The sequence below is a fragment of the uncultured Kushneria sp. genome (genome assembly GCF_947497025.1).
Lineage (GTDB): Bacteria > Pseudomonadota > Gammaproteobacteria > Pseudomonadales > Halomonadaceae > Kushneria.
Genome location: NZ_CANMFC010000011.1, coordinates 1 through 57,671, shown reverse-complemented (window position 1 = coordinate 57,671; position 57,671 = coordinate 1). Strand labels below are relative to the sequence as shown.

Sequence of the window (57,671 nt, the reverse complement as noted above, 5' to 3'; positions counted from 1 at the left end):
ACCGCAATCAAACCAAACATCAACGTGGTGGCTGCACCCAGAACGGGCTGAGGAATGGACTGCAGAACGGCCCCCATGGCAGGAATCAGCCCCAGGATCACCAGAATGCCGCCTACAAAAAGACCGATGTGGCGACTGGCGACGCCGGTCAGATGAATGATGCCCGTATTCTGGCTGAACGTGGTGTTGGGAAAGGTATTGAGTAAACCGGCGAGCAGAGAGTTGAAAGCGTCGCCCAGTACGCCGCCACGAATGCGCTTTTGATATTCCGGACCGCTTGTTGGCAGGTGTGAGGCGCGTGACGAGCCGGTCAGGTCGCCAACGGTCTCGATGGCCGTGATGGCAAAGATGAACGCCACCGGAATAAAGGCGGCAATATCAAAGCCCAGGCCATAGCGCAGCGGCTGAGGGAACTGAAAAAGCGGGGCCTGCGCCACGCCGCTCAGATCCAGTCGACCCAGCAGGGCTGCCGCAACGCAGCCCGCCAGAAGTCCGACAAAGACGGACCCCACACGCAGCATGGGACGGCGGCTGAGCTGGCAGGTCAGTACTACCCCGATCACGATCACCGCAAGCAACAAATTCACCGGGTCACCGGGATTTTCAGCGCCATGGCCTCCCGCGATATCGGTGACGCCAACACTGATCAGGCTCAATCCGATCAGTGTCACCACAACGCCTGTCACCGTCGGTGTAATCACGCGTTTCAGATGATGCAGTACACTGCCCAGCGCCATTTCGATCAGACTGCCGGCAATGCAGATGCCAAACAGCACCCCCAGCACTTCATGATCACTGGCACCGCGCTCGCGGGCGATAAGGCCTGCCGAGATGAGCGCTGCGACAAAGGAGAAACTGGTGCCCTGCACGCATAAAAGCCCTGAACCCAGCGGGCCGATGCGTTGAGTCTGGATCAGTGTACTGATCCCGGAGACCAGTAGCGCCAGGCTGATCAGATAGGGCGCCTCGTTTTGTAGCCCTAGTGCCCCGGTCACGATAATGGTAGGGGCGATGATGGCCACGAAGCAGGCCAGTACATGTTGAAAAGCCACCATAAAGGCCGTGTGAAACGGCGGTCGATCGCCGTGTCGAAAGATCAGCTCGTTGTCATGCATGCAGTGTGTTCCGCAGGGTCATTCATGGCGCGCAGGCGCAGGCGCAGGAGATGGAAATGGTGGCGACCGGCACGGTCGCCGAAGCATCAATTGCCGGCGGTATAAAGCTTTTTACCCATGACGTAGGTGGCGCTGATACAGCGCTCATCACCCAGTATCATCAGGTTGAAAAGCTTTTCCATGAGCGTGGGGTCACGGCGTGCCTTGCGCGCCAGCATCGGTGTGGCGCATGGATTGATGATTGTGATGTCGGCTTCTTTTCCGGCGGCCAGATTCCCCACATGGCGATCGATATCCAGCACGCGGGCATTGCCAAGGGTATGAGCATAAAAGGCCTGCCATGGAGTTAGCGGCTGATCATTGAGCTGGCCGACCTTATAGGCATCCTGGAGCGTCTGAAAGGGGCTGAAGCTCGTACCGGCGCCAATGTCGCTGGCAATGCCGACGCGAACTTCCTGCTCGCGTGCCTGATGCCAGTCAAATAGACCGCTGCCCAGAAACAGATTCGAGCTCGGGCAGAAAGCGATGGCGCCACCGTCATCGGCCAGCCGCTGACGAACATCATCATCAATATGAATGCCGTGGGCAAAGATCGCCCGCGGGCGTACCAGCTGATAACGCGAATAGACATCCAGATAGTCACGCGCCTCAGGGAACAGTGACGCCACCCATTCAACTTCCTGACGGTTTTCGGACAGATGGGTCTGCATCACCATGCCGGGGTAATCACTCAATAGTTCACCGGTGGCGGCCAGCTGTTCAGGCGTTGAGGTCGGCGCGAAACGTGGTGTGATGGCGTATTCAAGGCGGCCACGCTCATGCCATTGCTCGATCAATCGACGGCTATCACGAATGCCGGTCTCGGGTGTGTCACAAAGTGCTGCGGGGGCATTACGGTCCATCATCACCTTGCCGCCCAGCATACGCATATTGCGTTCAAGCGCGGCGTTGAACAGGGCATCAACGGAGGCTGGGTGGCTGGTGCAAAAGGCCAGTGCCGTGGTGACACCATTGGCAAGAAGCTGTTCCAGAAATGCTTTGGCGATCTCGTCGGCGTAGGCACGGTCGCTGAAGCGACACTCTTCCGGGAAGGTGTAGGTATTGAGCCAGTCCAGTAGCTGGCGTCCGTAGGAAGCCGTGATGTCCAGCTGACTGTAGTGCAGATGCGGATCAATAAAGCCCGGCATGATCAGCTGATCGGGCCAGTGCTCAACAGGAGTGCCTTCAGGCAGGGTATCAAGCAGCGTATCGGCCGGACCGGCACTGACAATGTGGCCATCGCGAATAACGATCACACCATCGTGGTGGTAATCGACGCTGCCTTCGCGCGGTTGATCATCCACGCCGGGGTCGTCGTGAAAATGCAGGGTCATCCCGCGCAGGGCATAAAGGCTCATCTGAAGTCCTCATTGATTGGGTCACCGGCACCGCTGGGCTGCGCATCAAAAAGTGTCCGCAGTGCCTGAATACCAAGGCCGCGCAGTATGGCTCTTTCAGCTCGCGACGTCATGTCCTGCAGCTCGCCAATCATATGCCAGTGGGCTAATGCTCTTGCAGATTTCCCTGGGCTTTAGTTTGTACAACTTTGGTCGATAAGCAGGGCGCGCGGTCTGGCTGTGACGCGTATCGTCCATATTGATTTCGTTGGGGAATCGCATGATCGGCCTGAACCGCAGTGTCAGATATAAACTGATTGCCACCATGGCAGTCATGGCCATCATTGGAGGTGCAGGCATGTTCGGCATGCACCGTGGCGGTAACAGTCTGGAATCCGTCTACAAGACCAATGTTTTGCCCATGCAAACACTGGCCAGTATTCGCTCCACCATTTATCTATCACGTATTGCCATTTTCAAGGCGCGTGTGGATGGCAATCCTGCAGGCGCAGCTGAATTGCTCAATACCTATCAGCAGCAATACAAGGATAAAGTGGATCAGCTCTGGAAGCGCTATAGCACCAGCGACGTGACTTCTGACAATGAGCGCGCCCTCGTCAATAGTCTGACCCCGCTGTTGAATACCTATTGGACTCTGTATGAACAGATGTCTCGCGACATGAGTCAGGGTGATTTCACTACAACAACAGCTATCGTACAGGGGCGTGAAAATTTCAGTAGCCTGGTAGAGAGTCTCCTGAATCTGTCGAATAACAACGTCAGGCAGTCCGAGGCTACCTATACCAAAAGCATGGACGATTCCTCATTCTCAATGAGCGTCATCATTGGTTTGATGGTGATGGCCTTCATGCTCATGGCAGGGGCTGCACGGCTTTTGATTCGCGGCATCATGGCACCGCTTGGACGTGCCAACGAAGTGGCAGGTGCGATCGCCAGTGGTGATCTCAACAATCATATCGAAGTCAAGGGACGCGATGAATTCGCTGGTCTGCTGCGCAGCCTAAGCGATATGCAAAAGCAGCTGGCAAATGTGGTCAACGACGTGCGTGTCAATGCCGAAGCAGTAGGCTCGGCCTCCAGTCAGATCGCTTCGGGCAATGACGATCTATCGCGCCGTACCCAGGAGCAGGCGGCCAGCCTTGAAGAGACGGCCGCTTCAATGGAAGAGATGACGTCCACGGTCAAACAGAACGCCGATAACGCCGCCCAGGCCAATCAGCTGGCACTCAATGTGCGTCAGCAGGCCCGTGAGGGAAGTCAGGTGGTTGAGCAGACCACGCTGGCCATGGGAGAGATCAGCGCTTCCAGCCAGAAGATCGCCGAAATCGTGGGACTCATCGACTCGATTGCCTTTCAGACCAATCTGCTGGCGCTTAACGCTGCGGTCGAGGCTGCGCGTGCCGGAGAGCAGGGTAGAGGCTTTGCAGTGGTTGCCAGTGAAGTGCGCACGCTCTCCAGTCGTAGTGCTGATGCTGCGCGTGAGATCAAAACGCTGGTGGATGATAGTGTCGCCAGGGTTACCAACGGCTCGGCACTTGTCACCCGTTCAGGCCAGGCGCTGGGCGGTATAGTGGATAGCATCAACAAAATGACCGATATCGTTGCCGAAATTGCCGCCGCCAGTCGTGAGCAGTCCACCGGGATCGATCAGGTCAATCAGGCTATCTCACAGATGGACAGCGTGACACAGCAAAACGCCGCGCTGGTGGAAGAAGCCGCGGCGGCCAGCCGCTCGATGGAGCAAAGCGCGCGCGTGCTGCGCGAGCAGGTGGGTTTTTTCCGGATGTCGGGACAGGCAGTATCCGAGAGGCGGGTATCAACGCCGGTAGCGAGTCGAATGATGGACACTGTGGCAGCCAAAACCGATAAGCATCACTATTCTCGCAAGGATTCTGCTGAATCTCTCAAGCGTCCTGCCCTTGATAAAGGCAATAAACCATCGAAAGCATTACCGGTAAATGATGCCGATGAATGGGAAACCTTCTGACATACTCTTGTGTTTCTGAAATCTGGTTTAAAGCCGCCGTTTATACGGCGGTTTTTTTGTATGAATAAAAAATATTGCTTCAGGGGGATATTCGTCAGGCCGTTATAGCTTCTACGCGGCCCGGGGCTGCCAACGCTTACATTATTGATACTCTAGTCGGAGCTATCCGCATGCCTGTTCTTGATCGCAGTGTTAGGTACAAATTGATTGCCACCATGGTGGTCATCGCCATACTGATGGCTGTTATCGGAGCTGCCGGCATCGCTGGTATGAAAAACGCCGATGACAATCTGGATACGGTATACAACAAGAACGTCCTGCCCATGAAAATGCTGGTAGAGATGCGTTCAGCACTTTATGAGTCTCGCGTGGATTTCATGCGCACGCAGGTGGACCGCGACGCCGGTACCGCAACACAGCTGCTCAATGGCTATGGCGATTTCAAGACACTAACCGAAGCGCGCTGGCAGACCTATACCACCGATTTTATTACCTCCAGCGAAGAGCGTGCGCTTGCCGATACCATTACGCCTGCGTTGACGGCGTATTGGCAGTACTACGATCAGGCCCTGCGAACCATGGCCGGCGGTGACTTTTCTCCGCTGAACAACGCGCTGCAGCTGCGAGATGCCTTCCAGGCGGTTACCGGCGGCATCAGTCGTGCCGTTGAGATCAATACCAACCAGGCTGGAAATTCGTTTGCTGACAGTATAGCCGGCTCCAAGGCCTCACTCATGACCATTGCAGGCGTCATGGCTCTGGCATTCATGGTCATGGCGGGGATTGCCTGGCTGTTGATTCGCGGCATCATGGCACCACTCAAGCGCGCTAATGAGGTAGCCAGCGCGATCGCCGGGGGCGATCTCAACAATCGTATTGAAATCAAGGGTCGAGACGAGTTTGCAGGCCTCCTGCAAAGCCTTGGCAACATGCAAAATCAGCTGGCCCGCGTGGTTGATGACGTGCGCGTCAATGCCGAATCGGTAGGCTCGGCCTCCAGTCAGATTGCCTCGGGCAACGATGATCTGTCGCGTCGTACTCAGGAGCAGGCTGCAAGTCTCGAGGAGACCGCCGCTTCGATGGAGGAGATGACATCCACGGTCAAACAAAACGCCGACAACGCTGCTCAGGCCAATCAACTGGCCCTCAATGTACGTCAGCAGGCCAGTGAAGGTAGTGACGTGGTAACACAGACGACGCGTGCCATGAACGAGATCAGTACTTCCAGCCAGAAAATTGCCGAAATCGTGGGGCTGATCGACTCGATTGCCTTTCAGACCAATCTGCTGGCGCTGAATGCAGCAGTAGAAGCCGCTCGGGCCGGTGAGCAGGGGCGAGGGTTTGCGGTCGTGGCCAGTGAAGTGCGCACGCTCTCCAGTCGTAGTGCTGATGCCGCGCGTGAGATCAAGATGCTGGTCAATGACAGCGTAGCCAAGGTGGCCAATGGCTCTGAGCTGGTGACCCGGTCAGGTCAGACTCTGGGGGGTATCGTCGAGAGTATTAACAAGATGACCGATATCGTTGCCGAGATTGCCGCGGCCAGCCGCGAGCAGTCTACCGGCATTGATCAGGTCAACCAGGCCATTTCACAGATGGACAGCGTGACCCAGCAGAACGCCGCGCTGGTGGAAGAAGCCGCGGCGGCCAGTCGCTCAATGGAGCAAAGTGCACGGGTGCTGCGTGAACAGGTAGCGTTTTTCAAGGTCTCCGGGCAAAGAGTGCAAGGACATGCTCCAGTGCCGGTTGCCAGCCGCATAATGGAAAAGGCGGTCAACAACAGACCCTCTGCGTCTGCCATCCCGGCGCGCCCGGCGGCCCCTAAAGTAACTGCTGAGCTCAAGACACCTGCCAAAAGTCAGGGTTACAAGGCGACAGCAACTGCCAATGATGCCGATGAATGGGAAACCTTTTAAAGAAAGTTATTGCTAATACGCAATACTGAATGAGTCACTCGAAAGGGTCGTCGCGCAAGCGGCGACCCTTTTTATGTTGCATATCATTTAAAATGTAAACCAGTGAAGCTTCCAAATCTCACAGCGAATCTGCACAAGAGTTGACTCGGCCATTCATGGCTGGTGGTTACTCTTGATTGATTCAATTGATGCAGACTCCTGATTGATAGAGGCGGCAATTGACATGGTGCTTGAACAGGAGTTCGCTTTGGCAGAGCTGGGTTCGGAAAGGGTGAATGACTTATACTCGGAGCTGCCTTTCTGGCGTTACAGTGCATGACATCAACAACTTACAGGAATCATTATGACGCCCGGTCCCATAACGACGCTCTTTATTGCCATTGTGGTGCTGGTGCTTGGCCAGCAGTGCGTCAAGCATGTGCGCTTTCTGCGTGAATTCAATATACCGGTACCGGTAGTAGGGGGGCTTCTTGCCACGCTTGTGGTGACAATATTGCGGGGCTTTGGGATCGAAATCACCTTCTTTGGTGGGCTTCAGGAACCTTTCATGTTGCTGTTTTTCGCATCGGTTGGCCTGTCTGCCAACTTCGGTCTGATCCGTGCCGGTGGCTCGAAGCTGCTGGTTTTCTTTGCGCTGGTGGTGGGGCTGCTGGTGTTGCAAAACATTGTTGGTGTCGGGATTGCCACCCTGTTTGGATTGTCGCCCGTAATGGGATTGCTGGGAGGCTCGATCACCATGTCCGGTGGTCATGGCACCGGTGCCGCATGGGCCGAGGTCTTTACAAACAGCTATGGTGTGGAAAGTGCCATGGCGCTGGCAATGGCAGCGGCAACGTTTGGCCTGGTGTTTGGTTCCCTGATTGGCGGGCCCACAGCGTCATTCTTGATTCGGCGTGCCCAAAAAAAGGGAATGAATATTGAAAGTGATGATCAGAAAGATGTTGCTGATCTTGCTGGCAAGGATGAAAGAACCGATGTTGGCAGCATGATTCGGGTGCTGTGTTGTCTCTTTGCAGGGCTTGTTGCGGGCACCTTTCTTCATGGGGTGCTCGAGGATACGCCGTTCAGCCTGCCGACATTCGTATGGGTGTTGTTCTCCTGCGTCATTATCGGCAATGTTCTTCGCATCAGCCGCCTCTATCATGTCAATGATGATGCCAATAATACGGTCGGCAACGTGGCCCTTTCCGTATTTCTGGCACTGGCGTTGATGAATCTCAAGCTGTGGGATCTCGCCAACCTTGCGCTACCGATGCTGGTCATTTTGATGGTGCAGGTCGCGCTGGTCTTTTTCTACACCACGCAGGTGACCTTTAGAGTCATGGGGGGCGGTTATGATGCCGCTGTCCTGGTGGCAGGCAACTGCGGTTTTGCCATGGGGGCCACACCTACGGCCATTGCCAATATGCAGGCGGTGACCGAGCGGTTTGGGCCATCCCGGCTGGCCTTTATTATCGTGCCGGTAGTGGGTGGGTTTCTGATCGATATTGCCAATGCTCTTATTATTAAAGGCTTCCTTTTTATAACCTGAGCCAGGGTTTGTTTACTTCAGAGTTAAATAATCCGTTCTTTTATCACTTGCATGGTTTCAACCAAAAAAAGCCGTCTGCCAGGGGTAGACGGCTTTTCTGGCTTAAAATGCAAGGCGTTACCAGAGCAGGCTGATCAGCGTATAGACCAGCAGCGTAATGATCAGTGTGCCGGCAAGATTAAGAAACAGGCCGGCGCGGATCATGGACTGTATCTTCATCTGTCCGGTCGCGAAGACAATGGCGTTGGGTGGTGTTGCGACAGGCATCATGAAGGCGCAGCTTGCAGCGATCGCAGCGGGAACGGTAATCAGCAGTGGCGAGAGCCCCAGAGAAATAGCCAGTGCGCCCAGCAGGGGTAAAAAAGCAGCAGCGGTCGCCGTATTGGAAGTTACCTCGGTGAGGAAAATAATGACCAGTACGACAATGGCGATCAAAACAACCAGAGGAAAAATCGAGAAAAGCGAGAGTTGCTCGGCAATCCAGGCTGCCAACCCTGAACCCTGGATGATTCCTGCCAGCGCAAGCCCGCCCCCAAATAGCAGCAACACGCCCCAGGGGAGCGAGGCCGAGCTTTCCCAATCCATAAGCTTTTCTTTCTTGCCGCTTCCTGATGGGGCCAGAAACAGTCCAATACCTACTGCCATGGCAATAGTGGTATCACTGAGCCAGTCAAGGCCGAGGTTGTTAATAAGTGGGCGAGTCATCCATGCCAGTGCCGCTACAAGAAAGGCAATCCCTACCCGCTTTTCTGCAGTGCTCATGTTGCCCAGCTTGCCAAGCTCCTCCCTGAGAAGGTTGTTGCCAGCATCACCCTGCTCAATATCGAAGCCCTGCCGGGTCAGCCACCACCATGCCAGAACCATCATGGCAATCGATACGGGCAAGCCAACGACCATCCATTGTGCAAAGCCAATATCAATATCCTGGTTGTTGGATAGATAGCCGGCCAACAGTGCATTGGGCGGGGTACCTATCAGGGTAGCTACCCCGCCAATGCTTGCAGAGTAGGCGATCGCCAACAGCAGGGCAGTAGAGTACCGGCGTACTTCACTTTCATTGCTGGTGGAAAGCAGAGCAATGACAGAGGTACCTATAGGCAGCATCATGATGGCGGTTGCCGTATTGGAGACCCACATGCTGATAAAACCGGTTGCCAGCATGAAACCGCCAATCTGTTTTTTAGGGTCAGAACCCACAACAATCAGTGTGCGCAGTGCAATACGTCGATGCAGATTCCAGCGCTGCATGGCAAGCCCCAGCAGGAAACCGCCCAGAAACAGGAAAATGATCGGGTCAGCGTAGGCTGATGTAACGTCCTTGAGGCTGCCGATATCCATGGCAGGTGCCAGAATGATGGGAAGCAGGGAAGTGGCTGGTATCGGAATGGCTTCGGTCGACCACCAGGTGGCCATCAAAAGTGCCAGACCGATACAGTGCCAGGCACTTTCTGACATACCGCCCGGCGCGGGTAAAATCATTACCATCAAAATCCATAGCAGGCCCAGCCACAAGCCAATGACAGGTGCCTTGCCTGATGATGGCTGGTCGGTATCCGTCGTCTTGTCAGGCATCATTTATTTCCGATTTTATAAGTTGAGATTTGAGGTGCAGATAACCGATGGATCAGCATAAACCCTCGACTTTATTCATGTTTATAATGAAGTATAAGACGATTGTATTTGCGCCTTTCGTCGACCACAGATGCTGATGCACCTTGCAGGACAGTGTTCCTTCAGCCGTTTTATCCATTCAGAACTCAGGGAGAGGCAAATGATTCTTGTTACCGGAGGTGCAGGCTATATTGGTTCACATACGGTTCTAACACTGCTTGAAGCAGGTCAGGATGTATTGGTATTGGATAATTTCTGCAATGCCAATAAAAAATCTCTGGAAAGGGTCAGTGCGCTGACCGGAAGGGAAGTGCCATGGGTTGAAGGTGACATTCGGGACGCCGCATTGCTCGATGATGTTTTCAGCCAGCATGAAATTGACTCGGTCATTCACTTTGCCGGGCTCAAGGCTGTCGGCGAAAGCGTTCAAAAGCCGCTCGACTACTTCGATAACAACGTCAACGGCACGCTGGTGCTCTGTAGTGCCATGTCACGCGCCGACGTAAAAAAGATCGTCTTTAGCTCCTCTGCGACCGTATATGGCGACCCGGCATCGGTTCCCATTCGGGAAAATTTTCCCACTGCGGCGACCAACCCATACGGTCGCTCCAAGCTGATGGTCGAAGAGATTCTGCAGGATCTTGCCGTATCGGACCCGCAGTGGCGTATTTCCGTGTTGCGCTATTTCAACCCGGTAGGCGCCCACGACAGCGGCATGATCGGTGAAGACCCCAATGGCATTCCCAATAACCTGGTGCCCTTTGTCAGCCAGGTGGCGATCGGTCGTCGTGAAGTGCTGTCCGTATTTGGCAATGATTATGACACTACCGATGGCACCGGCGTTCGCGACTACATCCATGTCACGGATCTGGCGAAAGGACATTTAATGGCGCTGGATTATCTGTCCCGACATGACGGCGTGCATACCTTCAATCTTGGAACCGGTAAAGGCTACAGCGTACTTGAAGTGGTACAGGCCTTTGAAAAGGCAAGCGATCGAAAGGTCGCCTATGAGTTTCACCCCCGTCGTGCCGGCGATATCGCGCGTTGTTATGCCGACCCGGCGCACGCAGAAGAGGTGCTTGGCTGGACAGCCGAGTTCGACATCGAAAAAATGATGGTAGATACCTGGCGCTGGCAACAGAAAAATCCCAATGGGTACAGTGATTCGACCCTTTCATGATTCGAGTATTCATCAAGTGATTCAATCTACGGCAACAAAGGAATGAGTGGCCCGAGAAAAGCCTGGTGTTACCATGATGTCTAACTGGCCATGATGCTGTCATGCATTGTGGCCGGATACTGGTGCCAATACACCGACGCAGAATTCAGCGTGGTAAATGTTCATTGATGCCAGTGAAAACATCTTCGCTGACAATGCTGTTTGAGTGCTTTTTAAATGACAGGACACGCGAGACCTTTGGCTGCTATAGCCATTCGTCAGGTAGAAAAAAACACAGGCGCCAGTCGTATTGCTCTTGCGCAAGCTGAAGTGCTGGCAGGTATGAGCTATCAGGTCGTGATCATTGCTGAGCGAGGTAATTCCGCTCTGGTGGAGCGTGCTGGTGCCAGGCTGGTTAAAACCTGGCGCTGGCCCTTCAAGGGAGCTCGCCGACGTTTCTGGTTCAATCGGCGCGTACAGGTATGGGCACATCGTCATGCACCAACCCTGCTGATCAGCCATGGAGAGGTGGAAACCTCTGATGTGGTATATTTACACAACTGCGTGCATCTGGCGAGCCAGGCCATACATGGCCGCGGGCTTCCAGAGCATCATGAAGTGGCTGCCATCCATGATTACGTGCTCAAGGGTAAGCGCTTTCGTCGTGTTGCCGTCAATTCAAAAATGATGGGTAACGATCTGATGACTCGCTATGATATTGCTCCGGACAGGATCAATGTTAGTTATCCCGGGTACGATTCCGAACAGTTCAATCCAGAACGAGCTCGCGCTGATCGAGAAAACATCCGTCAATCACTGGGCGTAGTGCCGAAGGACTTTCTGATAGGGTTGGTGACTTCCGGCAACTTTAAAAAGCGTAATGTTGAAGGCTTTGTGAAGCTGGCCGCCGAGCTGGATAAAATGATGCCTGACCGCTGTCAATTTCTTGTCGTCGGCAAGGATGACGCTTCTCCGTTTCAGCATCTGGCTGAAAAGCTTGAGATTGACGAGCGGTTTGTCTGGCGCTCCACCGTAAGCGAAGTGGAAAGGCTTTACGGCGCGCTGGATATTTTCATGCTGCCTGCCTATATCGAAGAATTCGGGCTTGTTGCGCTGGAGGCCATGGCCTGTGGTACGCCGGTCCTGCTTTCATCCGGAGTGGGTTGTGCCGAGATTCTGGAAAATCGTTATCCAGAACTGATAATGGAGGCCATGGAGACTAAGAAATGGGCGCAAAGGGCCCATAAGCTTCTTGAGGATAGTGACAGGCGTGATGTATTGAGCAGAGAGTTATCAGCGCTTGCAAAAAACTATTCCCACAAACAGCAGCAGGAAAAACTGATCGCCGAGTTCAAGGCGTTAGCCGATATGGACACTGAATAAACTGACATGCCGCCAGCTCTGTTCCCCTCTGACTCTTTGCCTGCGAATGCATGCTGTATCAGTGCAGTCTGCAAGGGGTTCTCGGCGGATTCATGCTGAAGGAGTGATATTTATGGTGTCACACATCTGGGCAGTGACGCTTTTATGCATGGCGCTGATAATTGTGGGCGTTCTGCTGTTGATCATCTGGCGCATGTCTCGCGAGCTGCGTCGACGCCGGGAGCATCAGATCAAGGAGCAGGCGCAGGCCGAATATCAGTGCCTGTCCAATCTTAATGTCATAGGTCGGGCCATGCAGGAGGGTCAAATGGACCTGATGGAAGGATGTCTGCGCGCCCGGGTCATTATTGATATTCTTGATAGCGGTTGGTGGAAGGATGACGAACTGGCCGTGATTGCGCAGATCAGCGATAGCGCCTCACACCTGCATACCCATCAGGCGCGCTCGGCACTGACTGCACGTGAAAGAATGCAGGAAGACCGGCATAGATTGCAGATTGTCAGTGAGCACGAAACGGCTATTCTTCAAGCAGCGCGTAAGCTGGTGGGCCGGACTGATCACGTTGCAGCACATTGATAAACGTATATTTGAACAAGATCCATTTTTTTGAAGTTCAAAGCAATTATCCTGAAATTTGATCAATGCAATAAACAGCGTTTGACTTTCATCGCTTTCAGTGCGAAAACAGTGTTCGAATACGTCACAATGGATTGCCAGTGACGCGTTTTTTATCATGGCATCGTGCAGTTGTTCCGGGTGACCAAAGCAGGGTGGTCAAAAGCTGGCGCTAATGCCTCTTGCATGCTTTTTCTGGCAGTAGAAGAAAAACTTTCTAGAGCTGTTGGCGTTGCCTATACTCGGAACCGCTTAGTAACAACATCGTTGCCCTAGCGTTGCAAAAAAGAAGGAGTCTTGCATGAATAAATCAACAACTGGCTTGCTGCTGGGATCTGCTCTCGTAATGGGTCTTGCGGGCTGCGCCAGCTCAGGTTCTCAATCTTCTGGTGCCTCTTCCAGCGGTGATTCCTGGTACTCTTCTCCTTTCGTCTGCGGTCTGGCTGGTGGCCTGATCGGTGGTGGCCTCGGTTACGGTGTCAGCAGCAATGACGATGAAGAAACCGGTGCTGCCGTCGGCGCAACTGCCGGTGCAACAGCAGGTGCCCTGCTTTGCTCGGGTGGCGATAGCCGTGAAATGGACTCTGACAATGATGGCGTACCGGATTCTCGTGATGAGTGCCCGGGTACACCTGCCGGCGTTGCCGTTGATGCCAAGGGCTGCCCGATCGATACCGATGGTGACGGCGTGCCGGACTATCTCGACCAGTGCCCGGGTACCCCGGCTGGTGTAGAAGTCGATTCACGCGGCTGCCCGCTGGATTCTGACGGTGACGGCGTGCCGGACTATCAGGATCAGTGCCCGGACACTCCGGCCGGTACTCAGGTCAATGCCCTGGGCTGCCCGGCAGCACTGGTACTGCGCGACGTCAACTTCGAGTTTGACTCCGCCAAGCTGACCTCCAACGCCGAGCAGACGCTCAACGACGTTGCAGAGAAGCTGAACAGCAACGAACAGGTTCGCGTTCGTCTGGAAGGCCACACCGACTCCGTTGGTAGCGCTTCCTACAACAAGGATCTGTCTCAGCGTCGTGCAGAGTCCGTACGTGACTACCTGACCTCTCAGGGTGTCTCCGCTGATCGTATGGAAGCCCTCGGCTTCGGTGAAGAGCGTCCGGTAGCCAGCAATGATACTGCTGAAGGCCGCGCAGAAAACCGTCGTACTGAAGTACATCCGCTGGGTGACGATGGTCAGGTAATGGACCGTACCGGCCAGAACGGTAGCAGCAATCAGTAAATTCTACTGATCTGCACCTGATAAAAGAGGGCGCTTCGGCGCCCTCTTTTTTATATGAATGCTGTGTGGCAGATGCCAATAACTGCTGCGATGTTCAGTTATTGGCTGGACGCCATTCGTCACTCTTTGTTAGTTTGCATGCCGGTTTATAGCTTGCCTCACGCCTGCCAGTTCCATGGCGCATTTCCTGCGTCCTGCTGACAATGTAATACCTCAAGTGACTCCTGGTAGCGGTCACCACTGAAAAAGGAAGGAACTCCTATGCCCGTCGTTACACTTCCTGACGGTAGCCAGCGTCAATTCGAATCTCCCGTATCCATTATGGCAATTGCCGAGTCCATCGGTGCTGGCCTGGCAAAAGCTGCCATCGCCGGCAAAATTGATGGACAGCTGGTCGACACGGCCGACGTTGTTGATCGTGACGCAGCCGTTGCCATCGTGACTGCGAAAGACCAGGAAGGGCTCGAAATTATTCGTCACTCCTGTGCACATCTCATCGGACATGCCGTCAAACAGCTGTACCCCGAAGCCAAAATGGCCATTGGTCCTGTCATTGATGACGGCTTTTATTACGACATCGATTTTGGACAGTCTGTTTCAAGCGATGATCTGGAAAAGATCGAAAAGCGCATGCGCGAGCTGATCGACGAAGGATATGACGTTGAAAGGAAATACGTCGACCGCGATCAGGCCATGGAGGCTTTTGTCGCCAGAGATGAACCCTACAAGCAGGATATCGTTTCCCGTATTCCAGAAGGCGAGACCATTCGTCTTTATCACCACAAGGAATACACGGACATGTGTCGGGGGCCTCATGTTCCCAATACCCGGCATCTCAAGTCCTTCAAGCTTCTAAAGCTGGCCGGTGCCTATTGGCGCGGCGATGCCTCCAATACCATGCTGACACGCATTTACGGCACGGCCTGGGCGGACAAGAAACAGCTGAATGCCTACCTGAAGCGGCTTGAAGAAGCGGAAAAGCGCGATCATCGCAAGCTTGCTCGTCAGCTCAATCTCTTCCATCAGCAGGAAGAGTCACCGGGCATGGTCTTCTGGCATCCGCGCGGCTGGGCCATCTGGCAGGCGGTCGAGCAGTATATGCGCAGTGTGTACCGTGAAAGTGGTTATCAGGAGATTCGCTGTCCGCAGGTCATGGATGTCAGTCTCTGGAAAAAATCCGGTCACTGGGACAATTATTCGGAAAACATGTTCTTTACCGAGTCGGAAAAGCGAGAGTATGCGCTCAAGCCGATGAACTGTCCGGGGCATGTCCAGGTTTTCAACTCCGGCCTGCACAGCTACCGCGAAATGCCTATTCGCTACGGCGAGTTTGGTGGTTGCCATCGCAACGAACCTTCGGGCGCGCTGCATGGCATCATGCGAGTACGGGCTTTCACCCAGGATGATGGCCACGTCTTCTGTACCGAACGTCAAATTGAACCTGAGGTGACCGATTTCCACCGGCAGGCGCTCAGGGTTTATGAAGACTTTGGCTTCAGCGATATTGACGTCAAGATTGCGTTACGCCCTGAAAAACGTATCGGCAGTGATGAAGAGTGGGACAAGGCCGAGGGGGCGCTGCGGGCAGCACTGACGGCCTGTGACGTCACCTGGCAGGAGCTGCCGGGCGAAGGCGCCTTTTATGGCCCCAAGATCGAGTACCATATGCGTGACTGTCTGGGCCGTGAATGGCAGGTCGGCACCATGCAGGTTGACTTCATGATGCCCGGCCGTCTTGGAGCGCAATATGTAGGTGAAGATGGCAATCGTCATACACCTGTTATGCTGCACCGAGCCATCATCGGCTCCTTCGAGCGTTTTATTGGTATCCTGCTGGAGCATCACGCGGGCGCTTTACCTCTGTGGCTTGCTCCAGAGCAGATTGTTGTTCTTAACATTACCGATGCTCAGGCATCTTATGCTTCATCGCTGACCGAGCAATTGCAACAGGCTGGTCTTCGTGTCAAGTCAGACTTGAGGAATGAGAAGATCGGTTTTAAAATTCGTGAGCATACACTCCAGAAAGTGCCTTATCTGCTGGTAGTCGGCGATAAGGAAGTGGAGTCAGATAGCGTTGCTGTCCGAACGCGGACCGGTGAGGATCTGGGAACAATGACAGTTCCCGAATTTCTTGCCAGACTCGATATCGAGCGTAGATAGCAGCATTTCTTTTCAGCAATGGAGACTTGACGATCAAGCGAAATAACCAACGTGGGCGCCCTCAGGAAAAGCGCGCACCCATAAATGACCGTATTCGTGCGGATGAAGTTCGGCTTATCGATAGCGAGGGCGAGCAGCTGGGTGTTGTGCCCATGAATGAGGCGCTTGCCAAGGCTGAAGAGGCTGGGCTTGATCTCGTGCAGATATCCAATGCCGATCCGATCGTTTGCAAGATCATGGATTACGGCAAGCATCAGTTCGAACTGAAAAAACAGAAATCTGCTCAGAAGAAGAAGCAAAAGCAGATCCAGATCAAGGAAGTCAAATTCAGACCGGCCACTGATGAAGGTGATTATCAGGTCAAGCTCAAGAATTTGACACGTTTCCTTGAGGAAGGCGATAAGGGCAAGGTCACGTTGCGATTCCGTGGTCGTGAAATGGCGCACCAGGACATCGGACGCAAGCTCATGGAGCGTGTAGAACATGACTTGGAAGACCTTGCTGTTGTAGAATCGCGTCCGAAGATGGAAGGTCGGCAAATGATCATGATGCTGGCCCCCAGGAAAAAGTGATCCGTGGGCAGTTTAACGGGCATGTTGAGCCATCATGGATGGCATGACATGCCGGCCTCGGGTTTTCTAAAAAATATCGTGCGGAGTTATTCTCATGCCGAAAATCAAGAGCAACAGCGGTGCGGCCAAGCGCTTCAAGCGCACTGCCAAGGGCTTTAAGCACAAGCAGTCCTTTCGCAGCCATATCCTGACCAAGAAATCGACCAAGCGTAAGCGTCAGCTGCGCGGTATGAAGCAGATCCATGATGCCGATCGTCGTTTGATCGAGCGCATGCTCCCTTATATCTAAGTCGATTTAAATAACTGAAGTCAGGAGGTTTTCATGGCTCGTGTAAAGCGTGGTGTCGTCGCTCGTCGTCGTCACAAGAAGATTTTAAAGCAGGCCAAAGGGTACTACGGTGCTCGTTCGCGTACCTTCCGTGTTGCCAAGCAGGCGGTGATCAAGGCAGGCCAGTATGCCTATCGTGACCGTCGCCAGCGAAAGCGTCAGTTCCGTGCGCTGTGGATTGCACGTATCAACGCTGCAGCCCGTACTCATGGCATGTCCTATAGCCGCTTCATCAACGGTCTGAAAAAGGCCGGTATCGAGATCGACCGCAAGATTCTTGCTGATCTGGCCGTTCACGAAAAGCAGGCTTTCGGTTCCATCGTCGAGCAAGCCAAGGCTGCCTGATGGTACTGGTGACCTGAGGTCATCTGCCGAAGTGCTACAAGGGAAGAGCCGTCGCTCTTCCCTTGTTTTTTTGTGTAGCAACAATTTATCGTCAGATCCCTGATAACAGGATCAACGTGCAGAGCTTTCCTGGTATCTGCAATCTGCCGTTTTTCATGGAGCAAGACGGATGGAGCATCTCTCCACAGTAGTAGCGACGGCAGTCGAAGCCATTGACGCTGCCGAAGATATCAGGGCATTGGAAGATATTCGTGTCCGCTATCTGGGCAAGAAGGGCGAGGTGACGGCCCTTTTGAAAGGATTGGGAAAACTGCCGGCGCAGGAGCGACCCGCCGCCGGGGAAGTCATCAATCAGGCAAGGCAACAGGTTGAAGCCGCACTGGATGCCAAAAGGACCGCGCTGGAAGCCAGTGCCATGGCCGCAAGGCTTGCAGAGCAGAAGGTGGATGTCACCCTGCCGGGTCGGCGGGAGTCATCGGGCGGCCTGCACCCCATTACCCAGACGCTGCGTCGTATCGAGCAGTGTTTTGCGAATATCGGTTATGACATCGCCGAAGGGCCGGAAATCGAAGACGATTATCATAACTTCGAGGCGCTGAATATACCGGCACATCATCCTGCCCGCGCCATGCATGACACCTTTTATTTCGATGCGCGCCATGTCCTGCGTACACATACCTCTCCGGTTCAGATCCGCACCATGGAGCATCAGGAGCCGCCAGTGCGTCTGGTGTGTTCAGGGCGCGTCTATCGCAACGATTCCGATCTCACTCACAGCCCCATGTTTCATCAGGTAGAAGGGTTGTTTGTAGATGAGAATGTCAGCTTTGCCGATCTCAAGGGCACCATTGAAGCTTTTCTGAAAGCCTTCTTTGAACGTGACCGGCTCGATGTTCGCTTTCGTCCCTCCTACTTTCCATTTACCGAACCTTCGGCAGAAGTCGATATTCAGTGCGTCAACTGCGGTGGCAAGGGGTGCCGGGTGTGTTCTCATACCGGCTGGCTTGAGGTCATGGGTTGCGGCATGGTGCATCCCAATGTGTTTGACCACGTCGATATAGATTCGAAGCGCTACAGCGGTTTTGCCTTTGGTATGGGCGTCGAGCGTCTGGCGATGCTGCGATATGGCGTCAACGACCTGCGGCTTTTTTTCGACAACGATCTGCGCTTTCTCCGCCAGTTCCAGTAATTCGTTTCGGTATAGCGAGGCAAGATGAAAGTTTCCGAACAGTGGCTGCGTCAATGGGTTGATGTAGCGCAGGATGTGCAGGCGATTGCCGATCAGATCACCATGGCAGGATTGGAAGTTGATGCCATTGAATTGGTATCCGCCCCGTTTTCAGGCGTCGTGGTCGCACAAGTCAAAGAGGCCGTTCAGCATCCTGATGCCGATCGTTTGCGTGTCTGTCAGCTCGATGACGGCAGCGGCAAGCTTCAACAGGTCGTGTGCGGCGCTCCCAATGTGGCCGCCGGCCAGAAAGTGGCGCTGGCCAGACCCGGTGCTGTACTGCCCGGCGACTTCGCCATCAAGGAAGCAAAGCTGCGGGGTGTGGCCTCTCAGGGCATGATCTGCGCCGAGTCAGAGCTTGGCCTGGTCGAGGAAAAGTCTCCGGGCATCTGGGTGCTGCCGGACAGTGCCCCCATAGGCGAGGATCTAAGGCAGTGGCTTGGGCTGGACGATCACAGCATCGATGTTGATCTTACCCCTAATCGTGGTGACTGCCTGAGCGTTATGGGGCTTGCACGCGAGATCGGTGTGCTCAATCGCGTTGAGGTCAAGGCGCCCGAAATTGCGCCCGTGGCGGCGCAGATCGATGAACGCTTTGAGGTGCGTCTGGACAATACTAGCGCCTGCCCGCGCTACAGTGCGCGTGTTGTCCGCGATCTTGATGTCAGCACGCCTTCTCCCCTGTGGCTGACGGAATATCTGCGTCGCTGCGGCCTGCGCTCCATCGATATTGTGGTGGATATCACCAACTATGTGATGCTCGAGCTGGGCCAGCCGATGCATGCCTTCGATCTGGACCGGCTCCAGGGTCATATCGAAGTGCGCAATGCCCGCGCCGGTGAGACATTGACACTGCTCGACGGGCAGAACGTAGCGCTTGAAGATAATACCCTTTTGATCGCCGATGCCGAAGGGCCGCTGGCCATTGCCGGTGTCATGGGGGGAGAGCGCTCGGGCGTCAACCGTGACACGCGTCATGTGCTGCTGGAGTCTGCTTTCTTCGCGCCGCTGGCCGTCGCCGGGAGGGCTCGTCAGTACGGTCTGCACACGGACGCTTCCCATCGGTTTGAGCGCGGTGTGGATCCGACGCTGCAGGTGCGCGCACTTGAGCGGGCGACAGGATTGCTTGTCGAGCTGGCCGGTGGCCGCCCTGGTCCTGTCATCGAGCAAACGGATCATCAGGCACTGCCCGATACCTGTCAGATAACGTTGAGCGCCAAACGCGTCAGTCGGCTTCTGGGCATGACGCTTGAGGATGACGAAATCCACGACATCCTGTCCCGTCTCGGCATGACCCTGAAGTCTCGTGAAGCCGGCAGCTGGGAAGTCAGTGTTCCGACATGGCGTTTTGATGTGCGCCTCGAGGAGGATCTGGTCGAGGAGCTGGCGCGTGTGCACGGGTATAACCGGTTGCCCGTTCGCTACCCGCAGGCCAGTCTGGCGCCGCGTCGTGAGGATGGGGCGAAGGTTTCGCTTGATGTCATTCGTCAGCATCTGGTGGCCGGTGGCTATCAGGAAGCCATCACCTACAGCTTCGTGTCTGACGATCTTCAGCAGGCGCTGAATCCGAATGTCGTGACTCCTGCACTTGCCAACCCCATTTCCAGCGACATGTCGGTCATGCGCTCGAGTCTGTGGGCGGGCTTGAGCCGTGCGCTGCTGCACAACCTCAATCGTCAGCAGCAGCGCATTCGTCTCTTTGAAACCGGACTGGTGTTCAACGGCGACATCGATGCGCTGACGCAAACGCCCATGCTGGGTGGCATGATCTGTGGCACACGAGACCCGGAAGGGTGGACGAGCCGCAGGGAAGGGGTCGATTTCTTCGACATCAAGGGAGACGTTGAGCGTATTCTGTCACTGGGTGGTGTCGAGGGCGAATGGCGTTTCGAGCCGGGCGAGCATGAAGCACTTCATCCCGGACAGTGTGCCCGTATCCTGCGAAATGACCGCCACGCTGGCTGGGTCGGAGCGCTGCATCCTGCCGTCAGGGAGCAACTCGGTATCAAGCCCGAAGTCTATGTGTTCGAGCTTGAGCTGGCCACTTTACAGCAGGGCAGGCTGGCAGCATTCAGCCCTCTGTCTCGCTATCCGGAAGTCAGACGCGACTTGGCACTGCTGGTAGACGAGAGCCTGCCGGTGCAGTCGCTACTGGATGTGATTCGTGAGCAGGCCGGAGATGCCCTGACGGATCTACGCCTGTTTGACGTCTATCAGGGCGCCGGCGTGGAAGAGGGGCGCAAGAGCCTGGCGCTGGGCTTGACCTGGCAGCATCCTTCGCGCACGCTGACAGATGTTGAAATTAATCAGACAATTGACAATATTGTAGCGGTCTCCTCGGAGCGTTTTGGCGCGTTGCTGCGTCACTGAATGCGGTGGCGGGATGCTGTCTCCTAAAGATTGTCTCCTACAGGATGTCGGATAATGAGTGCGTTGACCAAGGCTGAACTGGCAGAGCATCTGCACACGTCGCTTGGATTCTCAAAGCGTGAAGCCAAAATGCTTGTCGAGCAGTTTTTTGACGAAATCCGCGGTTGTCTCAGGGAAAACGAACAGGTCAAGCTGTCAGGTTTTGGCAACTTTGATTTGCGTGACAAGCGTGAAAGGCCTGGACGTAATCCCAAGACAGGAGAGGAGATCCCGATCTCGGCGCGTCGCGTGGTGACCTTCCGACCGGGGCAGAAGCTCAAGGCGCTGGTGGAAGAGCGCGACAAGGTCTAATGGGATGCTGTCGCATTCATGGCCGTGACGGATCATCTGTCACGGCATCAAAAGCCCTGCTCATGGCAGGGCTTTTTTGTGCGCTGGCCGCGAGGAAAGGGCCGGAAGCACTATGTTATCATTGCCCAAATTCAATTGTGGTGATCGAAAAACATGCCTGATGTCGGAATTTATGTTGCCACTGTTTACGGCGGCGCCCTGGATGTCGCCGAACAAATAGCGCCCTTGTTTGAATCGGAAGGTTACGGTGTCAAGATTCATGAAACGCCCACACTGGAGACGCTGGTCGACCCACAGCCGGATCTGGCGCTTTTTTGCATCTCGACCACGGGAAGGGGCGATTATCCGGGCAATTTCACCGGTCTCAGCAGTGCCCTCGAGCAGCAGCGGCCGTCACTTCAGGGTCTGCGATACGCTCTGATTGCCATGGGGGACAGCAGCTACGAGGAGAGTTTCTGCGGTGCCGGACGCAGGCTGGATGAGCTTCTGACCACTCTTGGCGCCAGCCGTGTTGGCGAACGTCTGGAAGTGGACGCCTCGGAAACGCCCATGGCCGACGATGCGGCACTGCCCTGGGCAGAGCAGTGGCTGGAAGCGCATTCATGAGTCGTCAGGGACTGCTGGCCAGCGGTGAGCGAATTTCCATCCTGCTGGGGCTTGCCCTGACCATGCTGATGGCAGCGCCCGGCTATTATATCGTTCGCGATAATGAGCGTCTGATACTGGTATGCGGGGGTGTGGCGGCGCTGGTCGTCGTATCTGCCCTGTTATGGCAGCGTGCTTCGAGCAGCGTCAGAAGGGGAGCGTTGACAGCGCTTAAACGGCTTTTGTTGTGGTTGATGGTGGGCGTGGCTGCAACGGCGATCTGGCAACTTGCGACAGGGCTGTCACAGGACTGGTATCAATGGTTACCCAGAGCCATGACCATTGGGCTTTTGCTGCATGCACTTTATGGCTGGTGGCGCCCCGCGGAGCAATAGCGCCACCATCAGGCTGATCATGTTTTATGTGTTCAGCGTATAGCAGGGAACGTATTCACTGCCAGGCAGTTTCATTCGCCCCTGAGCGACAAAGGAGGTCAGTAGCTCATCAAGAGGTTGCATGAGCTCGCTTTCAGCGTTCAGGCGGAAAGGACCCTGTTTTTCGATGGCCCGTACGCCCTGCTCCTTGACGTTGCCGGCGACTATTCCCGAAAAGGCGCGCCGCAGATTGGCGGCCAGATCATGCACGTTCTGGCGACGATGAAGTGCCAGGCCGGCCATTGACTCGTGGTTCGGGGTGAAGGGCTGCTGAAAGTCCCGTGGAATTTCCAGGCGCCAGTTGAAGTAGAAGGCATCCTGATGCTCGCGGCGAAAGGCGGTCACTTCCTCGATGCCCTCTCGCATGGCGCGCGCCACGCCGACGGGATCATCAATCATGATGCGGTAGTACTTTTGTGCCTCGGCACCCAGCGTAAAGGCAATGAACTCATCGATGCGCCGGAAATAGTCGGCGCTGCTGGCTGGCCCGGTAAAGATGATCGGGTAGGGAATGTCGGCATTGTTGGGATGCAGCAGTACGCCCAGCAGATATAGGATTTCCTCGGCGGTGCCCACGCCACCAGGAAAAATGATGATGCCGTGCCCAACGCGAATGAAGGCCTCAAGGCGCTTTTCGATATCCGGCATGATGACCAGTTCATTGACGATCGGGTTGGGCGATTCGGCCGCAATGATGCCGGGCTCCGAAATGCCCAGATAGCGGCTGTTGCGACGACGCTGTTTGGCATGTGCGACATTGGCACCCTTCATTGGCCCTTTCATGGCGCCCGGCCCGCAGCCGGTGCAGATGTCCATGTCACGCAGTCCCAGGTGATAGCCGACCGACTTGCTGTAGTCGTACTCCTCACGCGAGATTGAGTGTCCGCCCCAGCAGACCACCAGGTTGGGATCACGCGAAGGCTTCATGACCCCGGCATTGCGCAGGATATGGAATACGGCGTTGGTGATGCCTTCGGCAGATTCGAGATCGAAGCGCCCATGCTTTTCGATTTCGTTGTATACATAAACCACATCACGCAGAACGGAAGACAGCAGTTCACGGATGCCGCGAATCATGCTGCCGTCCACGAAGGCATGGGCGGGGGCATTGGTGAGCTTTAGACGGATGCCTCGATCCTGCTGGATGACTTCAATATCAAAGTCGTGATAGGCCTCAAGCACACTGCAGCTGTCATCAACCATGGTACCGTAGTTCAGGATGGCCAGTGCACAGCGGCGAAGCACATCGTGCATGCCGTTGGATGAAGTGTCCCGCAGGCGATTGACTTCCTGCTGCGAGAGCACCTCCAGACTGCCTTCCGGAGAAATGGTGACTGAAATCCGTGTGGCTTCCTTCATCCTCTTTGATATCCTTTTCCTGCAGTCAACAAATGCCAGAGGCAGGCCCTGGCGACATGGGTCAGCTCGTCCGGCTTATGGCGTGTTGCCAGAGCTCCTCGATACGCTGGCGGTCATCACTCTCCATGGCATCTTCCATGAAGGTGCTTTCAAGCCACTGGCGATAGGTGGCGTCGAAATCCTCTGCGGTAACCTCCGAGGCGTCATACTGGGCCATCTCCTGCACCAGCTCTATCTGCGGAATCATGTAGCCCAGCGCAAAAAGATCTTCATCAGGCGCTTCGGATTCCATCGCAAGCAGGGTTTTCTTGATGTCTTCTGCGCGTTTTAAAAAGGGGTCGGGCATGGTGGATATTCCAATAAAAGCAGTGTCAAACGCTGTGTCCCGGGATGCTAACACGAGAACTCGAGGAGCTCATGCGGGCTCCAGGCTTTTCTGATAAAGTAGCTGGTCACGCCGTATCTATCTGATCAGAAATGAAGATTTTTTGTTTGCCCGGCCGCGTCGCGGTCAGGGCCGTCAGTGAGCTGATAATGCCCCATGTTTAATGCCCAGTATTTCAAAACCTTTATCACGCTGGTGGAAACAGGCAGCTTTACCCATACGGCCCACAAGCTGGAAATGACCCAGCCCGGGGTCAGCCAGCACATCCGTAAGCTTGAACACTATCTTGACAAGACTCTGCTGCGCCGTCATGGCCGTCGCTTTACACTCACGGAAGCGGGGCGGCGCGCCTACGACTATGCCATCCGGCTTTTTGCAGAGCATGAACAGTTTCGTCATGGTCTTGATGATGAGTCGCTAAGCAGTGGCGACTGCCGTATCGCCAGCCCTTCAAGCATCGGCTTGATGTTTTACCCCTTTGTACTGGGCTATCAGCAGGTCAATACCGGGCTGACCATCAATTATAATTTCGCCTTCAATGCTGAAATTGTACAGGACGTACTGGCCGGTCGTTACGACCTGGGTATCGTCACGGACATCACGCGTCATCCTGACCTTGAGTATGAGCTCTGGCACCATGAGCCGCTGTGCCTGGTGGTGCCTGCCGATTTTCGCGGCAACAGTATTAACGAACTGTTGTCATTGGGCTTTTTGAACTATTTCGATGGCGTCAATAACGCAAGCCAGGTGTTGCGCGAAAACTACGCTGACGAGTTTCGCTCGATCAGCTATTTTCCGCAGAAGGGTTATACCAACGATGTGGCGGTGGTATTGGATGCAGTTGCTCGCGGTTTGGGGTTCACTGTTGTATCGCGTCCGGTGCTTGAAACCTCGCCCTGGCAGCGCCAGGTCCAGGAAGCGCCATTGTCGGTGCCGGTCTATGAATCCCTTTATGTCCTGACGCGTAAAGGGGCGGAGTTGCCTCGGCGATATCGTCAACTGTTGGATGAGTTTCGCGAGCAGCGGCGCAACGCCCTTTATGGCTACGAAGCACCTGCCGATATGGTCTCTGAAGGAAGTAACGCGTAAGGGCTGCTGAAAGCTTCGGATTTCAACAACATCAGGCCGATACAGCGTATTTCGTTGTATCGGCCTTTTGCATCAAGAATGGTTAATCACGGTAGTCATCGATGCTCGGACAACTGCAGATCAGGTTGCGGTCACCATAGACGTTGTCGACCCGATTGACACTGGGCCAGAACTTGGCCGCTTTGGTGGCCTGGGTAGGAAAGGCGGCCTGCTCACGCGAGTAGGGGTAGGGCCAGTCATCCCGGTACAGGTCATGCTGCGTATGCGGGGCATTGATCAGCACATTGTTATCACGAGCGACGTCTCCCTGCTCGACGGCGCGAATCTCTTCTCGGATGGCAATCATGGCCTCACAGAAACGATCCAGTTCCTGACGCGATTCGGATTCGGTCGGCTCGATCATGAGGGTGCCGGCCACCGGGAACGACATGGTCGGCGCATGAAAGCCGTAATCCATCAGACGCTTGGCAATATCTTCCTCATCGATGCCGCTGGCGGCCTTGAGCGGGCGAACATCGATAATGCACTCGTGGGCCACATGACCCTTTTTGCCACGATAGAGCACGCTGTAGTGCTCGCTTAGGCGATGTGCGATGTAGTTGGCATTCAAAATGGCCGCTTCGCTGGCTTCACGCAAACCGCGTGCGCCCATCATGACGATATAGGCCCATGAAATGGGCAGGATTAGCGCACTGCCAAAGGCAGCTGATGAGACAGCAGTGCCAGGCTCCAGATGAGTATGCCCGGTACGATGGACATGACCCGGCAGGTATTCTGCCAGATGCGCCTTGACGCCGATGGGGCCCATGCCGGGGCCACCGCCACCATGAGGGATGCAGAAAGTCTTGTGCAGGTTAAGATGCGAAACATCGCCACCATAGTCGCCCGGCCGACATAGACCGACCTGAGCGTTCATGTTGGCGCCATCGATATACACCTGCCCGCCGTGCTGATGCACGATCTCGCATGCCTTGCGGATGCCTTCCTCAAACACGCCATGCGTGGAGGGATAGGTCAGCATGATGGCCGACAGCTCATCGCTGTGCTTTTCGGCCTTGGCCTGCAGGTCTTTCAGATCGATATTGCCATTGGCATCACACTCTACCACCACCACTTTCATGCTGGTCATGGCGGCTGAGGCCGGGTTGGTGCCGTGTGCCGATGACGGAATCAGACAGATGTGCCGGTGACCCTGATCGATCGACTGCTGATAGCGCCGGATGGCCAGTAGTCCGGCGTATTCCCCCTGAGCGCCCGAGTTGGGCTGCATGGAGATGGCATCGTAACCGGTCACCTCGATGAGATAGTCCCTCAGCTCATTGATCATCGTCATATAGCCCGGTACCTGCGAATCGGGCGCAAAGGGATGAATATCGGCGCACTCGGTCCAGGAGAGCGGCACCATTTCGGTGGTGGCATTGAGTTTCATGGTGCACGAGCCCAGCGGAATCATGGCATGCGTTAGCGACAGATCACGATTTTCAAGTCGCTTCAGGTAGCGCAGCATCTCGGTTTCGCTGTGGTAGCGCGAGAAGGTCGGGTGCGTCAGAAATTTCGACTGGCGCTGGCAGGTTTTCGGCAGTCGAGCGCGAGTCGATTGAAATTCCGCGTCGATCGCGCTGACATCAATGCCGTGTTGATCACCCTGTAAAATGGTAAAAAGTGCTTCGAGATCTTGCCGGGTAGTGGTCTCGTCCAGACTGATGCTAACGCGGCCATCTTCGCGATAGCGCAGATTGTGGCCGGCTGCTTCTGCACGCTGACGCAGTGCACTGACGTCGTCAACGCGCAGCGTCAGCGTATCGAAGAAACACTCGTTGTCGACGCTGGTTGAACTACCTGCCAATCCCTTCGCCAGAATGCGAGTCATCCGGTGAACGCGATTGGCAATGGTGCGGATGCCGTCCGGGCCATGATAGACCGCATAAAAGCCGGCAATGTTGGCCAGCAGCGCCTGGGCGGTACAAATGTTGGAGGTCGCCTTCTCACGACGAATGTGCTGCTCACGTGTCTGCATGGCCATGCGCAGGGCGGGTTTGCCGTGGCGGTCGCGAGACACACCGATGACACGCCCGGGCATGGAACGCTTGAGGTCGTCGTTGACCGCAAAAAAGGCCGCGTGCGGGCCGCCAAAGCTCATGGGCACGCCAAAGCGCTGAGCGGATCCAAGCGCGATATCGGCGCCCATTTCTCCCGGCGGCTTCAAAAGCGCCAGTGCCAGAAGGTCGGTGGCCACGGCGACCATGGTGTGACGCTCATGCGCACGCTCGATAAGCGCTCCAGGATCCGTCACGCTGCCGTCTTCAGCCGGATATTGCAGCAGGGCACCAAAAACATCGTACTGATCAAGTGCCTCGGCACGGTCAACGATGACCTCAAGGCCCAGCCAGCGCGCACGCGTGCGCACGACGTCCAGCGTCTGAGGAAACACGTGATCTGCTACAAAAAATGCCGAGCTTTTATTTTTCCGATTGGCCCGTTTACACAGCGCCATGGCCTCGGCCGCGGCGGTAGCTTCATCCAGCAGCGAGGCATTGGCCAGTGCCATGCCGGTCATATCCATAACCATCTGCTGAAAGTTGAGAAGCCCCTCGAGCCGTCCCTGAGCAATCTCGGGTTGATACGGCGTATACGCGGTATACCAGCCCGGGTTTTCCAGTACATTGCGTGCAATCACGGCAGGCATGATGGTGCCGTAATAACCCGCCCCGATATGATTTCTCATGACCTGGTTGGTGCTCATGACCCGATGCAGACGCGTCAGTGTCTCAAGCTCCGACACCGGTTCGGCCAGATTCAGCTCGCCTTCCATGCGAATGTCCTGGGGAATGGCCTGCGCGAGCAGTTCCGCCATCGTGTCAGCGCCAAGCGTCTCCAGCATATGGCGACGTGCCGTGGCGTCGACGCCGATATGACGGGCAATAAACGCATCATGCGCGAAAAGTTCATTCAGCGAGCGAGAATCAGCGGCCATGGGATATCCGTAAGATGAAGTATCGGAAAGTGTCACTGCAGGGTGCCATCAGTGCAGGGCCCGGTGATGAGTGAACGCCTTTCCGACAGCAGCGAGGAGGTCAGCCTCGGGTGTTGGTGGTAAGCGCGATCAGTCGTTTGCTTCGTTGGCGACAAGCTCGGTATAGCTGTCAGCATCCATCAGCGATTCAAGTTCATCGGGTTCTGCCAGACGAATCTTGATCAGCCATGCATCGTCATAGGGGCTTTCATTGAGACTTTCAGGGGCATCCTCGAGCAGGGTGTTGATGCCCAGGACTTCGCCACTCAGTGGGGCATAAAGGTCCGAGGCGGCCTTGACCGACTCGACCACACCGAACTCCTCGCCTGTCGCAAGGGTACTGCCCACTTCGGGAAGCTCCACGAAGACCACGTCGCCAAGGGCCTGCTGGGCATGGTCGGTAATGCCGATGGTGACCGTACCATCGCCATTGTCCTGGACCCATTCGTGACTGTCCGAATAGCGAAGATTAGTGGGGATCTGGCTCATATTGTATGTCCTGTTCAATGCCAAGATGACGGATGGCGAAACATCCCGGGGATAACGAGGCTGACCAGCCTATAGGGTGGCTTTAGGCGGCTTGCTCGTCCACTGCTGATTGCGGATCGGCAATTTTGTTATACCGGTGTGTTTCCGATCGGAAACTTTTTGCTTATCGTAACGTCGTCGGTCGAGGACTAAAAGGGTCTGGCGGGAAAAATGTCGGTCTCCGGCAAGCTTGCCATGACATTGTCAGAGCCAGCCTGTAGATTTTCATGATGCGCTGTCATCCATATCGTTTGACGAACTATGACTTCAATAACAACTCAGGGGAAATCGGTCATGGAAGCATTACAGGGACTGGTGGAAGGTATTAATGGGGTGGTCTGGGGACCACTGATGCTGGTGCTGTTGCTGGGCGTGGGGCTTTATCTGCAGATCGGGCTCAGGGGCATGCCGGTGCGCAATATAGGCCGAGCCTTTGCCCTGCTGTGGCAGGGGCGCACGCCGGGAGAAAAGGACAGCGGCGAAATTTCATCGTTCAATGCGCTTATGACCTCGCTTTCAGCCACCATTGGCACCGGCAATATTGCCGGTGTCGCCACCGCCATTGCGCTGGGCGGACCGGGTGCCGTGTTCTGGATGTGGATGACCGCACTGGTCGGCATGGCCACCAAGTACGCTGAAGCGGTCTGTGCTGTACGTTTTCGTGAGCGCGATGAACAGGGCAATTTCGTGGGCGGGCCGATGTATTACATCAAAAACGGTCTTGGCAAGCGCTATGCCTGGCTGGGCGTGTTGTTTGCCCTGTTTGGTACTCTTGCCTCGTTTGGCATCGGTAATATGGTACAGGCCAACTCGGTCGCCGATGCGCTGACCACGTCTTTTGCCATTCCAGCCTGGGTGACCGGTATTGTCATCATGGTACTGGCTGGTGCTGTTATTCTGGGCGGTATTCAGCGCATCTCCAGTGTGGCCGGCAAACTGGTGCCGTTTATGGCCATTGCTTATCTGCTGGCGGGACTGGTGGTGCTGGCCATCAACTTCACGGCCATCCCCGAAGCCTTCTGGCTGATCATCAAGCACGCCTTTACGCCCATCTCGGCGGCCGGCGGGTTTGCCGGTGCGGCCGTCGCTGCGGCCATCCGCTTTGGTGTGGCGCGTGGCGTTTTCTCCAATGAGGCAGGTCTTGGCAGTGCACCGATTGCCCACGCCGCAGCGCAAACCAACAGTCCCGTCAGGCAGGGCATGGTGGCCATGCTGGGGACGTTCATTGACACCATCGTGGTCTGCTCGATCACGGCGCTTGCCATCGTGACCTCAGGTCAGTGGCTTGAAGGAGAGTCCGGTGCAACATTGACCTCACTGGCCTTCAGGGCTGCGCTGCCCGGGCCCGGTGACTATATCGTGGCCATCGCGCTGGCGATCTTTGCCTTTACCACCATTCTGGGTTGGTCCTATTACGGCGAGCGATGCTTTCAATATCTTTTTGGCAGCCGCGCGGCGCGTTTTTATCGCATGGTGTTTGTGTTGGCCATTCCCATCGGCGCGATGGCCCATCTTGATTTCATCTGGTTGCTGGCGGATACCTTCAATGCCCTGATGGCCATCCCCAACCTGATCGCACTGGCCCTGCTGTCACCGGTGGTGTTCAAGCTGACTCGAGAGCATTTCGCGGCGGAAAGGCAGGCGGTCAATCAAGGGAAGAAATAGGTCGGCTGCATGTGCATGGCCCTGCCCAATAAGGGTCGTGCACATTTAAACGCATTCACTCATGAACCGGATCCGGAGGATTTATGTCAACCCTGCATCGAACGCCGCTTTATACGCTCTGGCAACAGCGCGGGGCCAGATTCGTCCCCTTCGCCGGCTATGAAATGCCTGTCCAGTTCGAGATGGGGATCAAGCGTGAGCATGAGCACACCCGTAACCAGTGCGGATTATTTGATGTCTCTCACATGGGACAGATGCTGATTCGCGGTAGCCAGCCGGCACAGGCGCTGGAGCGAGTATCGCCTATTGACGCCGTGAGCATTGCACCCGGGCGCCAGCGATATGGCCTTTTTACCAGCAGTGTGGGTGGTATCCATGATGACTTCATGGCGGTCAATGCCGGGGATCATCTCTATCTGGTCGTCAATGCCGCCTGTCGCGCGGCAGATGCTGCCTTGCTGCGCAGCGGGCTGGGCGAGGGCGGTGTCCTGGAGGTGGTCGAGGATCGTGCCCTGCTGGCACTTCAGGGACCCATGGCGCGCGAGGTGATGCGCAGGCTGTGCCCTGAAGCGACAAGGCTTGCCTTCATGCAGCATGGCCGGTTCGAGATCATGGGGCATGAGCTCTGGGTAAGCTGTTCAGGGTACACCGGGGAAGATGGTTTTGAGCTGTCCATACCGGCAAAGGGTGCCAAAGAGATTACTGAATGGCTGCTGGATCAGGAAGAAGTGGCGCCTATCGGTCTGGGCGCGCGCGACTCGCTGCGTCTGGAAGCAGGGCTGTGCCTTTATGGTCACGATATGGACAAGGAAACCACCCCTGTTGAAGCCTCCCTTGGATGGGCGATCGGCAAGGCAAGACGCCAGGGCGGCGAGCGTGAAGGCGGATTCCCGGGCGCTGACGTGATTCTGACCCAGCAGGCCAATCAGGATGCCGAGCGAAAGCGGGTGGGCCTGAAAGCCGATGGAAGAGCACCGGTACGCGAAGGGACCCGGCTCTATAACGTTGACGGTGATCCCATCGGTGAGGTGACTTCCGGGACCTTTGGGCCGTCGGTGGGTGCGCCGATCGCCATGGGGTATGTCTGGCGCGAGTTTTGTGAGCCGGGGCAGAAGCTGCAGGCCGAAGTGCGCGGCCGCCGAATGGACATGACCGTCACGTCGATGCCCTTTGTCACAACGCACTACTATCGCGGTTAAATGGGCTGACGCAGCTGAATTGATCGAAACGGGTCCTGCCTGGAAAGGCAGGGCCTTGGGTCAGAACCAGCATGACGCCAGAGCTTTTATACCAGCCACATGGCGAGATCGGGCCAGAACAGCAGGGCAAACAGCACCAGCAGCTGCAGAGCGATGAAGGGCAGCAGCGAGACAAAAATATCCTTGAGGCTGATTTCCGGCGGGGCAACCCCCTTGAGATAAAAGGCGGCCGGCCCAAATGGTGGTGACAGGAACGACACCTGCATGTTGACGGCAAACAGAATCCCGAACCATATCGGGCTGTAGCCCAGCTGCGTAATGATAGGAACAAAAATCGGCAGGGTCAGCATCGCCACGCCGATCCAGTCGAGGAACATACCCAGCACCAGCAGAATGCCCATCATCACCAGGATGATCACGATGGGAGCGACATCAAGGCCCATGATCATGCCCGAGATAAAACGGTTGCCGCCCATCAGGTTGTAAACCCCGACCAGTGCCGCCGCCCCGATACCGATCCAGATGATCATGCCGCAGGTCATCAGCGTCTGACCGAGGCTTTCGTGCATGGTCTTGAAAGAGAACTCACCGCGCAGCACGATCGCCAGCAACACGCCGAATACGCCCATGGCCGCGGCTTCCGTGACCGAGGCAACGCCACCATAGATCGAGCCCAGTACAAGCACCGCGATCAGCGCTGGAACGATAATCGCCTGCAGCGCCTTGCCCTTGGTGGCGAAGGTTTCGCGACGATTCTCCTCTGTCAGCGGTGGCCCGAGACTGGGGTTTTTCAGGCAGCGCACCAGCACGTAACCGATGTAGGACAGCATCAGGATCACCGCTGGCGTGATGGCGGCGGTAAACAGATCGGCAATGGAAACACTGGCAATCAGCCCATAGATGATCAGCACGATCGAGGGCGGCATCATGGTACCCAGTGAGCCGCCGGCGCAGACAACACCAATGGAAAGGTGCTTGTCATAGCCCAGTCGCAGCATTTGCGGCAGGGCAAGAATGCCCAGCAGCACGATTTCACCGCCAATAATCCCCGAAAGCGCTGCCAGGAAAAACGCCACGACCACCGTCTGCACCGCCACACCGCCGGGCAGACGACCTGCAAAGACGCGCATGGCGTTGAACAAATCCTTTGCGATACCGGAGCGGTCCAAAAGTGATGCCATCAACACGAACATGGGCACCGCCACCAGTGAATATTCGGTGACAAAGCCATAGATGCGGCTGGTTACCAGCGGCATGGCCATCGGTCCGAACCAGCCAAAGGTAAAGGCCAGCGCCACCAGGCCGGTAATGAAGGCGAGCGGCAGGCCGGTAATCAACAGGGCAAAAATGGCCCCGACCATCAGGATCGTCCCGTCAGCAATGGTCATGACGCTGTCTCCCCGTCATTTTGCTGCGGCTCGGCAGTCCTGCCCCGCAGGGACTGAATGAAATGAACCAGCGATTGGACGCACATGATCATCAGTGCAGCCATGATGATGCCTTTCACCAGCGCCGGAAATGGCGGGTTCCATGAGGTGCCGGAGCGTTCCAGTTGCCACGCTCCCAGTGGGTTGTGCGAGGCGTCCCAGAACATGGTGAAGGCGGCGTAGCTCATGGCCAGGCAGAAGCCGAAGGTCACCAGATCATTGAAACGATCCAGCCAGAGTCTCAGGCGCGGGCCGGCACTGTCATAGAGAACACGCACCCGGATATGGCGATTACTGGCCAGTGCCGCCGGCCCGCCAAGCGCAAAACTGACGGCCACCAGCATCACCACGCTCTCATGCACCCAGGAGGTGGGGGAGTTGAAGCCATAGCGCATGAGCACTTCATAAACGCTGATGGCCATGGCGGCAAAAATCAGCCAGGCAGCGCCGCGGGCGCACCACACCACGCCGCGGTCGAGAAGGCTGCGTACCGGGTCCGGAGCACGATCGATAGGGTCCGGGGTCGAGCGCGCGAGTTCTTCCTCGTCTGCCTCGATAACGCCATGCTGGCGGTGAGGATCTGTGGACATGGGCATCCTCTGTGTCAGAGAAAATCAATCGAGTCATGGCACGGCGGGGGCCTGCGCCCGCCGTGCCCCCTGAAAGCCTGTTGCCTCATGACGAGGTGCTGGCTTCAGCCCCGTTGCTGCCTTCAGCAGGCAGCAGGTTGTGCATTTGTAGATAGGCCACGACCGAGTCATAAAACTCGCGGGTAATGTCATTGCGCTCGGCCCACTCGGCCCACTCCTGACGGGCGATATCGCGGAACTTCGCCCGCTCTTCCTGAGGCAGGTCGATGATCTTGAGGTCCGGGTTCTGGCGGGCTTGACGTACTGCCTCCAGATCGCGTGTTTTCAGCTCGGCGACCATCTCGTAAGCCAGTGCATCAACAGAGGTGGTCAGCATGGCCTGCAGGTCAGCCGGCAGGCTCTGCCAGATCTCGTTGTTGATCGAGACGGCGACCATGGGCAGGGAGTGGAAACCGGGGTAAAGCGGATAGGGGGCAAAGTCATGCAGCCCCTGCGCCTGGTTGGTGGCAAAGACCGTGTAATCGGCGGCATCGATGACCCCTTTTTCCAGCCCGGTATAGACCTCTGAACCCGGCAGGTTGACCGGTGTTGCGCCTGCCTTTTCAAAGATGTTGTAGACCATGCCTTCCGGCGCCCGCAGCTTGAGCCCCTTCATGTCGGCGATGGAGCGGACCGGCTTGCTGGAGGGCAGGGACTCAAGGCCCGTGGCGGCAGCGCCGATCAGGTGAAGCCCGTAGGGTTCGACCAGCTTGTTGTAGAGCGTCTCCCCGCCGGCATTGTTCATGTAATCGAGGAAATCGTAGGGGTCGCTCCAGGCGCCGACCAGATTCCCCATCATGCCAAAGGCCGGATTCTGACCGGTAAAGTAGCTGGGGTCGGTCAGGTGCCCCTGCAGGATGCCGGAGCGAACGGCCTGCAGGGTTTGATTGGCCTGTACCACGGCCCCGACGGGCAGGATCTCGATGGCAATACGGCCATTCGACATTGTCTCCACATTGTCGGCCCACGCCTTTTTCATTTCGAACTGCGGTTCACCGGAGGTCTCCGAGGTCTGGAAAGTCCATTCATATTCGGCGGCCTGAGCGTTAAACGCTGTGCTCCCCAATGCGATGAAGATGCAGGCTTTCAGTGGAAGACGGATAGACATGTTGCGTTCCTCTTGTCGTTTTTATCGGCTTGTCGTTTTTATCGGCTTGTCGTTTTTATTGGTATGGCCCCGGACGATTGGAGGCCGAGGTCAAAGCAGGTCACGTGAGCGCAGGAATCCGGTGGCCGAATCATAGATTTTCTGGGTCATGTCATTGCGGCCGGCCCACTCCTGCCACTCCTTCTCGGCGGCCTGGCGAAACTTCTTGCGCTCTTCCGGCGGCAAATCATAAGGGTGCACATCGGGGTCCTTTTCGAGTTTGGCCAGCGTCTCAAGATCCAGCGCCTTGAGGCGTGCGATCAGGTCATAGGCCATGCGGTCAAAGGCCGTCTTGAGCGTGACCTGCAGATCTTCCGACAGGCCATCCCATATCTGCTTGTTGATCGACACCGCGATCATGGGCATGGAGTGGAAACCGGGATACAGCGGATAAGGGGCGAACTGGTGAAGCCCCTGGGCATCATTGTTGGAAAGCACGGTAGAGTCGGCGGCGTCGATCACCCCCTTTTCAAGGCCGGTATAGACTTCGGAACCCGGCAGGTTGACCGGTGTGGCGCCAATACGTTCGAAGATGTTGTACACCATGCCCTGGGGGGCACGAATCTTGAGGCCCTTGAAGTCCTCTATGGTCTTGATTTCCACCGTGGAAGGGACTGATTCCAGCGGAAAGGTGGCCGCCGAAATCAGATGGACGCCGTAGGGTTCGACCAGCTCGTTGTAGAGGTTTTCGCCGCCGGCATACTTCATGTATTCCAGAAAGTCGTAGGGATCCTGCCAGGCGCCCACCAGGTTGCCCAGCATCCCAAAAGCCGGGTTCTGACCCGAGAAATAGCTGGGATCTGTCATATGACCCTGCAGTATCCCGGCACTGACGGCCTGCAGGGTTTCGGTGGGGCCTACCACGGCATTGATCGGCATCACCTCGATGGCCACACGGCCATCGGTCATCGTCTCGATTTTGTCGGCCCATTCCTGCTTGATCTTGAAACTGGGCTCTCCGGAGGTTTCCGAAGCCTGAAATTTCCACTCGTACTCGGCGCCATGAGCGTTGAGTGCCAACGCGCCAAGGGCAAGAAAGGCACCGGCTTTCAGCGATAGGGGGATCTTCATGGGCGTGCTCCGTTAGACCAGACAGGGAGGACAACGGGCATTTCAGCCCTGCATTTTTTGCATGCTCGGCAGCGTGGTGCGCCATCGTTCCCGGCCGGTTTTTGTGATTATGTCTGACACAGCATTCAGTAATACGGCGTATCTGGCTGTAAGACGTTAGTCCGGAGCGTTACCAAAGTTAAAGAAGGCAGGAAAATTGGTCTCAACAACGAAGGGTGTGGGGTCGCCATGACTGGGATCATGACCCCCGGGCACGGATCCGTGAGAATTGACGCTTACAAAAAAGCCGACGCCCTCACAGGCACCGGCTCGCAGGTCATTTCAGTGCCGTGTCGTGGGTTACATGCCAAACAGCATGCTGCTCAGGGCGACAATGATCAGTGCCATGCCATGCGCCAGTACAAAGCCGATCAGGGCGCCTGCCGCAACGTCAGTAATGTAGTGAAGGCCCAGTATGACGCGCGAGAGCATGACCAGCACCGCAAAGGGAGCCACCACAATCAGCAGCTGAGGCACGAACAGGGCCGCCAATGTGGTGAACATCACGGCATGAAGGGTGTGACCGCTGGGAAAGCTGTAGCGATCCAGTGGCGGCATGGTGCAGGGAATTTCAAAGGAGATGTAGGGGCGTTCGCGACACAGGCGGTTTTTGAGCAGCCGATACAGGATACCCCCGACCGCTGCCGAAAGGCCGAAGCAGACGCCCAGAAACCAGCCGTACCACCACTGTGTCAGCAGCGGAATGCTCAGGCACATGACGATCCATGCCGGCGCATCACCCAGACGGCTTGCCCAGCGCAGAACGAAAAGAAGCGGACGATAGGCGCCAAGACGCGCCAGCTTGTTGCAGGCTTTCCACTCGAGCGTATCGAGTCTTTTAAATACCGGTATCAGTCGTTCACCTGCCATCGTTCACCTCCTGTGCCTGACGCAGATAATCAATAAAGGCGTCGCCAATCTTTGGCCAGCCCAGTGTATGTACCCGCTCACAGGCAGCGCGACCCATTTCCCGGGCCGATGCCATGTCTTCACAGAGCGCCACGGCTGCCTCGATAAACTGCGCCGGTCTGTCAGGGTCGGCAAGCTTACCCTGTATATCCTCACAAATCAGCTCGCCTGCAGCAGCATAATCAAAGGCGGCAACCGCCAGTCCGCTGGCCATGGCCTCGATGACGACATTGCCAAAGGTTTCCGACAGTGACGGAAACAGAAAGATGTCGGCACTGGCATAGTGCCTGGCCAGCGCCTGATCGCGTTGAAAACCCGCAAAGTGGGCCCAGGGAAGGCGCTTTTCCAGCAGGGCGCGTTGCGGTCCGTCGCCGACCAGCACTGCCTTGAGACCAGGCTGACGCTTGCGCATGGCTTCAAGCGTGTCGATCAGCAGCAAAACGTTTTTCTCGGCCGCCAAACGTCCGACGTGCAGGGCAACGGGGGTGTCTTCATCGGCTCCCCACTGCTCGCGCAGCGACGTATCACGCTGCTCGGGTGAAAAACGTTCGCAATCCAGCCCTCTGCTCATCACCTTAACATTGTCATAACCATATTGGGCGAGATTGTCCGCTTGGGCTTTGGTCGGTACCAGGGTCATGGTCGAGCGGTTATGAAAGCGGCGCAGAAAGGGTCTTACCAAAGGGCTGAGCACTTTCAGCATGATGTAGTGGCGACTGTACTGATCAAAGTTGGTATGGAAACCGCTGATTACGGGAATCCCCATCCGGCGCGCCTGATTGAGCGCAGAGAGCCCAAGGGGGCCTTCAGTGGCGATATAGACCACATCCGGGCGATGACCTCGCCACAGCCTGCCAATCTTGCGAGGCGCCGGAAATCCCATGCTGACTCCGTCATAATCCGGAATGGGAATGGCACCGACCTGCAGCTCTTCACTCATGAGCTCGTCATGATGATCGCTCCGGGGTCTGGGACGAATCAGCTGCAATGACATCCCGCGCGCCTTTAGATGGCGCGCCAAATGGCCAAGGGTATGCGTGACGCCATTGATTTCGGGGTCCCAGGTTTCGCTCACGAAAGCGACCTTCATTGCTGTCCGGGAAATCGGTGTCCGGGGATCATCGTTATGTGGATCAGTATGGTTGTCGTTCATGACGGTTGCGGGGCGATCATGTGACGTTGTTGTGTCGCGTGTCATCGGACAATCTGCCTGGGGTTGAAGGGACGACCCGCATTGCGTGTGTCAAAAAGGAGATCATGACGGCCGGTGCCTGAATCGCGGCGCACCTCGCAAACGGGCGTGCCGGCATTGACGCGCTGGCCATTGCTGACGTTGAGTCGGTCGCACTGGGCATAGACGCTTTGCAGATTCTTGTCATGATGCACGATCACGACGCCGCCAAGCTGGCGCATGGCGCCCGCAAAACGTACGGTACCGGAGGCCACGGCACGAGCGGTGTGATCATTTCCGGCCGAGATCAGCATGGGTTGCAGGGCATTGCGGCCGTCCTTGCCGAATTCTCGCTGCACCTGAGCGCCACGCAGGGGCCACGCCCATGGGCCAGCGCCGCTGGGTAATGCACTGGCGGGGGCAGCAGTGGTCTGTCCGCCGGCAGTGCCGGTAGCGCGCGCGGCCGTTGAGGCAGAAGCGCTGCCAACCGGAACGGTCAGCATCTGCCCGATACGCAGGCGATTGGGGTCAATACTGCGGTTGGCGGCACTGATGCGGCTGCTGGAGGTACCGAAGTGACTGGCAATTCTGCCCAGCGTATCGCCGCTTCTCACCGAGTAGCGGTATTGCCCGTTGCCGGGGGCACGTTCGTTGCGACCCGGCAACATCAGCTGCTGGCCGATACGCATGTCATTGGCTTTGACGCCCGGGTTGAATCGCTGCAGCCGCAGCAGTGGAACCCCTGCCTGGCGAGCAATGGCGCTCATGGTGTCTCCCCGCTGAATGGTGACGTAACCGGCTTCGCCACCACCCATGCTGCGACCGGCACAGCCTGCCAGCAACAAAAGCACTAAAAGGGTCAGGAAGCGGTAGTGCATGAGAGTTGCTGATCCTTTTCCTGCCATAGTGCATTGATCCATGCCTGAAAGCGTTCCCTGTAATGCGTGTCATTGAGGTAGTCCCCGCCTGGCATCCAGCCTGGGATGTCCAGCCGTCTTGCCCTCAGGGTGATTCTTGCGCTTCGCCCGCAAAGCAGGTCCCGAAACCGTGGTCGGCCATGACGGTAATCAAGGGTGACGTCAATGATACCGGAGAGTTCATGCCCCATCATCGTCATGACCTGGGCACAGCCGCCAGCACGAGGCTTGAGAAGATGCTGATAGGGACTTTGCTGTTGTTCATGTTTGGCTCGGGTGAAGCGCGTGCCTTCGGCAAAGTTGTAGATGGTAACAGGCGTACGGTCGATATGGGTCAGCAGTTTTTGGGTCGCCCGTAAATCATGTTTTGCCAGATGCGGGCGACGTTTCAGCTGGCTGGCGGAGTAGCGTCGCATCATGGGGAACTTGAGTGCCCACCAGGCCAGCCCCAGAATGGGCACCCAGATCAGCTCACGCTTGATGAAAAAACGCGGCATCGGCAGGTGATCATGCAGGGTGTACAGCATGACAAAGACGTCCGTCCAGCTGCGATGGTTGGCAATCACCAGCCAATGACAATCTTTGGAAAGCGTATCGGGCAGGGAAATACACCAGTCCGGCTTGAGCCAGTGGCGTATCCATAGGTTATTGGTCGTGATCCAGAGACTGGCAACCCGGTTCAGATTCTTGAGCAGCCACCCTTGTACGGCCTGGAAGGGGAGCGCCAGCTTTAAAAGACTTAATGCAACCAGCGGTATACCCCAGAACAGCGTATTGCCGGTCAGCAGCACGATACTGATGATGCCCTTGAGCCATGCCATGGTGTCCGGATCCTTGTTGCAATGTCCGTATCCTAATGGATCGTAGGCACCGGGCCCAGCACAAGGGTGACGCGGTGCTGCCAGGGCCACTACAATGCCCCTCCACCGAGCATACAGGAACATTTCAAAACCTCAGGGAGCATTGAGTGCGGAATCTGCCATCGACATTACCGGTACTGTTTATCTGTGAAATCTTCTTTCTGCTGGGCCATGGGCTGATCATGACCCTGCTTGGCGTGCGAATGTCGCTTGAAGGTTTCCCTTCACAGATGGCAGGCCTTTTGATGTCGAGCTTTTCGCTGGGCTTTGTGGCCGGCAGTTATCTGCTCGAGAAACGAATTCGCTCGGTGGGCCATATCCGGGTATTTTCTGCCTGTGCTGCGGTACTGGCCGTGACGGCCATGCTGCATGGTCTCTGGATCAATCCGTGGGCGTGGCTGTTCTGGCGTCTGTTCGGCGGTGCCGCAACTGCCGGTCTTTTGATGGTGATGGAGTCATGGGTGTCGGGCGAGTCCAGTAATGATAACCGGGGTCGGGTACTGGCGATCTATCTGGTGATTTCCACGACATCACTGGCGGGTGGGCAATGGCTGCTCAATGCAGCGGATCCGGGCACAATGGTGCTGTTCAGCGTGACCGGCATCCTGTTTGCACTCTCTCTTATACCGTTATCCATCTATCGTATTCATGGACCAACGCGTTCCGGTCATGAAACGGCACTCAAACTGCCGCTCAAGATTCTTTACAAGCGGGCCCCGGTCGGACTGGTAGGGGCCTTTGTGGCCGGCATGATGGTTCAGGCCTTCTTCGCGATGACCCCCTACTATGGGCAGGAGATCGGACTTTCCACCGGACAGACCGCGCAGTTCATGTCCATTACCACGCTGGTGGCGCTGGTCGCGCAGTGGACGCTGGGGCGTTTGTCCGACCGGCTTGATCGACGCAAGGTCATACTGTTCATGGCGCTTGTCATGGCTATTTCAGGCGCCGTGATTTCCACCGTGGCACGCACGGATTATCTGTTTTTGCTGTTGATGGCCTGTTTGCATACGGCCATGCTGCACACCCTTTATTCCCTGAGCCTTGCCCACACCAACGACTGGCTGGAGCCGGAGGAGATTATTCAGGCCAATGCCAAGCTCCTGATCTGGTACGGCATTGGCTCGATTGTGGGGCCGTTCAGCGCCTCGCTTGCCATGCAGTTTCTGGGGCCTGATGGACTCTGGATGTTTTTGGGCAGCGTGTCGCTGCTGTTGGCAGGGTTTATCCTGACGCGTCTGCGTGGCCGCCGCAGCTGGGCGCCGGAAGTGGCGCAGGAGCCCTGGATGCCGACGGCGCCCATGGAAACCTCTCACTACGTGGAGCTGGATCCGCGCTACGAGCCCCACCAGTTCGAGCTCGAATTTTCTTCAGACAGCCATCACCGCTAGCGCCATTGTCGTTATCCTTCAGCTCGCAGGAAGTTGTGCGACCGCAGTGCGTACGCCCTGATAGTAACTTCCGCCGAACATGTACAGGTGGTTCAACAGTGGGTAGAGCTGGAAGAGGGTGCGCCGGCGTGGCCAGTCATCCGGAGCGTTGCCATCCCAGTAGGCTTCGTAAAAGGCATCAAGAGGACTGCCGAAAAGCTCCAGCAGTGCGAGGTCTGCTTCTGGATAGTGACGATGGATGGCGGGGTCGATCAGCGCAGGGCCAAGCGTACTGAAATGCACGTTGCCGGTCCATAAATCACCGTGGACTAGACTGGCCGGCGCCTCAGGCAGCCAGCTCTCCAAAGCATTGGCGACGTTTGATAGTTGTTCGTACAAGTCATGATTGATGCGCTTTTTTTGCAGGCACAGTGCCGCCAGTGGCATTAGGCGGCACTCCCGTTGAAAAACGCGCCCGTCACCATGGCGGGTATTGATCTGAGGCGTTGTGCCGGCAAAGTTATTGCGATACCAGCCATGCTCGAGGTTCGTATGGGCATGCAGGGCGCGAAGCCCGCGGCCGAAGGTCTCATGCGCCTGTCGATCGGGTCGGGCCGGAGGCAGCCAGGTCATGACCAGCGCACCGGGCAGTTCTCCCAGAATGTCTGGAATGACCAGCCCGGTGTCGGCTTCCTTTAGTGCCCTCAGGCCGTCGGCTTCGGCTTCAAGCTCGGCTGGACCAGCGTGCTTGACCAGTATCGCTCCATCCGGCGTTACCACCTGCCAGACCTGCCCGATATCTCCACCACTGAGGGGTTCAGGAGAGTGTGTGGCGCGAATGCCGAGCGCCTCGAGCGTTTCGTGTGGTGTTGATGGCGTCATGGCGTGGTGCTCCGGTGTCGGCATTTAAAGTGTCTTTCCAGCGTAGCAGCGCCATGAACGGTCATTAAGTCAGGAGTTGATCAGCGCAGGCCTTGGCTGTCGTCATGCTCCTTTTGTTTGGGCGTGTCGCGGTAGGATCTATCTTCACTTTGAAAGAGCTTGTAGAACTCTTCTATGGCAGCTCGGTCGCTTTCAAGCAGCTGAGCATTGTCGTTGCGATATTGATAGGACTCCTCAAACAGGCGCACATCGAAGTCTCGAAAGGTTCTGACGGCCTGGCTGGCGCTGACACTGGGATAGCCCAGACCGACCAGCACTTCCTGAGACAGTTCGAGACTGGCCGAAAAGGTCTCGCGTACGACCACATCTACCCCCAGTTCCTGCAGGCGCCAGGCGTGATGGCGGTTGCGGGCACGGGCATGAATGCTCAGGTCGGGGTAGTTTTCTCGTGCCAGGCGGGCAATGGTCAGGGCGGCCTGTTCATCGTCCACGCAGATGATCAACATGTGTGCTCGATCAATGCCTGCCGAGCGCAGTAGTTCCAGCCGGGTAGCGTCAGCGTAATAGATCCGCGAGCCAAACTGGCGAATGAATTCGACCTGGCGAATATTGGGGTCGAGCGCGGTGAAGCGCACGTTTTGCATCTTGAGCACGCGTGCCACCATTTGCCCGAAGCGTCCCAGCCCGGCGATGATCACGGGCGGATCATCGTCGGGGAATTGATTGTCCCAGCTGGTCGAGGGCTTGAAGCGGTTGCCAATCCGACTTCCCAGGGTGTAAAGAAAGGGCGTGCAGGCCATCGAGATCGTCACGGCTGCGATACAAAGGCTGGCGATTTTCTGCTCAAAAACGCCCGCTGCCACAGCGGTGGTCAGCAGCACGAAATCGAATTCGCCACCCTGGGCGATGACAGCCGCCAGGCGTGGAATGTTTTGACGCGGCAGACGGGCGATAACGCCGACCACGCATAAAACCAGTATCTTGACCACCAGAATGGCCAGCGTAATGCCCAATACGGCCAGCAGGTTATGCATGACCAGCAGCAGGTTGACCGACATCCCGACCGAGAGAAAGAAAAGGCCCAGCAAAATGCCCTTGAAGGGTTCAATGTTGGCCTCAAGCTCGTGGCGATAGGGGGTGTCCGCCAACAATACGCCGGCCAGGAAGGCACCCAATGCCATGGAAAGCCCGGCTTCTTCCATCACCCAGGCGGTCCCCAGCACCATCAACAGTGCCGCGGCAGTAAAGACTTCATGGACTTCGCTGCGCGCCACAATGCGCAACACGCGCGGGAAAATGAAGCGCCCCACCAGCAGCGTGGCGACGACGATGGCGGTCGTGGTGGCAATCGTCAGCCACAGGTTATTGCTTTCAGCCCCTGAATGACCGGCAAGGATGGGGATCACTGCCAGCAGGGGAATGACGGCCAGGTCCTGAAACAGCAGGATGGCGAAGGCGGTCTGACCGTGAGGGCTGGCAAGATGCTGATGCTCGGTCAGAAGTTGTAAGGCAAAGGCCGTGGAGGACAGCGCAAGCGTCAGCCCAAGCAGAATCGAGGCGGCCTGGCCCAGCCCGAGCATCCATCCCAATGGCGTCAACAAAAGACCGGTCAGAAAAAGCTGCAGGCTGCCCAGGCCGAAAAGCCGACCGCGCAGACGCCATAGCCTGGCCGGTTCCAGCTCCAGCCCGATTACGAACAGCAGCATGACCACGCCGATCTCGGAGAAATGAAGCACCGACTCCGGGTCGGCGATAAAGCCGCTGATCGAGGGCCCCAGAATCAGGCCTGCGCATAAATAGCCCAGTATTGAGCCCAGGCCAAATCGTGCGAAGAGGGGAACGGCCACCACGGCAGCCCCCAGCATGACAGTCGCTTCCAGTAGAAAGTGCATGGTAGTGTCTTCCGAGCAGTGCAGTCCGTTGCCGCGAACCGAGCGATGGCGTCATGCCTTCGCCCGGCCGATCAGTTCCGTAAATTCAGGGCGTCAGCGATACTGGCCGCTGTCTGCCTTTTTGATCAATGCTTTCAGGGGAGAATAGATCTCGGGCGTGCAGATCAGCAGATTTTCGCCATAAAGCTCGGTGGCAATGCCTTCCGGGCAGTCGTAGACATGACCGGTACGGGCGCCGGCTTCGCGAGCGATCAACAATCCCGCGGCGAAGTCCCACGGCGAGCAGCTTTCGTAGTAGCCATCCAGCCGACCGCAGGCGACAGCGCACAGATCCAGCGCTGCGGCGCCATTGCGGCGGATATCACGACAGTTTTCCAGCACCGCGTGCAGGCGTCTGAGCAGTGGAAAGCGGGCGTCGCGGTCATAGGGAAAACCGGTGCCAATCAGCGAAGCGTCAAGCTCGCGCGTGCTGCTGACCGAGATTGACTCGTCGTTGCACCAGGCGCCGCTGCCACGAATGCCGGTAAAGGTTTCTTCCAGAAACGGGGCGTGCACGACACCCACCTGAACGCGGCCCTTGTCGACCCAGGCAATGGAGACCGCCACATGATGATGACCATGGGCAAAGTTGACGGTGCCATCAATGGGGTCAACCACCCACAGCGGTTTCTCATCACTCAGGTCACGACGATCCGGCGATAGCTCTTCGGTCAGACGGGCCTCGCCCGGGAACAGCGATTCCAGCTGCTCGCTGATATAGCGATCAACGGCGATGTCGATATCGGTGACCAGTTCATTGCCATGCTTGATGTTGCGTTGCAGGCCACCTTCCTCGCGTGCTGCCCTGATGCGGCGTCCGGCTTCATGGGCGATGCGGGTAGCCTGTTCAAGGCGCTCTTCGAGAGTCATGCAAACTCCTGTCGGGTGTCGTCGTGAGTCGGATATCGTCGTAAAAAACAGGGCGCTTGCCCGTGGACATTCAACGTTTGACCGGACGCTTTTGAAGCTTGCGCTGCAGGGTGCGCCGATGCATGCCCAGACTGCGGGCGGTTGCTGAAATATTGCCATCGTTGTCCTGCAATACGCGCTGGATGTGCTCCCAGGTCAGTCGATTGACGGAGGGTGGGTTTTCGGCGATTTCGGCATCCGGGTTGCCCTCCTGGGCATCAAGGGCCTGCAGCACTTCGCTGACCTCGACCGGTTTGCAAAGGTAGTTCACTGCGCCCAGCTTGATCGCCTCGACCGCGGTCGTGATGCTCGAATAACCGGTCAGGATGACGACCCGGCAGGCCGGGCTGATCGAGAGCAGCGTGGGCAGAAACTGCAGCCCAGAGCTTTCCTCGAGCTTCAGGTCAAGCGTTGCGTACTCCGGCGGGCGGCGCTGCGCCAATTGTCGTGCTTCTTCGATGGTGGCGGCCACCATGACATCAAATTCATGGCGCGTCAGGGCGCGCTCCATGATCTGGCGAAATACAGGGTCGTCATCAACGACCAGAAAGGAAGCCTTTTCGTGCATGGCGTGTCATTCCTGTGAAAGTGCAGAGGGGGCGTTGGAGTCGCCGTCCGGATGTGGCAGCCTGACCTCGGTCAGTGTGCCCCCCTGGGTTTGATTGTAGAGACTGACGCTGCCACCGAAGCGGTCCAGCGTCGAGTGCGTCAGAAAAAGCCCGATGCCCAGGCCTCTGGAGCGCCCGGAGATAAAGCTCTCGCCCATGTGGCTGGCAATCTCCATCGAGATCCCCGGGCCGTGGTCGACAATCGATATCACGACCTCGCGCCGGCTTTCCTTGAGCGAGCTTTCGCTCAGAGTGATGGCGATATCCTGTGGGTTGGCATCGGCGGCATTGTTGAGCAGGTTCATGATGGCCTGATCCAGCGTCGGGTCGGCCATCAGCGTCAGTGCCCGGTGATCGGCATAGAGCTGATAGGTGACATCCGGACGCATGACCAGCCAGCGCTGAATCAGGGCTTCCAGCCATTCGGCGGCATTGACGCGTGTGGGTGGGTCGCTCTGACGGCGTTCAGCGCTGGCCACCAGTTCACGTAGATGGCTCTTGCAGGTATCGACCTGACTGCGCAGCAGGTCAAGGTCGGCGCGTTGCATATCGGTGATCGGGTCGGATTTCATCTCATCGATCAGCATGATCATGGTCGACAGCGGTGTGCCCAGTTCATGCGCCGTGCCTGCGGCCTGGCTGGCCACGGCCAGAATTTGCTCGTTGCGCAGAGCGGCTTCACGAGTGCGCGAAAGCATTCGGTCGCGCTGGCGCAGGGTGTCGGCCATACGAAAGATCACGAAAGTGATGAGCCCTGCGCACAGGACAAAATTGAGCCACATCCCCAGAACGTTGAGGGTCAGGAGGCTGTCGCCGATCATATGGCGAAGTTCCGGCACCGGCTCGAAAAAGATCATGAGCATCGAGTAGGCCAGAAAGGCCGAGGCAGCCGTAATGCAGGCATGGCGCCATGGCTGAGTGGCCGCCGCCATCGCCACCGGGATCAGGTAGTAGGTGATGGCCGGATTGGTGGCACCACCGGTGTAATAAAAGATCAGGGTCAGACCGGCCACATCAATGAGCAGGTGAACCAGGTATTCGATGGCCGTGACCTGACGCGTCTGGCCCAGCCGCCACCAGGTCGCCACATTGAACAGTCCCATCGCAACGATAATGGCGATGATCGGCACAACCCTGAGCTTGAAATTCATCACCTCGATACCGAAGAGGATCACGACCAGAAAGCAGGTCCAGGTAATACCACGGGCGATGGTCAGTCTTACCAGATTGCGGGCCGGGGTCGTCAGCAGTAGCGTCTGCGTCATGAGTGTCCAGAGCAGGGAATGTAGCGTTGTGTGTCCATGATATCGCAATCGGCGCGCGGTCGTGGAGTAAAGAATGACGTTGGGCGCTACAGCGCTGGCATGATGGCGGCTTTGTGCCTAACGTGATGAGAGCAGGGCAGGTAATGGACTTTTTCCGAGACACCCGCCCCGCCCTGTGCCTCGAAGGAGGAGACGATCATGATGATGCAAGCCCGTATGGATACCGGTCACGTGCCCTGCATGGCGATGAGCGAGCCACCGGTTCAGCCGCCGGACCCGGCGCCACACTCTCCGCCCGAGGAGCCACCGCAGCCGCAGGAGCCGCCCATCGAAGAACCGCCGATGGAGGATCCGCCCCTGCAGGATCCCCCGCCGTCACAGCCACCGCCCGAGGTGCCGCCGGAGCAGACGTCGCCCTATCAGCCCTGATGCCTGAGTGACTGAGGGTATTGGAAAGCCGATTCTGAAAGGAGTCGGCTTTTTTGATGCCATTTTTGGCGGTCATCAAAGGGTGGCAATTCCGACCGATACTCGGCCCTTCTATCCCCGCACCTGGCACTGCCTGTAGAATGCGTTCAAATCCGTTCACGTACAGACTGTGTACATAATGACTACTGAAGCACCCATGACCGATACCCGGATCGCCCAGGAAGCCAGCCTTCGCAGAACCTTTGCGATCATCTCCCACCCCGACGCGGGCAAGACCACCATCACCGAAAAACTGCTGCTGTTTGGTAATGCCATTCAGGTCGCCGGTGCGGTCAAAAGCAAGCGTCAGGAGCGCAACACCACCTCTGACTGGATGAAGATGGAGCAGGAGCGCGGGATCTCCGTGACCACTTCTGTCATGCAGTTTCCCTACAAGGGGCGCATCGTCAATCTGCTGGATACACCCGGTCACGAGGATTTCTCCGAGGATACCTATCGCACGCTGACGGCCGTCGATTCTGCTCTGATGGTCGTGGATGGTTCCAAGGGCGTCGAGGACCGTACCATCAAGCTGATGGAGGTCTGTCGACTGCGTACCACGCCGATTCTGACCTTCATCAACAAGATGGACCGCGACACGCGAGACCCCATCGAGGTCATGGACGAGATCGAAACCGTCCTCAACATTGCCTGTGCGCCGGTGACCTGGCCGATCGGCATGGGGCGTCATTTCCGTGGTGTCTATCATCTGGTCAACGACACGGTACATCTCTACAAGCAGGGGCAGGGCAACCGGATTCCGGAAGACGTTCGAATCGAGGGGCTGAACAGCCCGGAGGTTGATGAAGTGCTGGGGGCCTCTCAGGCTGCCGAGCTGCGCGAAGAGATCGAGCTGGTGCAGGGCGCCTCGCATGATTTTGACCTTGACGCTTATCGTCGTGGCGAGCTGACGCCGGTGTTTTTCGGTACGGCCATGGGCAATTTTGGTGTGCGTGAGATGCTCGATGGCTTTGTTGAATATGCCCCGTCGCCGCAGCCCCGTGAGACCAATGACCGTGAAGTGACCGCCGAGGATGGCAGCTTCACCGGATTCGTTTTCAAGATCCAGGCCAACATGGATCCGCGCCACCGTGACCGTATTGCCTTTTTGCGAGTCTGCTCGGGCAAGTACGAGCGCAACATGAAAATTCACCATGTGCGCATCAAAAAGGACGTCAAGATTGCCGATGCCCTGACCTTCATGGCTGCCGACCGCGCGCACGTCGAAGAAGCCTGGCCGGGAGACATCATCGGACTGCATAACCACGGCACCATTCAGATCGGTGATACCTTCTCCAGTGGTGAGCAGATGCGCTTTACCGGTATTCCGCACTTTGCGCCCGAACTTTTTCGCCGCGTGCGCCTGAGAGACCCGCTCAAGACCAAGCAGCTTCAAAAGGGGCTTCAGCAGCTCTCCGAGGAAGGGGCAACCCAGGTCTTCATGCCGCTGGACAACAACGACATGATCGTGGGTGCGGTGGGTATGCTCCAGTTTGATGTGGTGGCTCACCGCCTCAAGGATGAATACAAGGTCGATTGCATCTATGAGCCGGTTAACGTTCAGACCGCTCGCTGGATTCATGGCGACGATCGCAAGCTGGATGAGCTTCGCAACAAGGTCAGCACCAACCTGGCCATTGATGGCGGCGGGCATCTGACCTATCTGGCACCGACCCGGGTCAATCTGCAGCTGATGGAAGAGCGCTGGCCTGATCTCTCCTTTGATGCCACCCGCGAGCATTAAGGCGCTCAGGCATCGTGCGATGCGCCTTGTGATTCATTGGCTATAGTAATGCTGATAACAGCGCTGCGGTGGTCGGCTACCGACCACCTGATACGTTCGAGCCCGGGGAGGGAGTGTGGTATGCCAAGGTTTTTAACGGAATTTCGCGATTTTGCCGTCAAGGGGAATGTCGTCGATCTAGCCGTCGGTATCATCATTGGCTCGGCCTTTACTGCCATCGTCAACAGCCTGGTCAAGGATATCTTTACGCCGGTACTCGGACTGATTACCGGCGGCATCAATTTCACCAACCTGTTTTTTGTGCTCAAGGACGGTACTCAGACAGCGGGGCCTTACACGACGCTGGCGGATGCGCAGGCCGCCGGCGCAGTCACCATCAATTACGGCATTTTCCTCAATGCCATGATTTCGTTCACGCTGGTGGCGATGGTGTGTTTTATCCTGATTCGCAATATCCATCGTCTGCGCGAACTGGGCGCCCGCAAGGCAGAAGAAGCGCCCGCTGCCGCTCCCACTGTGCGCAATTGTCCCTACTGCATTACGCCGATTTCAGTGGATGCCACGCGCTGCCCAAGCTGCACCTCTGTACTGGATTCACCAAAGGATGCCGCGCCGACAGCGTAGTTTCGGCTGGGTTTTCCAGAAGTGACAAAAAAGGGGCCTCCATACGGAGGCCCCTTTTTGCCGTTTATCTCCCGTCTCAGTCCGACAGGGTTTCCGGGTCTCGTCGTTCCAGTACGTAAGGCAGTGGCTTCAGATGCGCCGGCTGGTCGTTGACGGTCAACGAGGGCATGTCATCTTTGATGGTCATGACCGCCAGCACTTCAACATGATTATCATTGGTAGTTGCACTGCGAACCACCTCGCCAAGTGTCTTGTCGCTGGTGGCATCCTTGATGTCTGTTCCCACCTCGATGCGTTCGGCAGTGGGGACGGAGAGCCGCATCAGGCGTTTTTTGACCTGGCCGCGATAGTGCGCTCTGGCCACGACTTCCTGGCCGGTGTAGCAACCCTTCTTGAAGCTAATGCCTGCCAGCGCTTCCCAATTGAACATCTGGGGCAGCCATTTTTCGCGCTGCAGCTCATCAAGCCACAAAAGGCCGGCTTCGATGTCCAGTCGCTGCCAGAGCTCGTTTGATGCCAGTGTCAGGCCAGCCTTTAGCGATCGGCACAGTTCGGCGAGTCTTTCTTCCGAGGCAATTAATACCAGACGCATCATGTCATGCGGATGGCGGGTGATTGCCAGTTCTTCGTCGGCACTGACACGCACGCCCCAGTCGGCATGCGGCAGTGTCATGGTGGCACCGAGTACGTCATCAAGACGGTGACCGGCCAAACCAGCAATGGCCAGATCATGACGCAGGGTCAGTTCAGCCTTGTAAAACGCTGCATATTTGGCCAGATGCTGGTGCAGGGCATCGACAATGCTGCGCTCGAGCAGCAGCCAGTAGCATTCCGAGGCGGACTTGATCAGCTGCACATTGGCAATCGCGCGTCCCTTGGGCGTACAAAAGACGGCGGGCGGCGCAATGGTGGCGGTGGCATGTGCTGTGGAGGCACTTGCCTGACCCTGCAGGAATTTCTCACTGTCCGGCCCGCGAACCTCCAGAACGACTCTATCTTCCAGAGGAACAATTACGGTGTCTCGTTGCCCATCAACATCGGGGCCTTTCGATGAAGACTCGGCTGACGGTTGTTGCAGCAATGTCTGCCAGTGCGGATGGCTCATGACGACTCCAGAAAAATTTGCGCAAACGGTGGCAATAACGCAGGGTAGATCTGCCTGATCCCCGTTTCTCCATGAGAGAGCATATCTGGGCGAGGGCAAGACTTTACAAGCAGACGCAATCATTGCATGACTACCAGGAGACAGGAACGTCATGGCGTTAACATTTACCCTTAGTGGCCTGAAGGATTCCGATGACGTTAATCGACTGACCACGGCTCTGATGGAGCTTGATGGCGTGGATACCGTTCAGGTAGCACGGGAATGGCTGGAAGTGGAAGGACGTGTTCAGCCCGGCCGCGTGGTTGAGGTTATTGAAAGACTGGGATATTCGTCAAAACGCTGAGTATTTGAATAACCACGGTGGATGAATGAGGTCTGCCGTGTATTGCGACCCGGGGGCGAGCGACAATGAGCATTCTGATCGAGACAGAGCGTGAGGGAACACTGCGACAGCGTATCGTGTTCAACGATCACGAGGCGCTTTACGCTGATGCGCCGATCAGCGCCGGCGGTGAGGAGAGTGCACCGGACCCGCATGATTACTTCGATATTTCACTGGCCACCTGCAAGGCTCTGACTGTTGTCATGTATGCCCGCAAAAAGGAGATGCCACTTGATGGTGTCAGCATTCGAGTCACTCGTGACAGTAGCGATGAGCGTGATGGGCGTTATCGACTGCAGGTAGATATTGGTCTGATCGGCGATCTCAGTGCTCAGGCGCGTGATCGCCTGCTGGAAGTGGCCGATCAGTGTCCGATTCATAAATTGATGACATCAGGTCAGATCGAAATAGACACCCACGCGCATCTGGGTGGCGCCTGAGCGCTTTTTCAGGACCGCAACGTTCGACATCCCTTTCATTGTGATGACAAGGCATGCTGCCGTTTCAGGGCGGTGTGCCTTGCAATCCTTCCTGCCTGCCATCATATGATTCAAGGGCGTCAGTCATGGCGCGTTTCGTTGCCCGCTCTCGATGTCCATCGACTACGCTTTCGGCGATAACGCCATCTATTGGCCAGCGCGTGAAGCGGTGGCCCCGGTATATTCCAACCTTTTCGTTACCTGCACGGAGTGTACATGAATCGTGAGTTTCGTATTGCCTCCGACTACAAGCCGGCAGGTGATCAGCCGGCGGCCATCGATGGGCTGATCAAGGGCCTGGACTCCGGTCTGGCGCACCAGACCCTGCTGGGCGTGACCGGCTCGGGCAAGACCTTCACCATGGCCAATGTGGTCGAGCGTCTGCAGCGTCCGACCATTGTCATGGCGCCCAACAAGACGCTGGCGGCGCAGCTTTACGGTGAGTTCAAGTCATTTTTCCCCGACAACGCCGTCGAGTATTTCGTCTCCTACTACGATTATTATCAGCCCGAGGCCTATGTCCCCTCGTCTGACACCTTCATCGAGAAGGATGCCTCGATCAATGATCATATCGAGCAGATGCGCCTGTCGGCGACCAAGGCGCTGCTGGAGCGTCGCGATGCTCTGATCGTGGTCTCGGTGTCGGCCATCTATGGTCTGGGGGACCCGGATCAGTATCTGAAGATGCGACTTCACTTCACGCGCGGGGAGCTGATCAACCAGCGTGATTTTTTGCGTCGACTGGCGGAGCTGCAGTACACGCGTAACGATACCGATTTTCGTCGTGGTACCTATCGGGTGCGGGGGGATGTCATCGATGTCTTCCCGGCCGATGCCGAGGATGAGGCGGTCCGCATCGAGCTCTTTGACGACGAGATCGACACCATCAGTCTGTTCGATCCGCTGACCGGGGAAGTGCGCGGCAAGGTGCCCCGCATGACCATCTATCCCAAGACACACTACGTCACCCCGCGTGACACGATTCTTGGTGCAATCGAGTCGATCAAGCAGGAGCTCGCCGAGCGCCTCAAGTACCTGCGCGATCATGACCGCCTGGTCGAGGCGCAGCGTCTTGAGCAGCGCACGCTCTATGACATCGAAATGATGCTGGAGCTGGGCTACTGCAACGGGATCGAGAACTACTCACGCTACCTGTCCGGGCGTGACCCGGGACAGGCACCGCCGACCTTTTTCGACTATCTGCCTGATGACGCGCTGGTATTTATCGACGAATCCCATGTCAGCGTCCCCCAGGTAGGCGGTATGTACAAGGGCGACCGTTCGCGCAAGGAAACGCTGGTCGAATATGGTTTTCGGTTGCCCTCGGCGCTCGATAACCGCCCCATGAAGTTCGAGGAGTGGGAGGCCATCCTGCCGCAGACTATTTTCGTGTCTGCGACCCCCGGTCCGTACGAGGAAGAACATGCCGGTCAGGTGGTCGAACAGGTCGTGCGGCCTACAGGACTCGTCGATCCGGAAATTGAAGTGCGCCCGGCCAGCACCCAGGTGGATGATCTGCTGTCTGAAATACGACTGCGCGTTGGTGTTGGCGAACGCGTCCTGGTCACGACTCTGACCAAGCGCATGGCCGAGGATCTGACCGACTATTTGGGCGAACACGATATTCGCGTGCGCTATCTGCACTCGGATATTGATACCGTCGAGCGCGTCGAAATCATTCGTGATCTGCGTCTGGGCAAGTTTGATGTGCTGGTGGGCATCAACCTGCTGCGTGAGGGGCTGGACATTCCCGAGGTCTCGCTGGTGGCGATTCTCGATGCCGACAAGGAAGGTTTTCTGCGTGCCGAGCGCTCATTGATTCAGACCATCGGCCGTGCGGCCCGTAACGCTCATGGCAAGGCGATTCTGTATGGCGATCGCATTACCGGATCGATGCAGCGGGCGATGGATGAAACGCAGCGCCGACGTGACAAGCAGATCGCCTTCAACGAGGAACACGGTATTACGCCGCGTACGATCACCAAGAACGTGGCGGACATCATGGAAGCCGCTCAGGCACCCGGCACCCGACGCAGCAAGCGCAAGGGCGATCGTCAGGTGGCCGAAAGCGATGCGCAGTATACGCCCGAGGCCATCGGCCAGATGAGTATCGACGACGTCAATCGCGAGATTAAAAGGCTCGAGGACCGCATGCATGAAGCCGCGCAGAATCTCGAGTTTGAAACGGCGGCCTCGCTGCGGGATCAGATGCAGACCCTTAATGCCCGCCTGATCGAGCTGAAGTAGGATTCACTGGCGCAGGGCCAGCCTCATGAGTCGGGCAGGCATTGGTTGCGCCATCACTCGTGCTGACAATGGATGTCATGACATGCCGGAAGGACCCGAAATACGCCGTATCGCCGACCGGCTGGGCAGGGTGCTGGCGGGGCGGACCATTGAGGATATCTGGTTTGCCTTTGATCGCCTCAAGCCTTTTGAGGCCCGCCTCAGGGGCCAGAAGGTGACTCGTGTCGATAGCTGGGGCAAGGCGCTGTTGACTCGCTTTGAAGATGACCATGTCATCTACTCGCACAACCAGCTCTATGGGGTCTGGCGCATCATGCGCCGCGATAATGAACCTGCCGGCAAGCGCTCACCGCGACTGCGGTTAAGCACGGCAACGCATTCGGCGTGGCTGATGAGCGCGTCCGATATTTCACTCTGGCGGCGTGAAGAGCTTGATCAGCATCCGTTTTTATCGAAACTCGGTCCTGATCTGCTGACGCACAACGTCACGGCTGACGATATTGTTACTCGCCTGCAAGGTCCACGTTTCATGCGCCGCCGGCTGGGGGCGCTGCTACTGGATCAGCATTTTTATGCGGGTATCGGCAATTATCTGCGTTCGGAGATCCTCTTCTTTGCAGCGCTTCATGAGCGCTACCGGCCCATGGACCTTGATGATGCCCAATGCCGGCGTCTGGCCGAGGAGATTCTGGAGGTGACGGCAAGGGCCTGGCGCCATGCCGGTGTGACCAACTTGCGCGTATGGCGGGAACCCATGATCGATGCCGGCGAGCCAAGAGGGCGCTGGCGTCATGCGGTATTCAATCGCGCCACGTTGCCCTGTCATGCCTGCAAAACGCCCATTGAAAGGATCATGGTGGCCTCGCGAAGGCTGTACTTCTGCCCGCACTGCCAGCAAACGTGACACCATCGAAAACGCCCGCGCCCTGGCGGAAATGACCCATGTATCATAGTGGGTTATGCTCCGCCCATTCTCTGCTTCAATGACAAGGGTGGTACCCCGACATGACAGCCTTGCTGGGCGGTCTGCTCATTATTTGTCTGCACCTTCTGGGAGCACTTTCTGGGCTCATGGCGTTGATGTCGAGTCGCACGTCTCAGGGGGCCATTGCCTGGATCATCTGCTTGATTACTTTTCCCTACCTGGCCATTCCGGCCTACTGGTTTCTGGGAAGACCGCGCTTTTATGGCTATGTGTCGGCGCGCGAACAGCGTGATACGTCACTGCGCCGCGTGCTGGATCAGTTTCGAACACTGGTAGAGCCTGCCTTTGCGCGCCCGGAGGATGCCCGGCTTCGCGCGGTGGAAAGGCTTGCCATGCTGCCGATGACCGGAGATAACCACTGTCAGCTGCTCATCAATGGTCATGACACTTTTGAAAGTCTGTTTCAGGGCATCGATCAGGCTGAAGAGTACGTGCTTATCCAGTTTTTCATCGTGCGCAACGATGCATTGGGTCAGGCACTTAAAAGGCGGTTGATCGAATGCGCCGAGCGGGGCGTACATGTGTTTTTTCTTTATGATGAGATCGGCTCGCACGGTATGCCGGATCGTTATTTTGACGAGTTGCGTGCAGCAGGCATCGCCGTGCATCCTTTCGGCTCCTCAAAAGGCTGGCGGCATCGCTTTCAGGTCAACTTTCGCAATCATCGCAAGATCATGGTGACAGATGGCCGCCAGGGATGGGTCGGTGGCCTGAACGTCGGCGTGGAGTATCGCGGTGAAAGCAAAAAGCACGGTCACTGGCGTGATACTCACCTGAAGCTTGTGGGCCCGGCCGTGCTGGGATTACAGGAGTCCTTCTGGGAAGACTGGCATTGGGCAACCGGCGATATCCTGTCGCTGGTCTGGCACCCGCGAAAGGCGCCGGGTTCGGCGCGACAACATGTGGTCATTGTACCTTCAGGGCCTTCTGATCCGCTGGAGACAGCAAGCCTTCTGATTCAGCATGCGATCAACCAGGCCGATGAGCGCTTCTGGGTGACCAGTCCTTATTTCGTACCGGACCAGGGTGTGCAGGATTCGCTCAAGCTGGCAGCTTTAAGAGGCGTTGATGTACGGGTCATGATTCCGGAGCGTCCGGATCACTTGCTGGTGTTCCTGTCAGCGTTCTCGTTTCTGGGCGACATGATTCGTGCAGGCGTTAAAATATACCGTTATCAACCCGGTTTTCTGCATCAGAAAACGTTCTTGATCGATAGTCATGCCAGCGCTGTCGGAACGGTTAATCTGGATAACCGATCGTTTCGACTCAATTTTGAAGTCACTGCTTATGTGTCGGACCGTGGATTTGCCGCAGAAGTGGCGCAAATGCTTGAAGAAGACTTTGCCAGCTGCCGCCAGGTGACACTTGAGGAGATCGAAAAGCGCCCGCTGTGGCACAAGCTGGCGGCGCGAGCGGCGTATCTGGCCTCACCGATCCAGTGATCGGTAAGGCCAGAGTAGAGCATGTGCATCGCTCTCCAGTGGTGGTTTAGGAGCCCTGGCCGGCTGATTTGTTGTTATAGATATCCAGATCGATCTCGCGCTCGCTTTTGCCCACCAGCGTGGTCACCATCAGATCCCCCGAGACGTTCACGGCGGTTCTCGCCATGTCCAGAATGCGATCAATGCCGGCAATCAGGCCCAGCGCTTCCAGCGGCAGGTTGGTCTGAGCAAACACGATCGACAGCATGATCAGCCCGGCGCCCGGAACGCCTGCCGTGCCGATCGAGGCCAGCGTGCCGGTCAAAACGATCATGGCGTAGTCGGCCGTGGTCAGGTCCGTACCGGTCAATTGCGCCACGAACAGGGCAACGACACCCATGTAAAGCGCCGTGCCATCCATGTTAATGGTCGCACCTACCGGCAGCACGAAGCCTGATACCCCCTGTGAAATCCCCAGCTTTTCACGTGCGCAGCGAATGGAAACGGGCAGGGTGCCTGCACTGGACGCCGAGGAGAAAGCCACCACAATGGCATCGAGACTGCCGGTGAGATAGCGCCTTGGGTTGAGCCGTGCCAGCAGGGCAAGCATGCCGCTGTAGACCACCAGCACGTGAAGGATGCAGGCGAGATACACCACGCCGATAACCTTGAGCAAAGGAATCAGCACCGCCAGACCATATTGACCGGCCACGACGGCAATCAGCGCAAAAACGCCGACCGGAGCGCAGGCCATGATCAGGGAGGTCAGCTTGTAGAGGGCCTCGGCAATGGAATCGATGACCCGAATGGCCGGCTGACCGCGTTCACCAATCAATACCAGTGAAATGCCAAGAGCAATGGCAAAGACGATGATCTGCATGATGTTGCCTTCCACCATGGCATTGATCGGGTTGGTCGGCACCAGGCCCACCAGAATTTCGGTCAGCGTGGGCGCCTCGCCGGGCGACACGCTGTTGTCCATCTGCATTTCAACCCCGATGCCGGGCTGCAGAATGGACGCTGCCAGCATGCCCAGGGCAATGGCGAAGGCTGTGGTCACAAGATAGAGCGCGACCGCCTTGCCACCGATCCTGCCCATCTTGGCCGGATCTCCCATGGAGACAATGCCACTGATCAGGGAGGTAAATACCAATGGTACGATCAACATCTTGATGGCATTGATGAAAAGCTCCCCGATGGGAGAAAGCCATTGTGCGTGATCGCCCAGCAGCCAGCCGGCAATAATGCCAAGCACCAGGCCTGCCATGATTTTCTGCCAAAGGGGAATGCCGGCGCGGGAATGCATACGTTTGGACATGAGGCTGTCTCTTTTGTGCAGTTGGGGAATGTGTCATGTCTGAAGCCGCCAGCCTATCACTTACAGGTCCGGGCCGGTTAAAATCGCCGCCTCGTGCCCTCCGGGGTCAGGCTGATAAAAAAGGGCTCTTCGTCGCTGGGTGTGGAATTCGCCCCCTGAGCTGGGCCAGGATATGACCTCCACATGGACAGGAGGTACGA

The 57,671-nt window shown here is 56.8% G+C and carries 50 protein-coding genes (1 of these 50 running past the window's edge); 28 read left to right on the top strand and 22 right to left on the bottom strand.

The features are described 5' to 3' along the window. On the bottom strand, positions 1–1,115 hold the 5' portion of the coding sequence (locus Q0931_RS16040; protein WP_299262000.1) for a nucleobase:cation symporter-2 family protein. It extends 265 nt beyond the left edge of the window; only the first 1,115 of its 1,380 coding nucleotides appear in the window; its start codon is at positions 1,113–1,115; its stop codon lies beyond the left edge, outside the window. An 86-nt stretch (positions 1,116–1,201) separates the two neighbouring features. Further along, on the bottom strand, positions 1,202–2,512 hold the full coding sequence (guaD, locus tag Q0931_RS16035; protein ID WP_299261999.1) for a guanine deaminase: 1,311 nt from the start codon (positions 2,510–2,512) through the stop codon (positions 1,202–1,204). Between the two features lie 259 nt (positions 2,513–2,771). Between guaD and Q0931_RS16030 the strand changes: the two genes are divergently transcribed. From Q0931_RS16030 to gltS, 3 genes are all read left to right on the top strand, one after another. Next, positions 2,772–4,499 (top strand): methyl-accepting chemotaxis protein, encoded by a 1,728-nt coding sequence (locus Q0931_RS16030; protein ID WP_299261998.1) that lies wholly within the window; start codon positions 2,772–2,774, stop codon positions 4,497–4,499. A 170-nt stretch (positions 4,500–4,669) separates the two neighbouring features. Continuing rightward, on the top strand, positions 4,670–6,412 hold the full coding sequence (locus tag Q0931_RS16025) for a methyl-accepting chemotaxis protein (protein WP_299261997.1): 1,743 nt from the start codon (positions 4,670–4,672) through the stop codon (positions 6,410–6,412). Positions 6,413–6,755: 343 nt separating this feature from the next. After that, complete coding sequence (gene gltS, locus Q0931_RS16020) at positions 6,756–7,943, top strand: sodium/glutamate symporter (protein WP_299261996.1); 1,188 nt, start codon at positions 6,756–6,758, stop codon at positions 7,941–7,943. A 117-nt stretch (positions 7,944–8,060) separates the two neighbouring features. Here gltS and Q0931_RS16015 read toward each other — a convergent pair whose 3' ends face one another. Then, complete coding sequence (locus Q0931_RS16015; protein WP_299261995.1) at positions 8,061–9,515, bottom strand: DASS family sodium-coupled anion symporter; 1,455 nt, start codon at positions 9,513–9,515, stop codon at positions 8,061–8,063. Positions 9,516–9,714: 199 nt separating this feature from the next. Here Q0931_RS16015 and galE point away from each other — a divergent pair, with 199 nt between their 5' ends. The 13 genes from galE (at position 9,715) to Q0931_RS15950 (ending at position 22,286) form a co-directional block, all read left to right on the top strand. Beyond that, complete coding sequence (gene galE, locus Q0931_RS16010) at positions 9,715–10,737, top strand: UDP-glucose 4-epimerase GalE (RefSeq protein ID WP_299261994.1); 1,023 nt, start codon at positions 9,715–9,717, stop codon at positions 10,735–10,737. A 237-nt stretch (positions 10,738–10,974) separates the two neighbouring features. After that, the gene (locus Q0931_RS16005; protein ID WP_299261993.1) at positions 10,975–12,099 is read left to right on the top strand and encodes a glycosyltransferase family 4 protein; all 1,125 of its coding nucleotides are present in this window, start codon (positions 10,975–10,977) and stop codon (positions 12,097–12,099) included. 112 nt (positions 12,100–12,211) lie between these two features. Next, positions 12,212–12,676, top strand: coding sequence for a DUF2489 domain-containing protein (locus Q0931_RS16000; protein WP_299261992.1), 465 nt, complete (start codon positions 12,212–12,214; stop codon positions 12,674–12,676). Positions 12,677–13,016: 340 nt separating this feature from the next. Continuing rightward, a complete protein-coding gene (locus Q0931_RS15995) occupies positions 13,017–13,952 on the top strand; it encodes an OmpA family protein (RefSeq protein ID WP_299261991.1) in 936 nt (311 codons plus the stop codon). Positions 13,953–14,213: 261 nt separating this feature from the next. Further along, the gene (gene thrS / locus Q0931_RS15990) at positions 14,214–16,112 is read left to right on the top strand and encodes a threonine--tRNA ligase (RefSeq protein WP_299261990.1); all 1,899 of its coding nucleotides are present in this window, start codon (positions 14,214–14,216) and stop codon (positions 16,110–16,112) included. A gap of 26 nt (positions 16,113–16,138) precedes the next feature. After that, entirely contained in the window at positions 16,139–16,684 is a 546-nt protein-coding gene (gene infC / locus Q0931_RS15985) for a translation initiation factor IF-3 (protein WP_086622911.1), read from the top strand. A gap of 94 nt (positions 16,685–16,778) precedes the next feature. Beyond that, on the top strand, positions 16,779–16,973 hold the full coding sequence (rpmI, locus tag Q0931_RS15980) for a 50S ribosomal protein L35 (protein ID WP_086622910.1): 195 nt from the start codon (positions 16,779–16,781) through the stop codon (positions 16,971–16,973). A gap of 33 nt (positions 16,974–17,006) precedes the next feature. After that, a complete protein-coding gene (gene rplT / locus Q0931_RS15975) occupies positions 17,007–17,357 on the top strand; it encodes a 50S ribosomal protein L20 (protein ID WP_086622909.1) in 351 nt (116 codons plus the stop codon). Positions 17,358–17,526: 169 nt separating this feature from the next. After that, positions 17,527–18,546, top strand: a complete 1,020-nt coding sequence (gene pheS, locus Q0931_RS15970) for a phenylalanine--tRNA ligase subunit alpha (RefSeq protein WP_108843632.1) — start codon at positions 17,527–17,529, stop codon at positions 18,544–18,546. A 24-nt stretch (positions 18,547–18,570) separates the two neighbouring features. Beyond that, a complete protein-coding gene (pheT, locus tag Q0931_RS15965) occupies positions 18,571–20,955 on the top strand; it encodes a phenylalanine--tRNA ligase subunit beta (protein WP_299261989.1) in 2,385 nt (794 codons plus the stop codon). 54 nt (positions 20,956–21,009) lie between these two features. Then, a complete protein-coding gene (locus Q0931_RS15960; protein WP_299261988.1) occupies positions 21,010–21,306 on the top strand; it encodes an integration host factor subunit alpha in 297 nt (98 codons plus the stop codon). A gap of 153 nt (positions 21,307–21,459) precedes the next feature. After that, a complete protein-coding gene (locus tag Q0931_RS15955; protein WP_299261987.1) occupies positions 21,460–21,912 on the top strand; it encodes a flavodoxin domain-containing protein in 453 nt (150 codons plus the stop codon). Beyond that, positions 21,909–22,286, top strand: a complete 378-nt coding sequence (locus Q0931_RS15950; protein ID WP_299261986.1) for a hypothetical protein — start codon at positions 21,909–21,911, stop codon at positions 22,284–22,286. Before Q0931_RS15955 ends, Q0931_RS15950 begins: the two co-directional genes overlap by 4 nt. Positions 22,287–22,310: 24 nt before the next feature. Here the strand turns inward: Q0931_RS15950 and ppnN are convergent, their stop codons facing one another. Together ppnN and Q0931_RS15940 are read right to left on the bottom strand one after the other, a co-directional pair. Further along, complete coding sequence (ppnN, locus tag Q0931_RS15945; protein ID WP_299261985.1) at positions 22,311–23,684, bottom strand: nucleotide 5'-monophosphate nucleosidase PpnN; 1,374 nt, start codon at positions 23,682–23,684, stop codon at positions 22,311–22,313. Between the two features lie 61 nt (positions 23,685–23,745). Beyond that, positions 23,746–24,030, bottom strand: coding sequence for a hypothetical protein (locus Q0931_RS15940; protein ID WP_299261984.1), 285 nt, complete (start codon positions 24,028–24,030; stop codon positions 23,746–23,748). Positions 24,031–24,225: 195 nt separating this feature from the next. Here Q0931_RS15940 and Q0931_RS15935 point away from each other — a divergent pair, with 195 nt between their 5' ends. Further along, a complete protein-coding gene (locus tag Q0931_RS15935) occupies positions 24,226–25,158 on the top strand; it encodes a LysR family transcriptional regulator (RefSeq protein WP_299261983.1) in 933 nt (310 codons plus the stop codon). An 82-nt stretch (positions 25,159–25,240) separates the two neighbouring features. On the opposite strand, the gene gcvP is transcribed toward Q0931_RS15935, so the two are convergent. Both gcvP and gcvH read right to left on the bottom strand, forming a co-directional pair. Next, complete coding sequence (gene gcvP, locus Q0931_RS15930) at positions 25,241–28,132, bottom strand: aminomethyl-transferring glycine dehydrogenase (RefSeq protein ID WP_299261982.1); 2,892 nt, start codon at positions 28,130–28,132, stop codon at positions 25,241–25,243. Positions 28,133–28,261: 129 nt separating this feature from the next. Continuing rightward, positions 28,262–28,660, bottom strand: a complete 399-nt coding sequence (gene gcvH, locus Q0931_RS15925) for a glycine cleavage system protein GcvH (RefSeq protein WP_299261981.1) — start codon at positions 28,658–28,660, stop codon at positions 28,262–28,264. A gap of 333 nt (positions 28,661–28,993) precedes the next feature. Between gcvH and Q0931_RS15920 the strand changes: the two genes are divergently transcribed. Continuing rightward, positions 28,994–30,364, top strand: coding sequence for a sodium:alanine symporter family protein (locus Q0931_RS15920; protein ID WP_299261980.1), 1,371 nt, complete (start codon positions 28,994–28,996; stop codon positions 30,362–30,364). Positions 30,365–30,447: 83 nt separating this feature from the next. Next, the gene (gcvT, locus tag Q0931_RS15915) at positions 30,448–31,563 is read left to right on the top strand and encodes a glycine cleavage system aminomethyltransferase GcvT (RefSeq protein ID WP_299261979.1); all 1,116 of its coding nucleotides are present in this window, start codon (positions 30,448–30,450) and stop codon (positions 31,561–31,563) included. A gap of 86 nt (positions 31,564–31,649) precedes the next feature. Here the strand turns inward: gcvT and Q0931_RS15910 are convergent, their stop codons facing one another. From Q0931_RS15910 to Q0931_RS15875, 8 genes are all read right to left on the bottom strand, one after another. Continuing rightward, positions 31,650–32,951 carry a TRAP transporter large permease subunit gene (locus Q0931_RS15910; RefSeq protein WP_299261978.1) on the bottom strand — a complete coding sequence of 434 codons (1,302 nt, stop codon included), beginning with the start codon at positions 32,949–32,951 and terminating at the stop codon, positions 31,650–31,652. Then, positions 32,948–33,580, bottom strand: coding sequence for a TRAP transporter small permease subunit (locus tag Q0931_RS15905; protein WP_299261977.1), 633 nt, complete (start codon positions 33,578–33,580; stop codon positions 32,948–32,950). Before Q0931_RS15905 ends, Q0931_RS15910 begins: the two co-directional genes overlap by 4 nt. Positions 33,581–33,665: 85 nt before the next feature. Beyond that, a complete protein-coding gene (locus tag Q0931_RS15900; RefSeq protein ID WP_299261976.1) occupies positions 33,666–34,727 on the bottom strand; it encodes a TRAP transporter substrate-binding protein in 1,062 nt (353 codons plus the stop codon). 90 nt (positions 34,728–34,817) lie between these two features. After that, positions 34,818–35,837: a TRAP transporter substrate-binding protein gene (locus Q0931_RS15895; RefSeq protein ID WP_299261975.1), complete on the bottom strand. Its 1,020-nt coding sequence runs from the start codon at positions 35,835–35,837 to the stop codon at positions 34,818–34,820. Positions 35,838–36,176: 339 nt separating this feature from the next. Continuing rightward, the gene (locus tag Q0931_RS15890; protein WP_299261974.1) at positions 36,177–36,746 is read right to left on the bottom strand and encodes a phosphatase PAP2 family protein; all 570 of its coding nucleotides are present in this window, start codon (positions 36,744–36,746) and stop codon (positions 36,177–36,179) included. Beyond that, positions 36,736–37,860, bottom strand: a complete 1,125-nt coding sequence (locus tag Q0931_RS15885; RefSeq protein WP_366941630.1) for a glycosyltransferase family 1 protein — start codon at positions 37,858–37,860, stop codon at positions 36,736–36,738. Before Q0931_RS15885 ends, Q0931_RS15890 begins: the two co-directional genes overlap by 11 nt. A gap of 119 nt (positions 37,861–37,979) precedes the next feature. Continuing rightward, a complete protein-coding gene (locus Q0931_RS15880; RefSeq protein ID WP_299261972.1) occupies positions 37,980–38,834 on the bottom strand; it encodes a LysM peptidoglycan-binding domain-containing protein in 855 nt (284 codons plus the stop codon). After that, positions 38,816–39,694, bottom strand: a complete 879-nt coding sequence (locus Q0931_RS15875; RefSeq protein ID WP_299261971.1) for an acyltransferase — start codon at positions 39,692–39,694, stop codon at positions 38,816–38,818. The genes Q0931_RS15880 and Q0931_RS15875 overlap by 19 nt, the downstream gene beginning before the upstream one ends. 146 nt (positions 39,695–39,840) lie before the next feature. Between Q0931_RS15875 and Q0931_RS15870 the strand changes: the two genes are divergently transcribed. Continuing rightward, on the top strand, positions 39,841–41,124 hold the full coding sequence (locus tag Q0931_RS15870) for an MFS transporter (protein ID WP_299261970.1): 1,284 nt from the start codon (positions 39,841–39,843) through the stop codon (positions 41,122–41,124). Positions 41,125–41,142: 18 nt separating this feature from the next. On the opposite strand, the gene Q0931_RS15865 is transcribed toward Q0931_RS15870, so the two are convergent. The 5 genes from Q0931_RS15865 to Q0931_RS15845 all read right to left on the bottom strand — a co-directional run bounded on the left by Q0931_RS15865 (position 41,143) and on the right by Q0931_RS15845 (position 46,698). Continuing rightward, the gene (locus tag Q0931_RS15865) at positions 41,143–41,985 is read right to left on the bottom strand and encodes a fructosamine kinase family protein (RefSeq protein ID WP_299261969.1); all 843 of its coding nucleotides are present in this window, start codon (positions 41,983–41,985) and stop codon (positions 41,143–41,145) included. A gap of 80 nt (positions 41,986–42,065) precedes the next feature. After that, positions 42,066–43,877 (bottom strand): monovalent cation:proton antiporter-2 (CPA2) family protein, encoded by a 1,812-nt coding sequence (locus Q0931_RS15860; RefSeq protein WP_299261968.1) that lies wholly within the window; start codon positions 43,875–43,877, stop codon positions 42,066–42,068. Positions 43,878–43,970: 93 nt separating this feature from the next. Further along, positions 43,971–44,786 (bottom strand): inositol monophosphatase family protein, encoded by an 816-nt coding sequence (locus tag Q0931_RS15855; protein WP_299261967.1) that lies wholly within the window; start codon positions 44,784–44,786, stop codon positions 43,971–43,973. 70 nt (positions 44,787–44,856) lie between these two features. Beyond that, positions 44,857–45,393, bottom strand: coding sequence for a response regulator transcription factor (locus Q0931_RS15850; protein ID WP_086898919.1), 537 nt, complete (start codon positions 45,391–45,393; stop codon positions 44,857–44,859). 6 nt (positions 45,394–45,399) lie between these two features. Continuing rightward, positions 45,400–46,698: an ATP-binding protein gene (locus Q0931_RS15845; RefSeq protein WP_299261966.1), complete on the bottom strand. Its 1,299-nt coding sequence runs from the start codon at positions 46,696–46,698 to the stop codon at positions 45,400–45,402. Between the two features lie 198 nt (positions 46,699–46,896). Between Q0931_RS15845 and Q0931_RS15840 the strand changes: the two genes are divergently transcribed. The 3 genes from Q0931_RS15840 to mscL all read left to right on the top strand — a co-directional run bounded on the left by Q0931_RS15840 (position 46,897) and on the right by mscL (position 49,534). Then, a complete protein-coding gene (locus Q0931_RS15840; RefSeq protein ID WP_299261965.1) occupies positions 46,897–47,127 on the top strand; it encodes a hypothetical protein in 231 nt (76 codons plus the stop codon). A gap of 196 nt (positions 47,128–47,323) precedes the next feature. Continuing rightward, a complete protein-coding gene (locus tag Q0931_RS15835; RefSeq protein WP_299262008.1) occupies positions 47,324–48,910 on the top strand; it encodes a peptide chain release factor 3 in 1,587 nt (528 codons plus the stop codon). A gap of 120 nt (positions 48,911–49,030) precedes the next feature. Further along, the gene (gene mscL / locus Q0931_RS15830) at positions 49,031–49,534 is read left to right on the top strand and encodes a large conductance mechanosensitive channel protein MscL (protein ID WP_299261964.1); all 504 of its coding nucleotides are present in this window, start codon (positions 49,031–49,033) and stop codon (positions 49,532–49,534) included. A 76-nt stretch (positions 49,535–49,610) separates the two neighbouring features. Here mscL and Q0931_RS15825 read toward each other — a convergent pair whose 3' ends face one another. Then, positions 49,611–50,639, bottom strand: a complete 1,029-nt coding sequence (locus Q0931_RS15825) for a folate-binding protein (protein WP_299261963.1) — start codon at positions 50,637–50,639, stop codon at positions 49,611–49,613. Between the two features lie 151 nt (positions 50,640–50,790). Between Q0931_RS15825 and Q0931_RS15820 the strand changes: the two genes are divergently transcribed. The 5 genes from Q0931_RS15820 (at position 50,791) to cls (ending at position 56,174) form a co-directional block, all read left to right on the top strand. After that, positions 50,791–50,982 (top strand): heavy-metal-associated domain-containing protein, encoded by a 192-nt coding sequence (locus tag Q0931_RS15820; protein ID WP_086622880.1) that lies wholly within the window; start codon positions 50,791–50,793, stop codon positions 50,980–50,982. A 65-nt stretch (positions 50,983–51,047) separates the two neighbouring features. After that, positions 51,048–51,461 (top strand): OsmC family protein, encoded by a 414-nt coding sequence (locus Q0931_RS15815; protein ID WP_299261962.1) that lies wholly within the window; start codon positions 51,048–51,050, stop codon positions 51,459–51,461. 255 nt (positions 51,462–51,716) lie between these two features. Then, positions 51,717–53,747 carry an excinuclease ABC subunit UvrB gene (uvrB, locus tag Q0931_RS15810; RefSeq protein WP_299261961.1) on the top strand — a complete coding sequence of 677 codons (2,031 nt, stop codon included), beginning with the start codon at positions 51,717–51,719 and terminating at the stop codon, positions 53,745–53,747. 82 nt (positions 53,748–53,829) lie between these two features. Next, complete coding sequence (nei, locus tag Q0931_RS15805) at positions 53,830–54,651, top strand: endonuclease VIII (protein WP_299261960.1); 822 nt, start codon at positions 53,830–53,832, stop codon at positions 54,649–54,651. Between the two features lie 101 nt (positions 54,652–54,752). After that, positions 54,753–56,174 (top strand): cardiolipin synthase, encoded by a 1,422-nt coding sequence (gene cls, locus Q0931_RS15800; protein ID WP_299261959.1) that lies wholly within the window; start codon positions 54,753–54,755, stop codon positions 56,172–56,174. A gap of 46 nt (positions 56,175–56,220) precedes the next feature. Here cls and Q0931_RS15795 read toward each other — a convergent pair whose 3' ends face one another. Beyond that, a complete protein-coding gene (locus Q0931_RS15795; protein ID WP_299261958.1) occupies positions 56,221–57,471 on the bottom strand; it encodes a dicarboxylate/amino acid:cation symporter in 1,251 nt (416 codons plus the stop codon). Positions 57,472–57,671 lie beyond the last annotated feature (200 nt).

Bases quoted from the DNA above. Each gene is read 5' to 3' on its own strand.
- guaD (WP_299261999.1), bottom strand. From the start codon at position 2,512: ATGAGCCTTTATGCCCTGCGCGGGATGACCCTGCATTTTCACGACGAC.
- Q0931_RS16030 (WP_299261998.1), top strand. From the start codon at position 2,772: ATGATCGGCCTGAACCGCAGTGTCAGATATAAACTGATTGCCACCATG.
- Q0931_RS16025 (WP_299261997.1), top strand. From the start codon at position 4,670: ATGCCTGTTCTTGATCGCAGTGTTAGGTACAAATTGATTGCCACCATG.
- gltS (WP_299261996.1), top strand. From the start codon at position 6,756: ATGACGCCCGGTCCCATAACGACGCTCTTTATTGCCATTGTGGTGCTG.
- Q0931_RS16015 (WP_299261995.1), bottom strand. From the start codon at position 9,515: ATGCCTGACAAGACGACGGATACCGACCAGCCATCATCAGGCAAGGCA.
- galE (WP_299261994.1), top strand. From the start codon at position 9,715: ATGATTCTTGTTACCGGAGGTGCAGGCTATATTGGTTCACATACGGTT.
- Q0931_RS16000 (WP_299261992.1), top strand. From the start codon at position 12,212: ATGGTGTCACACATCTGGGCAGTGACGCTTTTATGCATGGCGCTGATA.
- Q0931_RS15995 (WP_299261991.1), top strand. From the start codon at position 13,017: ATGAATAAATCAACAACTGGCTTGCTGCTGGGATCTGCTCTCGTAATG.
- thrS (WP_299261990.1), top strand. From the start codon at position 14,214: ATGCCCGTCGTTACACTTCCTGACGGTAGCCAGCGTCAATTCGAATCT.
- rpmI (WP_086622910.1), top strand. From the start codon at position 16,779: ATGCCGAAAATCAAGAGCAACAGCGGTGCGGCCAAGCGCTTCAAGCGC.
- rplT (WP_086622909.1), top strand. From the start codon at position 17,007: ATGGCTCGTGTAAAGCGTGGTGTCGTCGCTCGTCGTCGTCACAAGAAG.
- pheS (WP_108843632.1), top strand. From the start codon at position 17,527: ATGGAGCATCTCTCCACAGTAGTAGCGACGGCAGTCGAAGCCATTGAC.
- pheT (WP_299261989.1), top strand. From the start codon at position 18,571: ATGAAAGTTTCCGAACAGTGGCTGCGTCAATGGGTTGATGTAGCGCAG.
- Q0931_RS15960 (WP_299261988.1), top strand. From the start codon at position 21,010: ATGAGTGCGTTGACCAAGGCTGAACTGGCAGAGCATCTGCACACGTCG.
- Q0931_RS15955 (WP_299261987.1), top strand. From the start codon at position 21,460: ATGCCTGATGTCGGAATTTATGTTGCCACTGTTTACGGCGGCGCCCTG.
- Q0931_RS15950 (WP_299261986.1), top strand. From the start codon at position 21,909: ATGAGTCGTCAGGGACTGCTGGCCAGCGGTGAGCGAATTTCCATCCTG.
- ppnN (WP_299261985.1), bottom strand. From the start codon at position 23,684: ATGAAGGAAGCCACACGGATTTCAGTCACCATTTCTCCGGAAGGCAGT.
- Q0931_RS15940 (WP_299261984.1), bottom strand. From the start codon at position 24,030: ATGCCCGACCCCTTTTTAAAACGCGCAGAAGACATCAAGAAAACCCTG.
- Q0931_RS15935 (WP_299261983.1), top strand. From the start codon at position 24,226: ATGTTTAATGCCCAGTATTTCAAAACCTTTATCACGCTGGTGGAAACA.
- gcvP (WP_299261982.1), bottom strand. From the start codon at position 28,132: ATGGCCGCTGATTCTCGCTCGCTGAATGAACTTTTCGCGCATGATGCG.
- gcvH (WP_299261981.1), bottom strand. From the start codon at position 28,660: ATGAGCCAGATCCCCACTAATCTTCGCTATTCGGACAGTCACGAATGG.
- Q0931_RS15920 (WP_299261980.1), top strand. From the start codon at position 28,994: ATGGAAGCATTACAGGGACTGGTGGAAGGTATTAATGGGGTGGTCTGG.
- gcvT (WP_299261979.1), top strand. From the start codon at position 30,448: ATGTCAACCCTGCATCGAACGCCGCTTTATACGCTCTGGCAACAGCGC.
- Q0931_RS15910 (WP_299261978.1), bottom strand. From the start codon at position 32,951: ATGACCATTGCTGACGGGACGATCCTGATGGTCGGGGCCATTTTTGCC.
- Q0931_RS15905 (WP_299261977.1), bottom strand. From the start codon at position 33,580: ATGTCCACAGATCCTCACCGCCAGCATGGCGTTATCGAGGCAGACGAG.
- Q0931_RS15900 (WP_299261976.1), bottom strand. From the start codon at position 34,727: ATGTCTATCCGTCTTCCACTGAAAGCCTGCATCTTCATCGCATTGGGG.
- Q0931_RS15895 (WP_299261975.1), bottom strand. From the start codon at position 35,837: ATGAAGATCCCCCTATCGCTGAAAGCCGGTGCCTTTCTTGCCCTTGGC.
- Q0931_RS15890 (WP_299261974.1), bottom strand. From the start codon at position 36,746: ATGGCAGGTGAACGACTGATACCGGTATTTAAAAGACTCGATACGCTC.
- Q0931_RS15880 (WP_299261972.1), bottom strand. From the start codon at position 38,834: ATGCACTACCGCTTCCTGACCCTTTTAGTGCTTTTGTTGCTGGCAGGC.
- Q0931_RS15875 (WP_299261971.1), bottom strand. From the start codon at position 39,694: ATGGCATGGCTCAAGGGCATCATCAGTATCGTGCTGCTGACCGGCAAT.
- Q0931_RS15865 (WP_299261969.1), bottom strand. From the start codon at position 41,985: ATGACGCCATCAACACCACACGAAACGCTCGAGGCGCTCGGCATTCGC.
- Q0931_RS15860 (WP_299261968.1), bottom strand. From the start codon at position 43,877: ATGCACTTTCTACTGGAAGCGACTGTCATGCTGGGGGCTGCCGTGGTG.
- Q0931_RS15855 (WP_299261967.1), bottom strand. From the start codon at position 44,786: ATGACTCTCGAAGAGCGCCTTGAACAGGCTACCCGCATCGCCCATGAA.
- Q0931_RS15850 (WP_086898919.1), bottom strand. From the start codon at position 45,393: ATGCACGAAAAGGCTTCCTTTCTGGTCGTTGATGACGACCCTGTATTT.
- Q0931_RS15845 (WP_299261966.1), bottom strand. From the start codon at position 46,698: ATGACGCAGACGCTACTGCTGACGACCCCGGCCCGCAATCTGGTAAGA.
- Q0931_RS15840 (WP_299261965.1), top strand. From the start codon at position 46,897: ATGATGATGCAAGCCCGTATGGATACCGGTCACGTGCCCTGCATGGCG.
- Q0931_RS15835 (WP_299262008.1), top strand. From the start codon at position 47,324: ATGACCGATACCCGGATCGCCCAGGAAGCCAGCCTTCGCAGAACCTTT.
- mscL (WP_299261964.1), top strand. From the start codon at position 49,031: ATGCCAAGGTTTTTAACGGAATTTCGCGATTTTGCCGTCAAGGGGAAT.
- Q0931_RS15825 (WP_299261963.1), bottom strand. From the start codon at position 50,639: ATGAGCCATCCGCACTGGCAGACATTGCTGCAACAACCGTCAGCCGAG.
- Q0931_RS15820 (WP_086622880.1), top strand. From the start codon at position 50,791: ATGGCGTTAACATTTACCCTTAGTGGCCTGAAGGATTCCGATGACGTT.
- Q0931_RS15815 (WP_299261962.1), top strand. From the start codon at position 51,048: ATGAGCATTCTGATCGAGACAGAGCGTGAGGGAACACTGCGACAGCGT.
- uvrB (WP_299261961.1), top strand. From the start codon at position 51,717: ATGAATCGTGAGTTTCGTATTGCCTCCGACTACAAGCCGGCAGGTGAT.
- nei (WP_299261960.1), top strand. From the start codon at position 53,830: ATGCCGGAAGGACCCGAAATACGCCGTATCGCCGACCGGCTGGGCAGG.
- cls (WP_299261959.1), top strand. From the start codon at position 54,753: ATGACAGCCTTGCTGGGCGGTCTGCTCATTATTTGTCTGCACCTTCTG.
- Q0931_RS15795 (WP_299261958.1), bottom strand. From the start codon at position 57,471: ATGTCCAAACGTATGCATTCCCGCGCCGGCATTCCCCTTTGGCAGAAA.